A 57,671-nucleotide genomic window follows, 5' to 3' on the forward strand; every position below is an offset into this window, starting at 1 on the left:
TCGCCATCGTCGAAGAGGCTGAGCAAGCCGAGGAGGTGGAGAGCGGTACGGGCGGTGGCGCGGACACCGGTACGGACGGCAGCGGGGGCGACGGCTCCTGCGCCGCGACGTCCGGCCGGTTCGAGGAGGCCGCCGTATGACCGTGTCGCGGGCCCTTCGCCTGACCGTCGTCGGAGTGCGGACCCATGTCTCGTACATGAGCCGCTCACCGCTCGAAATCACCTTCGCCGTCCTCGTACCCCTGGTGTACGCGACCCTCGCCGTCTACCTCTTCCGTGCCGCCGACGACCCCGACATGCTGCTCACCGCAGCCGTCGGCGCGGGACTGATGGGCATCTGGTCCTCGGTGCTCTTCGGGTCGGGCGGAGCCGTGCAGAACCAGCGCTGGCTCGGCACCCTGGAGACGCTGGTCAGCTCGCCCACTCCGCTCTCCCTGGTCCTTCTGCCCATCACCCTGGCCACGGCCGTCATCGGTACGTACGCCATGGGCGCGACCGTGGTCTGGGGCGCCGTGCTCTTCGACGTGCCCCTCGACTTCGCGCACCCGCTGCTCTCTCTGGTGGCCGTACCGGTGTGCGTGCTGTCGCTCGGGATGATGGGGCTGCTGCTCGCCGCCACGTTCGTCCTGTTGCGCAACGCCAACGCACTCGCCAACCCGCTGGATGCGCCTGTGTGGCTGCTGTCCGGGCTGCTCGTGCCCGTCACCGTGTTCCCGGACTGGACGCGTCCGGTCTCCTGGGCGCTGCCGACCACTTGGGGTGCGCGGGCCGTGCACGCGGCGACATCGGGTGGTGCGGCCGTCGGTGAGGTACTGACCCCGATGGCCGTCGCCCTCGCCCTCGGCGCGGTCTACGCGCTGGCTGCGGTCCTCGTCCTGGGGCGGGTCGAACACCGTGCGCGGGCCGCTGCCACCCTCTCCCTCGCCTGAAGCCCAGGAGTTTCGACGCATGCTCTACCGGATTCCCCACCTCGCTCGACGCATCGTCCGCGCGCTGCGACTCGTCGTGATCGGTGGTGCCCTCTCGTACCGGGCACTGTTCAACTGGACGACGCCGTCCATGTTCATCGGCACGTTGCTGGTCGGCCCACTGCTGCAACTGCTGTTCTTCGTCTTCCTCGGGCGACAGCTGGGTGTCGCCGACGCCGACGACCACTTCTACCTGCTGGGCAACGCCGTTGTCGCCGCCTCCACGGCCTGCGTCTACGGCGGCACCATGGCCATCGCCAACGAGCGCCGCTACGGCACCCTCGGAGCGGTGTTGCTGAGCCCTCGGCACCGGGCTCCGCTCTGGTTCGGGCGCGCCCTGCCCTGTGTAGTGAACGGCTTCCTCATCAGCGTCTTCACGCTCACTGCCGCCTGCCTTCTGCTGGGACTGCGGGTTCCGGTTGGCTCGCTGCCCGGTCTCGGAGCGGTGCTCGTCGCCGCTGCGGCCGGCTGCTCCGCCTTCGGGCTCGCCCTGGGGGCGCTCGGCCTGCGTTTCCGCGATGTGTTCCTGCTGTCCAACGTGGCGAGTTCCGTACTCCTTCTGCTCACCGGGGCCAATGTGCCGCGCGAGACCCTCCCGGGATGGATGCGGGCCTTCGGGGACGTACTCCCGCTGACCCATGCCGCCGAGGCCGCCCGGCAGTTGTCCGCGGGCGGCGGGCTCGACCGGGGGCGGCTCGGTGCCGAGCTGGCGACGGGGCCGGGTATGCGGTGCTCGCCGTCGTCCTGCTGGCACTCTTCGAACGCGGCAGCAGACGACGCGCGACGCTCGACGTGATGTGAATCCGGCCATCACGCACGGCTGTCACGCACGGCCGTGACGCAGGGCTGTCGGGTGCGGCCGCGGCACCGGCCGTTGCCGCGGCGCGCCCTCGCTGACCACCGCCACGGGCCGCGGTGCTGGAGTTCACCCGGGGTTCGTGTCGACGATGCCCGTGCGTGGCAGCCTCCCCTGGCGAGGCGACTCGACGCGGGCACCGGCTCGGCGCCGGGCGCAGACAGAGAGGCGTACGGACATGGAGAGCGGACCTGCGATCTTCGCCGGGACGGCGTTTGCGCTGTTCGGGGCCGCGCTTCTGGTCTGGACGGGGGCGCGCGTCGTCCATCGCGCGCCGGTTGCGCACGGGGTGAGCCCCGTCGTCTCCACCGCACTCGCCACTTTGTTCGGCGTACTTTTCCTCGCCCTCGGCGTGTGGTGCTTCACTCACATCTGATCCATTCCCCTGCCCGGCGCCACCGGGTTCCCACTGCCTCCTCGACCGTGCGGCCACCGGGTCCGGACCCGCGAACACGCCCGGCGGCACCGCCTCTCTCCTCCGGTGATCACAGCGCGGCCACCGGGCCCCGAAACCCGCAGGCAGCGACCGTGCGCGCCGCGTAACGGGCACTCCGGGCGGCAGGAATGGCGGAAGTCGGGTTACCGTTCGAGTGGCCGTTGCGGGCTTTTGCCGTTTGACACGGGGGCGGGTTGTACCGTCACACTCCGCAGCGACAGCACCGTCGGCAGCGCCATCGCGCTGCCCGGATGCCCACTGAGTGTCGACCGGAGAGAAGAGCGAAGTTGTCCCCGACCAGCGAGACCGCACAGGGCGGCCGCCGACTCGTCATCGTCGAGTCGCCTGCCAAGGCGAAGACGATCAAGGGCTACCTCGGCCCCGGATACGTCGTCGAGGCGAGCGTCGGGCACATCCGTGACCTGCCGAACGGCGCCGCAGAGGTGCCGGACGAGTACACCGGCGAGGTCCGTCGGCTCGGCGTCGACGTCGAGCATGACTTCCAGCCCATCTACGTCGTCAACGCGGACAAGAAGGCGCAGGTCAGGAAGCTCAAGCAGCTGCTGGCCGAGTCCGACGAACTCTTCCTCGCGACCGATGAGGACCGCGAGGGCGAAGCCATCGCGTGGCACCTGCAGGAAGTGCTCAAGCCGAAGGTCCCGGTCCACCGGATGGTCTTCCACGAGATCACCAAGGACGCGATCCGGGAGGCGGTGGCCAACCCGCGCGAGCTCAATCAGCGCATGGTCGACGCCCAGGAGACCCGCCGTATCCTCGACCGTCTCTACGGCTACGAGGTCTCGCCGGTCCTGTGGAAGAAGGTCATGCCGCGGCTGTCGGCCGGCCGCGTCCAGTCCGTCGCCACCCGCCTCGTCGTCGAGCGGGAGCGCGAGCGCATCGCCTTCCGCTCCGCCGAGTACTGGGACCTGACCGGTACGTTCGCCACCGGCCGAACCGGTGACGCCTCCGACCCGTCGACGCTGACGGCCCGCCTGAGCGCGGTCGACGGCCGCCGGATCGCCCAGGGCCGCGACTTCGGTCCGGACGGGCAGCTGAAGTCCGGCTCCGGCCAGGTGCTGCACCTGGACGAGACGAACGCCCGGGCCCTGGCCGCCGCGCTCGCCGACTCCACGTTCGCCGTACGGTCCGTCGAGTCGAAGCCGTACCGCCGCTCCCCGTACGCCCCGTTCCGTACGACGACCCTCCAGCAGGAGGCGAGCCGCAAGCTGGGCTTCGGGGCCAAGGCCACCATGCAGGTCGCGCAGAAGCTGTACGAGAACGGCTTCATCACCTACATGCGTACCGACTCCACGACCCTCTCCGACACCGCGATTTCCGCGGCGAGGGCGCAGGTCACGCAGTTGTACGGCGCCGACTACCTGCCGGACAAGCCGCGCACGTACGCCGGGAAGGTCAAGAACGCGCAGGAGGCGCACGAGGCGATCCGCCCCTCCGGCGACCGCTTCCGCACGCCCGCCGAGACCGGCCTGACCGGCGACCAGTTCCGCCTCTACGAGCTGATCTGGAAGCGGACCGTCGCCTCCCAGATGAAGGACGCGGTCGGCAACTCCGTCACCGTGAAGATCGGTGGCCGGGCGAGCGACGGCCGGGACGCCGAGTTCTCCGCGTCCGGCAAGACGATCACCTTCCACGGCTTCATGAAGGCGTACGTCGAAGGCGCCGACGACCCGAACGCCGAGCTCGACGACCGTGAGCGGCGGCTGCCGCAGGTCGCCGAGGGCGACGCGCTGTCCGCCGAGGAGATCTCGGTCGACGGCCACGCCACCAAGCCGCCGGCCCGTTACACCGAGGCCTCGCTGGTCAAGGAGCTGGAAGAGCGCGAGATCGGCCGCCCGTCGACGTACGCCTCGATCATCGGCACCATCCTCGACCGCGGCTATGTCTTCAAGAAGGGCACGGCGCTCGTCCCGTCGTTCCTCTCCTTCGCCGTGGTCAACCTGCTGGAGAAGCACTTCGGCCGGCTCGTCGACTACGACTTCACCGCGCGGATGGAGGACGACCTCGACCGCATCGCGCGGGGCGAGGCCCAGTCCGTGCCGTGGCTGAGGCGCTTCTACTTCGGTAAGGGCGACGACGCGGTCAGCGGCGCGGCCTCCGCAGCGGGCAACGGCGACGGCGACCACCTCGGCGGCCTGAAGGAGCTCGTCACCGACCTCGGCGCGATCGACGCCCGGGAGATCTCCTCCTTCCCCGTCGGCAACGACATCACGCTCCGCGTCGGGCGGTACGGCCCGTACATCGAGCGCGGTGAGAAGGACGCCGAGGGCCACCAGCGCGCGGATGTGCCGGAGGAACTGGCACCCGACGAGCTGTCCGTCGAGTACGCGGAGGAGCTGCTGGCCAAGCCGAGCGGCGACTACGAGCTCGGCGCGGACCCGGTGACCGGGAACCAGATCATCGCGAAGGACGGCCGGTACGGTCCGTACGTCACCGAGGTGCTGCCCGAGGGCACGCCGAAGACCGGCAAGAACGCGGTGAAGCCGCGGACCGCGTCGCTCTTCAAGTCGATGTCGCTGGACACGGTGACGCTGGCCGACGCGCTCAGGCTGATGTCGCTGCCGCGGGTCGTCGGCGAGGACGCCGAAGGGGTCGAGATCACCGCACAGAACGGCCGCTACGGCCCGTACCTGAAGAAGGGCACAGACTCGCGTTCGCTCACCTCCGAGGACCAGCTCTTCGACATCACGCTCGAAGAGGCCCTCGCGATCTACGCCCAGCCGAAGCAGCGCGGACGGGCCGCCGCCAAGCCGCCGCTGAAGGAGTTGGGCACCGACCCGGTGAGCGGTGCTCCGGTCGTCGTCAAGGACGGGCGCTTCGGTGCGTACGTCACCGACGGCGAGACAAATGCGACGCTGCGCACCGACGACAGTGTCGAGGACATCACGCCGGAGCGCGGCTACGAGCTCCTCGCGGAGAAGCGCGCCAAGGGACCCGCCAAGAAGAAGACGGCGAAGAAGGCCCCGGCGAAGAAGACGGCCGCGAAGAAGACGACGGCCGCGAAGAAGACGACTTCGACGGCGGCCAAGAAGACCGCGGCGAAGAAGACGACGACCGCGAAGAAAGCGACGACGGCGAAGAAGGCCGTGGCCAGGAAGGCGACTGCGGCGTCCCCCGCCGAGGACTGATGACAGTCGGCTGACGGCCGAGCACGTGTGAGCGCCAGGGCCCGGCACCTCTCCAGGTGCCGGGCCCTGCGTTTTCGGTCCGTCCGGCGTCCGAGGAGCGGGGGCGGGGCCCCGGTTTCGGGAAGGGGTGAGTGGGCGAACAAGCCTGCCTCAGGCGCCCGAACCCCGCCCCACCCCGCGCCCGGCGCCCATATGTTCGGACGGGGCCACCGGTGACCGCGCCGCTCCGGATAGGCTGGGCGGATGACGCGAGCCGAGCAGCCAACGGTCGTGAGCCCCACCTCCGACACACTTGCCGCAGACTCACGCGAGCGCGCCGTACGAGCCCTGTTGCATGTTCCCCCGCTGAAGCGGTTGTGGAGCGCGCAGCTCGTCGGTGGAATCGGCGATGCACTCGCCCTTCTCGTGCTGGTGCTGCTGTCGCTGCAAGCGGCGGTCCTCGAGGGCTCATTCGGATCCGGATACCGCGGGGCGGCCTTTGCCGTCGCCGCTGTCTTCGGTGCCCGAATCCTTGCCACGCTCCTCTTCGGAGCCGTACTCCTGGGGCCGCTGACGACGCTCACCGCGCCCGGCGGACCGCTGGACCGGCGGTGGCTGATGATCGGAGCGGACGGGCTGCGGCTCGCACTGCTCGTCGTCGCACCGCTGTGGATCGACTGGATGCCCGACAAGGCGCTCATGATGATCCTCATCACCGTCTTCGTCACCGGCGTCGGCGAACGGCTGTGGACCATCGCCAAGGAGAGCGCCGCGCCCGCGCTGCTGCCCGCCCCGCCCGCGGAGGGCGCCGCGGTACGCCCGCTGCCGGACCACCTCGACGCCCTGCGCCGGCTCTCCCTGCGTACGGACTTCGCCGCCGTTCCCGCCGCGGCCGCCGTCCTGCTGATTGCCACGCTCATCGGCAATCTGCTGGGTTCGGGGCTGGAGTGGTTCTCCTTCCATCAGGCGGCCCTCGGCTCGTACGTCGCGGCCGGACTGTTCTCCGCCTCGATCTCCACCCTGTACTTCCTCGAACTGCCCGGTTCGCCGACGCCCCGCCCGCGCTCGCCCCTGGAGGGCCTGCGCCGGCCGTCCACGGCCGACGGCCCGGACAGGGGCCGTACCGGCGCCGTCCCGCTGATCGTCGGCGCCTGCGCCGCGGTCGCCGGAGCGGTCGCCGCCGCAGCCGCCGTCGCCGTACTGCACGCGGCCGACCTCGGTGGCGGCCCCGTCACCTTCGCCCTGCTGATCCTCGCTCTGACCGGCGCCACCGGGACCGGCATCCGGACCGCCGAGAAGGTGCTGCCCACCCTGTCGCGGCGCCGGCTGCTCGCCCTCGCCACCGCCGTCACCGGGGTCGCGCTCCTCGCGATGGGTCTGGTGCCGGACACGGCGACCGTGGTGTTCATCGCGGTCCTCGCCGGATACGCGGCGGGTGTCGCCGCGTACACCGGGCACACGCTCGTGGACCAGGAGACCGAGGAGGTCCGCCGGGCCAGGACCACCGAGCACCTCCAGGCCGTCGTCCGGGTCCTGATCGCGCTCGGCGCGGTCGGGGGCCCGCTGCTGGCCGCTGCCATCGGCACGCACCGACTGACCGCCGGTGACTTCGTCTTCGCGCACGGCGGCGCCGCCTTCGCCCTGATGCTCATCGGCGCCCTGCTGCTGCCGGTCGCCGCGATCGTCCTCGCCAGGACGGACGACCGGTCCGGGGTGCCGCTGCGCCGCGATCTGCGCGAGGCCCTGCGCGGCGGCGAACCGGCCGTGGCGCCCGCAGCGACGGGCTTCTTCCTGGTCCTGGAGGGCGGCGACGGGGCCGGCAAGTCCACCCAGGTCGAGGCGCTCGCCGAGTGGATCCGCGCCAAGGGCCACGAGGTCGTCGTCACCCGTGAGCCGGGGGCTACCCCGGTCGGCAAGCGGCTGCGTTCCATCCTGCTCGACGTGTCGTCGGCCGGTCTTTCGAACCGGGCCGAGGCCCTGCTGTACGCCGCCGACCGTGCCGAGCACGTCGACTCGCTGGTCCGTCCGGCGCTGGAGCGCGGCGCGATCGTCATCTCCGACCGTTACATCGACTCGTCCGTCGCCTACCAGGGCGCCGGCCGCGACCTGTCCCCGACCGAGATCGCCCGGATCTCGCGATGGGCGACGAGCGGCCTCGTACCGCATCTGACGGTGCTGCTCGACGTCGACCCGGAGACCGCGCGGGAACGGTTCACCGAGGCGCCCGACCGGCTGGAGTCCGAGCCGCCCGAGTTCCACGCCCGGGTACGGTCCGGCTTCCTGACCCTGGCCGCAGCCGACCCGACCCGCTATCTGGTGGTGGACGCAGGCCAGGAACCGGAATCGATCACCACCGTCGTACGCCACCGGCTCGACCAGCTCCTGCCGCTCTCCGAGGCCGAGATCAAGGCCCAGGCGGAGGCGCGCAAGGCGGCCGAGGACGAGGCCCGGCGCAAGGCCGAGGAAGTGGCCGCCCGCAAGGCGGAGGAGGAGCGACTGGAGCGCGAGCGCCAGGAACAGCTCGCCAAGCTCCGTGCCGAGGAGGAGGAGCGTCAGCGCCGCGAGCTGGAGGAGGCGCGGCAGCGCGAGGCCGAACGGCAGGCGGAGGAAGCCCGTCGGCAGGCCGAGGAGGCCCGCAGGATCGCCGAGGAGGAGCGGGTCAGGCGGGAGGCCGAGGAGCAGGCCCGCGAGGCCGAGCAGGCCCGGCTGCGCCGGCAGGCCGAGGAGGAGGCCAGGCTTCGCAAGGAGGCCGAGGCGCGGCGGCTGGAGAAGCAGCGCAAGGCCGAGGAGGCTCTGCTGCGGGCCGAGGCGGCCCGGCGGCAGGCGGAGGCCGAGGCGGCTTCGGCTGCTGCGGCGCAGGCTGCCCGAGCGGGTTCCGCGTCCGTCCCGGACAACGAGCTCACGGTGCCGACGCCGGTGGTCGGCCCGAACGAGGTGACCCAGGCGGTGCCGTCGCCGGTTGCCACACCGTCGCCCGAGGACGAGACGGCGATGCTCCCGAAGGTCTCCGACGCGACAGACCGTTCCGAGGGGTCGGAGCGGTCGGAGCGTCCTCCGGTACGGGACGCTGCGGGTGCCGCTGACGAGACGACGGTGCTTCCGCCGGTCCGGGACGTACGGGAGGCTCGTGACGAGCACCCGGCGGACCGGGTCCCGCGCGGCATCTTCCGTGACGAGCGCCCGGTCGGCGCCGCGGCGGAGAGGGAGAACGAGCGCACCCGGGAGCTGCCGCAGGTCAGCGATCCGCACGCCGCCGAGGAGCGGCGGCAGCGCGGTCGGCGTCCTCGTCCGGACTGGGCCGAGGAGACCCCGCTGGACGATCTGCCGACGCTGGCGGACGAGCTGCTCGGCGATCACGACAGTGACGACGAGGACCCCGGCACCTCCGGACGCGGTCGCCGCCCGCGCCGCTGAGCGGAGCCGTCTGACGGACCCCGGCCGGATCTCCGGCCGGGGGTCCGGATCCCGGCCGGCGGTCCCAGGACCGAGGACGGACCGGATCGCCGGGATTGTCAGACCCTTCCCCCACAATGGGAAGCCGGAGCCGTACACGACCACCGGAAGGGTGGTGACCATGTCCGTATGGGACGACCTGGTCGGCCAGGACCGAGTGCAGGAGCAGCTCGGGGCCGCCGCTCAGGACGCCGATGCGCTGGTCACCGCAGTCTCTGTGGGGGAGCGGGTGCCGCCGGGGTCGAGGATGACTCACGCCTGGCTGTTCACCGGACCGCCGGGCTCCGGGCGGTCCACCGCCGCCCGCGCCTTCGCCGCCGCCCTCCAGTGCACCAGCCCGGACCGCGCCCTGGGCGGCGCACCGGGGTGCGGCTTCTGCGACGGCTGTCACACGAGCCTCGTCGGTACGCATGCCGACGTCGATGTGGTTCGGACGGACCTGCTCTCCATCGGTGTGAAGGAGACCCGCGAACTGGTCCGCCGCGCCCAGCTCTCCCCGGCCGTGGGCCGCTGGCAGGTGATCATCCTGGAGGACGCCGACCGGCTCACGGAGGGCGCGGGGAATGTGCTGCTGAAGGCGGTCGAGGAGCCCGCGCCGCGCACGGTGTGGCTGCTCTGCGCCCCCTCCCTCGAAGATGTGCTGCCCACCATCCGGTCCCGCTGCCGTCATCTCACGCTGCGCACCCCGTCGGTCGATGCCGTCGCCGATGTGCTGATCCGGCGCGACGGCATCGATCCGGAGCGGGCCGCGTCCGCCGCGCGCGCCACGCAGGGGCACATCGGCCGGGCCCGCCGCCTCGCCACCGACGAGAAGGCCCGTGCGCGCCGCGCGGCCGTGCTCAAGCTTCCGCTCAGGGTCGAGGACATCGGCGGCTGTCTGAAGGCGGCCCAGGAGCTGATCGACACCGCTGCCGACGATGCGAGGCAGGTCTCCGAAGAGGTCGACGTCAAGGAGACGGAGGACATGAAGGCCGCGCTCGGCGCGGCCGCCGGAGGCCGGATGCCGCGCGGCACGGCGGGGGTGATGAAGGATCTGGAGGACAAGCAGAAGCGCCGCAAGACCCGCACCCAGCGCGACAGCCTGGATCTGGCGCTCACCGATCTGACCGGCTTCTACCGCGACGTACTGGCACTCCAGCTGGGTTCGCAGATCGCGCTCTCCAATGTCGATGTGTGGGACGCACTCGACCGGATCGCGCGGTCCTCCACACCCGAGCGCACCCTGCGCCGGATAGAGGCAGTGATTGCCTGCCGCCGGGCGCTGGACCGCAATGTGGCGCCGCTGCTCGCGGTGGAGGCGATGACGATGGCACTACGCGCAGGCTGACACGGACTTCCGACACGAAGCTCCGGCGCGGATCGCTGATTCATCCGATTGGGTAACGAATCGGACGAGTCGTCGCATGGCGACTACGCTCCGGGGATGGACACCAGGCGCCTGCTCCGTACCTTCGGCACCCTGCTCGGCAGTGCCGGCCTACTCATCTCCGGCTGCAGCAGCGGCAGTTCGACGACGAGTGCGTCGAGTCCCGCGCCTGCCGCGCCCACGGAGCTTCTGCCGTACTACACACAGCATCTGACCTGGCGGGACTGCGGCGTCTCCGGATTCCAGTGCGCCACCATGAAGGCGCCGCTCGACTACGCGAAGCCGGGTGCCGGAGACATCAAGCTGGCCGTTTCCCGCAAGAAGGCCACCGGCCCGGGCAAGCGGATCGGCTCCCTCCTGGTGAACCCGGGAGGCCCCGGCGGCTCGGCCATCGGCTACCTCCAGAGCTACGCGGCCGCGGGCTACCCCGCACCGGTCCGTGCCCGCTACGACATGGTCGCCGTCGACCCGCGCGGCGTCGCCCGCAGTGAACCCGTTGAATGTCTCACCGGACCGCAGATGGACGCGTACACCCAGGTCGATCAGACCCCCGACGACGCCGCAGAGGTCACGCAGCTGAGCGACTCCTTCGAGAAGTTCGCGGACGGTTGCGAGCAGCGCTCCGGCAAGATCCTCCCGCACGTGTCCACCGTCGAGGCGGCCCGCGACATGGACATCCTGCGGTCCCTGCTCGGTGACGAGAGGCTGACGTACGTCGGGGCGTCGTACGGCACCTTCCTGGGTGCGACGTACGCCGAGCTCTTCCCTGCCCGGACCGGCCGCCTCGTCCTCGACGGTGCGATGGACCCGTCGCTCTCGTCGATCGAGATGAACCGCGACCAGACCGCGGGCTTCGAGACCGCATTCCAGTCCTTCGCCGCTGACTGCGTGAAGAAGTCGGACTGCCCGCTCGGCACCACCTCCACCGCCGATGCCGCCACCCAGCTCAAGCGGCTCTTCGCCGACCTCGACGCCAAGCCCATCCCCACCGGCGAGGCCCGCAAGCTCGGCGAGTCCCTCGCCACCATGGGCGTCGTCGCCGCCATGTACGACGAATCGACCTGGCCCCAGCTGCGTGAAGCCATCGCGGGCGCCCAGGCGGGCGACGGCTCCGGCCTGCTCGCCCTCGCCGACAGCTACTACGAGCGTCAGCCGAACGGCACGTATGCGAACCTGATGGCCGCCAACGCAGCCGTGAACTGCCTCGACTCGCCCCCGGCCTTCACCGGCCCGAGCGCCGTCATGCAGGCCCTCCCCAGCTTCGAGAAGGCGTCCCCGGTCTTCGGCAAGCCTCTCGCCTGGGCCTCCATGAACTGCGCCGACTGGCCCGTCGGCGCCACCGGCACCCCGCACCGCATCAAGGCGAAGGGCGCTTCCCCGATCGTCGTGGTCGGCACCACCCGCGACCCGGCCACCCCGTACAAGTGGGCCCAGTCCCTGGCCGGCCAGCTCTCCTCCGGAAGGCTCCTCACCTACGAGGGTGATGGCCACACGGCGTACGGCCGCGGCAGCGACTGCATCGACACGGCGATCAACACATACCTCCTGAACGGCACCCCGCCCGCTGCCGACAAGAGGTGCTCCTGACTCCCCGATCCGCCGAACCTCCCCCCTGACCAGCGGATACGGCTCCGGGGGAGGGCGGTACGGAGCACTCTCCGAAACTGTGTAGACTTGGCGACGCCGCTGATCGCACCATGGTGCGACGGGGCGTGCCGCCTTAGCTCAGTTGGCCAGAGCAACGCACTCGTAATGCGTAGGTCTCGGGTTCGAATCCCGAAGGCGGCTCTGTAGAAGCCTCAGGACTCACTCGCCGTGACCTGGGGCTTTTGCTTTTGTCGGGCGCGGGCTTGACGTCGGGCGCGGGCCGCGCGGCGGTCGGTGGTCCCAATCCTGCACCGCGGTCTCGGTCATATCGAAGTCCTTGGCGATCTGACCGACCGATCGGTCTCCACGTCGACACAGCTCAACTATCTCGGCCTTGAACTCCGGCGTGAACGAACAGCGAGGGCGAGGCTTCTTCTTCCCCCATCCTCTCCATGACGGACATCCTCGCCGGGGGCGAGTCCCTGATCTCGAATGTCCGGCAAAGCGGATCAAGCCCAGTTCAGATACCCCGTGCGACGGTCGAGCCGAGCGACTGTCCCGCCGTCTGGCTTTCCATGGGAGTCCTGACCGACATGCGCGGCGTCATCAACAGCAGAAGCACCATGGCAGCCGCGAAACCGGTTCCTGCGAAGTACGCATACCGAAGGCCCGTGGCAACGCGTTCCTCGCAGACGGCCGCGCAGTCCGTGGCTACCGCGATGCCCAGGGCACCGCGCCAGTCCACCGGGCCACTCGTGCCGCTCCGGACGTCCTCCACGGGGAAGCGGCGGACCAGCAGCCATATCGCGGCCAGGCCGAGGGGGAGGTTGAGCAAGAAGATCCCCCGCCAGTGGCCGTACTGGGCGAGCGCACCGCCCACGGCCGAACCCGCCAGGGCCGCGACGCTCCAGACCGAGGCCAGCGCCGCCTGAATGCGGCCGCGCTCGTGCGGCTGGTACAGATCGCCCGCGACCGTCTGCACGGTCACCTGGATCGCGCCGGCTCCCAGGCCCTGAACAGAGCGGAAGGCGACGAGGCTCGGCATGCTCCAGCCGGCCGCGCACAACGCGGAACCCGACAGGAACAGGAGGGTTCCGCCGATGAGTACGGGCCGCCGTCCGTGGGTGTCGGCCAGCCTCCCCTACAGGGGCCCGGAAACGGTCGCGGCGAGGACGTACGCGGTGAGGAGCCAGCTGAAGGCCGATCCATCGCCCAGGTCGGCCACGATCTGCGGGCCGGCCGTGGCCGTTACCGCGCTGTCCATGGCGGCGAGGAACATCACCGACAACAACGCTGCCAGGGGTCCTCGCCGACCGACAGGAGTCCTGGTCACCCGGCCAACTCGACGAAGCGCTCCGCGGAACCGACCCCGCCGGCGTTCGCGGCGATGAGCTCGTAGAACGTGCCGAACAGGTGGTGGCTCAGCCGCTGGTCCTCGAAGAAGGAGATTCGGTCGGCGACCTGCGTGGGAGCGGCCTCACCGCTCGCCAGGCCCACCATCGCGCGCAAGACGTCCTGCGGGGTCACAGAGCTTCCCGCGTGGGCGTTGTGAAACACCTCCTCGACGTAGGGTTCGTCGGCCACGACCGGGTTCCGGCGCCGTTGCACCCGGATCCGGTAGTCCTCGCCGACGACGTCGTTCTTGAAGACGCCTATGTGCTGGATGCTGCCCTGATTGATGTCCAACGTGAACTGGGACATCCTGCCCTTTTCCCGGAACGGCTGCCGGTTGGTGCGGTCGAACTCTTGGAGACTGACGGAGCGATGGGAGTAGGTGTTCGAGTGGCAGGTGTATGTCACGAGTCCGGCCTTCTGGCCGTCCTGCCCCAGGAGTTCGACGTGGAAGACGAAGTCGGATTCGGCTGCCAGTACCTCCGGCGGCAGTTCGGGGATCCGCACCCCTCCGCGGCCGTCGACCAGCTCGGCGAGCGCGGTGGCCTGACGGGTGCGCAGGAACTCGCCGACTCTGCGCACGTACGGGTTGGTCACCCGTAGAGCGGTCTCCTCTCCCGGAGCCAACTCCAGGTACCAGGCCAGCAGATCGATGCGGTGGTAGCTGGAGAAGGAGAGAGCTCCGACACCGCTGGTGTACCCGTGCGCGTCGCCGAACAGGTACTCCTCGGGATGCCGGAAGAGCCCTCCGTTCTTGATCAGTTACATGGAGGTGATGCCCTGCCCGTGCACGCGCTGAATCTCGGAGATGTCGGAGGCGATCGACCGGTAGACGTCGTTGGCGCCGTCGGCGCAGCGGCATGGCAAGGTGGCACGGCCCCGCGGCGCGGGCCCGGGTGAGCGCGCGGTCGAGTTCCGCGTAGCCGCCGATGATGCGTTCGGCAGCCGCCGGCTCGTATGCGGCGCCCTCAGCGACCAGCAGGGGCTTGTCTCACAGCACGCTGATGCCCCGGGAGACCGCCCAGAGGATGTAGTCGCGGTGGTGGACGGGGTTGCAGGCAATGATCGCCAGGGAGAATCGATGAGTGGAGTGGGCACGGTCCAGCACGGCTTCCAGTTCCGTACGGCTGAGTCCGTCGGGGTTGAGCCACTTCGGTGAGTCCCTCCACAGCAGTTCGCGCAGCGGTGCCATGTCCTCGCCCTGGGCGCGCTTCTCCGGATTCCGCGGGTCGCAGATGACAGCGGTGCGGACCGGCCATCCGGACTGCCGCATTTCGAGCAGCGCAGGGGCGTGGTTCTCCCTGCCGGCCCAGTGCCCCGAGCCGCCGACCAACAAAACCGTAGTGGTGCGAGCCATGTTGTAATATCCCCCTCAGAATTCCTCGTCTTGCGTGTCAAAAGTCTGCAAAGCCAACGGTGCGACTCCTCTTTCCTCTCGTTCTGCCGAGGCCGGTGAGGGGGCGGCCGAAGACCGCACGGTCCCGCGTCGAATTCAGCTCATGATCAACACCGGAACATCAGGCCAGGAAGGCAGGACGCGCGCCTGCGCTGCCGTGAGGGGTAATGTCGTCATTGAGGACGGCACGGCGCAGCTCGGCAGCTACCTCGCCCTCTTGGTCCGGGTCGACCGGGAGCAGCTGGTTTGGAATCGGATGACCGTCACAGCGACTAGGTATCGTTGTGTCTTCTGCCGGGCAAGGATGGATGGAATGACGGAATCTTTGGCGCTTGAGGTGCCCGCACGGGCCTCGCTCGCCGGTCTGGGGCTGGGCAAACGAACCGAAGCGGTGTATCGGGCGATGATTCGGGGCCCCCGGTGGAGTATCGACGCATTGGTCGAGGAGACCGGGCTGAGCAAGTCCGCCGTTCAGGCGGGGCTCGACGAGCTGGCGTCCTTCTCGCTGATCAGGCCCTCCGGGGAGGAGCCGGGTGCCATCGTCGTGGTGAAGCCGAGCGTGGCGCTCGCGGAGCTGATATCTGCTCGGCAAAGGGAAATATTTGGACGCCAGCAGAAACTCGCCGAATGCCGCGTGGCGATGTCCGACATCATCGCGGAGTTCGAACAGGAACGCAGCGGATCCGGCGAGGGCGGCAGCATCGAATACCTGCGAGGTATGGATTCCGTACGTGTGTACCTGGAAGAGATATCGAAGCAAATTGAGACGGAAGTGCTCGCTCTCATTCCGAAAGCCTCCCTCACCGCGGAGAGTATGGCCGCGAGCCAAGCACTCGACGCGAGGATAGTCGAGCGCGGGGTGAGCATCCGCACGATTTATCTGGACAGCGTCCGCAACCACACCGCCACTCGTCGTTACGCGGCCTGGCTGAACGAATGCGGTGGAGAAGTGCGCACGCATCCTGTGCTGCCGATGCGTATCATCCTCGTGGACCGCAAAATTGCCGTTCTTCCGATAGATCCGGAGGACTCGGCCAAAGGCGCACTCGTCCTGCGCGAACGGAGTGCCGTCGCCGCCCTGTTGGCGCTCTTCACGCAGATCTGGGAAGCCGCCCGTCCGCTCGGCACCGCCGAGCTTCCGGACGATCATGGGCTCGTTCCGCAGGAGCGTGAGCTGCTGCGTCTTCTCGCTCAAGGCATGACCGACGAGGCCGCCAGCAAGCAGTTGGCCCTCTCCGTCCGCAGCGTCCGTCGATTGATGTCGGACATCATGGACCGGCTCAACGCCCGCAGCCGGTTCGAAGCCGGCCTCCGGGCCGCCGAGCGCGGTTGGCTCTGAAGGCGTCGCCTCCCTTCGTGTTGTCACCCCACGCTCCGCCGCAACAAGACTGAAGCCCTTGCGCGGGCCAACGAGAGGGCCCTGCCCAGCTCGTCCGTCCACTGTCCGGCGGCGCTCGACCGGGCTCCCCGGCCCGCCGGGATCCCCCCGATCGCGGCTGCGGCATCCCAGAGAACCTCCCGGGCATCCACGCCCTGCGCGCGCAGCCGGTGGCCGACCGCGCAGACCAGCAGTGCTCGGCCCTCGTGCGGAGTGCACAGGACGACGAGGCCCATGCCGGAGGAGAGGTGCCCCGCTACAGCCGAGGCCAGTTGTCGCAGCTTGCGTCCGGTCGTGTTGTCGACCCGGGTCGCTACCAGCAACCCCCCTGGAACGACGTGGGCCCTCTCGGCCAGGGCGCGGGAGGCCGAGACCAACTCGGCCCTGAGTAGTCGCTCCACTTCGGCCTGGGCCTCGGCCAGCAGTGCCAGCCGGGTGCGCAGCACGGTCGGCGCGTCCTCGGGTTGCGTCCCCAGCAGGACCGCCAGTTCGCGCAGCAGGCGGCCTTCGTGGCACGTACGACGTGCCGTGGGCGGGCTTGCGTCCGGTGCACGAAGGGATGGCCGGATGGATACCCGATGGGTGGGGACGACGGCGTGGATCTGGGGGGACTCCCGAACGATGTCGGCGGTCATGCGGGTCATCTCCGGGAAGGAGAACGGTGTCGGAGGTGGGATGCGGAGGTCAGCCACGGACAGCCTCCTGGTGACCGTCCGCCGGGTCCGGGGTGGCTTCCTCGCCTGCTGTGACGGCGGAGGCCGCCGATGCTGCGCGTACGAGAAGGCCCGTGGTGGCCAGGAGAACCAGCGCCGCCACCGCGCAGAGCACGGACAGACCGGTGACGAGGAAGGTTCCCGCGCCGCCGGACACCAGGGCGCCTGCCGCCAGCGGTCCGGTCACGAAGCCCGCCGAGGTGGCCGTGCCATAGGCGGCGTTGAAGCGCCCGCGCAGTGCGGGTGTGGCCAGAGAATTCACCAGGGAGGGCATTCCCGAGGCGTACAGCGTCTCGGCACAGGCGAAGAGCGCCATGCCGCCGACGAGCACCGCCAGTTGGAAGTCCGCGTCCGAGGCCGTCGCGGCGAGCACGAGGAGCCAGCTCGCCGACCAGGCGGCGGCAGCCAGAGCGACGGTCCGGGTGTGCTTCCACCGCTTGATCAGTTCGTGCAGGACCAGTTGGGAGCAGATGACCGCGCCGGTATTCACGGCGAACAGCACGGCGATCCCGGATGTCCCCACATCGGTGCTCGTCAGTAGGAAGGCCGGGAAGCCCGCCTCCAGCTGTCCGTACGAGGAGAAGTACAGCGCCAGTCCGAGGCCGAGGACCAGGAGGAACGGGCCGCTGGTGAAGACCTGGAGGTAGGTGTGCGACCGGACGGAGTCCTGCCGTGCGTCGGCCTCGGTCGGCGTGTCGGTCCCGAGGCTGCGCAGGGCGAACACGGCCAGGGCGATCCCGAGGTAGCTGAGGGCGTTGGCGCCGTACAGCAGTCGGAACGACATCGGGTGCGCAACGCTCGCGAACGCACCGCCGAGGAGTCCGCCGACGCCCAGTGCGGCGTTCGTCAGGGTGAAGCTGGAGCCGAAGACCACCGGGTGGGACGCAGCGGGCACCGATGTGGCAAGCAGGGTGTTCCAGACCGAAGAACTGCCCAGGCCGAGGCCCCAGATCACGGCGGACAACAGGAAGTGCCAGGTTTCGCCGGCCAGGGCGTATCCGGTCACGCCCACCGCGCTGAGCACCATGTGCGCCGCCGCCGTACGGCGGGCGCCGATGCGGTCGGCGAGGCGCCCGGCGTTGAGGCCACCGATGATGGCGGCGATCGCCGTCAGCGACACGGCGTGCATGGCCGTGTCGAGACCGAGGTCGTTGACCTGGTGGACGTAGACGGCGAGGAACGGCAGAACCAGGCCCGAGCCGATGTTGTTGAGGGCGCCGAGCAGCAGCAGGGTCCGGGCGGTGCGGGGCAGTGTGCGCAGGTCCTTCAGCAGGGACACGGCTCCTCCTTCTCCGTCGGGTCGGTACTCGCGGGCGTGTTCCGGCCGTTCATGACGTCCCGAACAGGTAGGGCAGGACGTTGCCGGCCAGCAGGGCGTGCCGATCGGTGCCGCTGAGTTCGAGCGAACCGAGTATTCGGCGCAGGGCCGGGACGGTGTCCGCGCCGAGGACGCGCCCGTCGTCCCGGTGCTGGAGGTGCCAAGGGGAGTCAAGGGAGACCATCAGCCTCGTCCCGCATGCGGTGATGAGTCGGGCGAGCCGGGCGTCGGAGTCGAGGGGACCGGGGTCTCCGACGGTCCCCTCGCACACCGCCTCCCACGGCCCGAGGTCGGTGTACACCCCGGGGGTGTTCAGGATCCGGGGCAGTGCGGGGTTGTTGAAGCCGAGGTGGGCCACGCTGATCCGGGCACCCGCCGCGACCGCGGCGGGGATCGCGTCCGCGGAGATCTCGGCGAGGTCGCCGAGTTGGCCCTCGGGGGAGCAGTGCATCACGGTCGGCACGCCCAAGTCCGCGGCGAGATCGAGATAACCGCGCTCCACGTAGGCGGAGACGGGTCTTTCGGTCGCCGGTGGGTGCCACTTGAGGGCGAACACCTCTTCGAGGCGATCGGCGTAGTCGGATGCGAAGTCCGTCGCGTCGCGGAAGGGATCGGCCATCAGGGCGGGCATGGGCAGTCCGGCCGAGGGCGGATTGTCGTCACGGAACCGTGCGCAGGCGTCGAGCAGTTCCCGGTTGCGGTCGCGGATGATCCGGCCGCACGTCGACGGGTCGACCGGGGTGCCCTCGGGCTTGAACCGGCGGTAGTAGGGCATCGGGAGGACCAACGCGCCCACGGCGCCGGGCGGTTCTGGAAGAAGCCCCCTGCCGAGCACACCGAGCAGCGCCATCAGATCGGGCACGGACTGGCGGTAGGTGTGCTGGGCGTCGTCGCGGTGGTAGACGAGTTCGACGCCGGTGTGCTCGTGCGCGCTGATCAGCGCGGGACGGACGGCCAAGTACGCGTGGGTCGTCTCGCGCAGCGAGCGGTGCGGTGCGGACGTCCTGGTGACGGTGATCTCGTCGGTGGACCGGGGCATCTCTCTTCTCCTGCGGGGCTACGGGACGACCGTGCGCTGGGTCGGAACGGCGGAGCCGCTCAGCGGCCCTCCGGTCACGGATCCAGGAGTCCGGATCCGTGACGGAGGGCCGCTGAGCGGGCCGTGCGGGTCACGGCGTGACGGTGACACCGTTCAGGCGCGGCGCGAGCTGGAGCTCGCGGATGTCCTTCTGGTTCAGCACCCACATCAGCCAACGCTCGATGCCCAGGCCGAACCCCGAGGTGTGCTGCGGGTACGCGTCCTTCATGCGTACGTACCAGCCGTAGTCCTCCTCGGGGACCTCGTGGTGGGCCAGGGCCTTGCGCGCCTGCTCGCCGTCGACGTGGCGCTCGCCGCAGCCGACGGTTTCGCCGATGCCGAAGAGCAGGTCGCCGTTGAGGGCCGTGCGCCCCTCCTCATCGCCGTACGCCTGGTAGAAGGGCACCGACAAGTGGTCGTAGTGAGTGACCCAGAGGATCGGGCTCACCTCGTCCATCAGCCGGCGCTCGCCGTGCCGGGTGAGGGTGCGCCAGCCGTCCTGGTGCTCGACCGCGTTCGGGTCATCGCCCAGGTGGGCGACGGCCTCGTCGAAGGTCATGCGGGGGAAGGACTCCAGCCCGGCCATGCGCTCCAGGTGCTCGGTGGTGCCCGCGATGGCCCGCACGTCGTCGGCATGGCGGTCCAGGACCGCCTGTGCCAGTCGGCGCATGTACGCGTTGACGGCGTCGATGCACGCGTCGAGACCGCCCGGAAGTTCGGCCTCGCTGTGGAAGAACTGGTTGAGGTGCGTCTCGTCGCAGTTCTCGCCGCGGAAGCTCGGCATCAGGTACCAGCTGCCCTGAGGGCTGAGCCGGCAGCCGTACTCCAGCATGAACTGCATCGAGTCGGCGAGGAACGTACGCTGGCCGAACAGATCGATCTCGACCGGGAGCGAGTCGCTTCCCAGGCCCATCGGGCTGGAGATGCTGTTCGTGGTGATCGGCAGGTGGACGGACTTGACACCCCGCTCTCTCCAGAAGACGGCTGTCTCGAGGGTCACGAGGTCCTGCAGGTCCACCAGCGTGCGGTACAGCGGCTGGTCGATGATCTCCAGGAAGCGGTCCGCGGAGGGTCGCCATCCACCGTGCGTGTACGTGGGCGTGGCCAAGGTGATTCTCCCTAGGTATGAATGGTGGAAGGTGCGAGGTGCACATAGGGGTTGCGAGGGCAAAAAAGGGCCCGTCCGGGCTGGCTCGCCCTGGGCGCGCGGTCCCGTCCGGGGCGCGACTGGATCAAATTCCCATGGGAAATGGAGAGTTGCTCTCCATGCAGGGCGGCCGAACGGCCGGGATCAGACGGTAGACGTCCAGTGCCGAGGGTCGGGCCGGTCCCCGTACTGGATGGCAGCCAGCTCATCGCGGAGCCGGGTGGTCAGACCGCCCGGACGGCCGTCGCTTATGACGTGCCGACCGTCCGCAGTGGTCACGCTGCCGATGGGCACCACGGAGGCCGCGGTGCCGCAGGCGAAGGCCTCTTCGAAACGGCCATCGCCCGTGGTCAACTCGGCGATGTCGATGGGTCGTTGCTCGGTCCGCACGCCCAGGTCGGCGGCGATCTCGATGAGGGCGTCCCGGGTGTTGCCCGCCAGGATGGTTCCCGACAGGGGCGGGGTCACCAGGAGCGGCGCACCCGACGGCTCGCGGGTGACGCCGAAGAAGTTCATGGCGCCGAGTTCCTCCACGAAGCGGTGTTCCCGGGCATCGAGCCACAAGACCTCGTGACAACCCTGCTCAAGGGCAAGGGATTTGGTGGCCAGGCTGGCGGCATAGTTGCCCGCGCACTTGGCTGCCCCCGTGCCCCCGGGGGCCGCGCGGATCCGGTCGGTCGGGCACCAGACGTCGATGGCCTCGAAGCCGTCCGCGAAGAAGTGGTCGACCGGTGAGGCGATCACGGCGAACAGATACTCCCGTGCCGGTCGTACGCCCAGGCTCGGTTCCACCGCGATCATGAAGGGCCTGAGGTAGAGGCTCTGCCCGGGGCCCCTCGGGACTTCGGAGGCATCGGCGCGCACCAGCCGCGCACACGCGTCGACGAACGTCTCGACGGGCAGAGCAGGCATGGCGAGGCGCTCGGCACTGAGGTTGAAGCGCACGGCGTTGGCGAGCGGCCGGAACAGCGCGAGCGAACCGTCCGCGTGGGGGAATGCCTTCAACCCCTCGAAGATCGCCTGTCCGTAGTGCAGGGCCATGGCCGCGGGGGACAGTTCCAGCGCCCGATGCGGGACCACTTCGAGCGCCGACCAGCCGTCATCGGCGGTCCACCGCGACAGCACCATGCTGGCGGTGAAGCGGGCCCCGAAACCCAGTTTGGCGGGCGCCTCGGAAGGGTTGACGACCGTACTCACGAAGCCGGCGCCGTCGCGTAGGCGGGAAGCAGCGCAGCCTCCAGCTCGGCGGCCCGCTCCCGGAACTGCTGCTCGCTGTCGGCGCTGATGACCAGCATCAGGCACCACACCGACGGGTGCAGTTCCTCGATCTCGAAGCCCACCGCACGGGACCGGATGATGTCCAGAACGTAGGGGAAGGCCGCGATCTGCTCGTCGGTGGGCTCCTGGGTGATGACGCCGGCGGCGGCGGGGGCCAGGTTGATCCAGCCGACGTACGGATACGCGGGAGCGCGCAGCTCCAGCGGCTCCCGGTCCGTCTTCACGACGGCATCGATCCACAGTTCGCGCAGGTCCGCGCCGTAGGGTTTGAAGCTCTCGGGGATGGCGCCACCGGCGAACCGGGTAGCCATCTCGGAGAACCACAGTCTGCCGTCGGCTCGCCGGAAGATCTCCAGGTGGGTGATGTCGTCCGTGATCTCGAAGGCAGCGTTGATGCGAGCGTGCAGTTCCTCGACCTCGGCGTAGAGCTCGGGCTCGCGGTCGCGGGGCAGGAGGATCGATCCGTTGTCCCGGCCCGGCGTCGTCACCAGCATGCGCGGTCGCAGGTAGCGGCTGACACCCAGGACCTGCGCGGTGCCGTTCTCCCAGACGGCGTCGACGTGGTACTCGTCGCCGTCGATCGGCTCCTCGGCGATCAGGAACCGCGTGAGGCCGGTCTCCTCGGTGCCGCTTCCGGCGGCGCGCAGTACGGCGGTGAGTTCCTCGGAGCTGTTCACCGCGGAGGTGGCCACCGAGCCCAGGCCGGCCGCGGGCTTGACGATGACGGGGAAGCCGAGCCGCTCCTCGACGCGACGTACGGAACCCTCGACGTCGGTGGTGGAGAGGGACTCATGGCGGGCACAGGCGATCCCAGCGCGTGTGGCACGTTCCTTCATGGCCCGCTTGTCGCGCATGAGCACAGACTTCTCGATCGAGGGCTGGCCGAGACCGAGCAGGCTGGCCATGTAGCCGGCGCTGAACTGGCTGAACTCCGACAGGCTGAGGACCCGGTCGATCTTCACCCCGGTGGAGCGGAGTTCGACGGCGAGCTGTGCGACCTCGTCGAGTGCGTCGTAGCTGCGGATCACGTAGTGGCGGTCCACCCGGGCGAGCAGCCCGGGGTCGATCGACCGGTGGGTCGCCTCCCACGCGTCGAAGACCAGCGTCACGCGGGCTCCACGGTCCAGCAGCGCCTCCAGGCTGACCCCGTTCCACGAGTACACCAAGAGATTTGTTTCGCTCATACCCCGCTGTCCTGCCTTTCCAGCCTTCTCGGCTCGTTACCTGTAATCGTTCACCCTCGCGCTGCGAATTCGCGGCGCGGGAAGGAGTCAGTCCCAGTTGAGGCTCAACGAGGAAATGTCGTCCGACGCCACACTCAGAGTGTCCACTTCATGAGCATTTGCGGCCGCGACACCCAGGGCCAGAACGGCAGCGATTACCGAAAGGGCAGAAGCGGTACGCATCACGAATTTCATTGTGGATCTCCCTGGGTGGTTCTTCATTCAATGTTGAGAGGGGAGTAGGTTCGCGGATTCCTCCCTCGCCGGAAAGTTACGTACGGATTGCCGAGGCAACAAGGGCGCTGGCTGGCAGGTTGCTGTCTGGCATGCTCCGGCCCGGTGGCCAGTCACGACGCACAAGGGATGTGACCTGGCTCACCAGCATTAGATGTTGTCAATGTGACGTGTGGATATCTAAGGTCATGGTCGATTTCCGCATAGGTCGGCTTCGCGAGGAACCGCGTCTTAACGGGCCCTTCGGATCGCGAGTTCGGACGGTCGCCGAACCGTCGCCCCTCCCGAGAATCACAGTCCCCACGTCCTGCGAAAAGCCATCCGACGGTTTCGCGGAAATGACGGGATAGCGGGACAACGGGATACAAGGTTCCGTCGAGCCGAACGGGTTCGTGCCGCCGACTCGTGCGTGAGGGGCCGCCCTCGCACCGGTGTCGTATTGATGAGGAGCCACATGTCTTTCTGGAGCACCATCTGCTGGAGAAGGTCCAGGCCCGAGGGAAGGTCCCGCTCATGAAATCCGCCGAACCGCGGAGATCCCCGCTGCCACTTCCGGTTCTGCCGCCCGCCCTTGCATCCGGTGACGTGGTCGCCGTCGTCTCCCCCGCCTCGGATGCGGCCGGTCGCTTCCCCCAGCGCCTGGAGCGCGGGCTGCAGGCGCTGAGGGGCGTCGGCCTGCGCCCCCGGCTTGCCAAAAACGCCCTCGTGACCGGCCGGTGGACTGCGGGAACGGTCGGCGAGCGGATCGCGGACCTGCACGAGGCGTTCGAGGACGACGAGGTCCGTGCGGTGATGTGCGCCATCGGCGGCAGCCTCAGCGCGCAACTGCTCCCGGAACTCGACTACGGGCTCATCGCCGCGCACCCCAAGGTCTTCGTCGGCTACTCGGACATGACCTCGCTCCACACGGCGATCCGCGCCGAAACCGGTCTGGTCACCTTCTACGGGCCCTCGGTCATGGCGGAGTGGGCCGAATACCCGTCCCCCCTGCGGGAGACGGCGGAACACTTCCTGAGGGTGACCGGTGCCCCCCAGCCGGCCGGGCCGGTGCCGAGGCCGGAGCGGATCGTCAGGGAGGGTGCGGACTGGAGCGCCCCCGGAAGAGTCCGGCGCGCCGATCCCGTACCGCCGACCGAGGTCCTGCGCCCCGGACGGGTCGTGGGAACCCTTACCGGTGGCTGCCTGCCGGTCCTGCGGCGCCTGGTCGGCACGCCGTGGCAACCCGATTTCACGGACTGCATCGTCCTGTTGGAGACACCGCAGCTGCCCTACTCCATGGTGAACGCCGCCGAGGATCTCCTGTCGATGAACCTCGCCGGAATGTTCGACGGGGCGCTCGGGATCGTGTTCGGCTGGCCCTTCCACGAGGACCAGATCGAGGAGCTGGGTCGTGCGATCGATGAGACGCTGCACGGGCACGACTTCCCCGTCGTCATCGGATTCCCCTGCGGACACACCAGCCCCATGGTGACCTTGGCTCTGGGTGTGCGGGCCGTGCTGGACGGCGGAAGCCTTTCCCTCGACGCCGCGGCGGTCACGCCCCGACCCTCGGGCGGTGCCGGATGGTGACGCGTCCGCCGCACGCGGAGACAGCTCGTGCTCCGCGCCCGGACGCGGCTGAACCGGGAACGAAGCCGCAGGGGCCGATCATCCCGCAGGCCGCGGAAGGCCTCTCGGCGATCGAGGCGGTCCCCAATGCCGCCATCACAGTGCTGGAAGCGTTCCGCCGCGCGTGCCTGGTAGCCGGCTATGCGGAGCAGCACCGGCGGCCGGTGGTGTCCCGCCACGATCCGTCTGTGCGCTACACCAACTCCACGATCAGCGTGCTGAAACCGCTGCTCTCCGGCGATGTGCACGAGCGTGCCTTCCTGGTTCAGCCCGCCCTGCGTCTGCGCAACCTCGACCATGTCCGGCGGACCGGCGAGATGTCCCCCTTCGGCTGCTCCTTTATGTCCTTCGGCGCGCTCGGACCCTCTGGGGACGCACTGCGGCTCACCGCGTTCGCCCGGGACCTACTGGTCGACAGGCTCGGCTTCGCTGCACACGACGTACAGCTGCGCGTCCTGGCCGACGACCGGGACCTGCTGGAGTGCGGCATCGAGGCCGGCCTTGCCGTTGCCAGCACCGTGCGTTCCCCCGAAGAGTTCCGGCACGTCTTCGGCATGCCGGGCGTCACCGGTCGCAACGCCAATATCGCCCTGCGCGGTGCGCGAGGGTGGACTGACGTCGCCAACGTCATCGTGATCGAGGAAGCCGGTCGTCCCATTGGCGTGGAACTGGCCTTTGGGGTGAACATGGTCCTCGTGCAGGCCATGAGCCTGGCCCACCCCGTTCTGGCCGGCCCGGCCACGGCAGCCGTGCTGCACGGCGTGACCGATCTGATAGCCCTGGACGCGTTGTCCTCGGCGACGGTGCTCGCCATGGAAGGCGTGCGCCCGGTCGCCCGGGGACGCGGTCAGAACTACCGGTCCCTGCTGAGACTGCTCGGCGAGCGGACCGCCGGCCCGGCCCAGGTGTGGAAGCCGGCAGCACTGGCGGTCGCGGCTGCCGAGGAGCGACTGCGGCGGCACGCCAGTCCGCCGGCCGACGACGTCGACGAACTGCCCTCGGAGCAGGCCGCGCACATGCTGACGGCAGATTGGGAACGGGTCTGCTGAGGGCCGGCTTCCGGTCGTCCGGGACCGGTGCCAGGGCAAAGAACAGCACCTCAGAGGCGCTTGGGCGTGTGACATCATGAGCACCCCTTTGGGCCTCGGACCAGGCGGCGGCGCCCGGACAGCGCCCGCCCACGAAACCACCTTGCCGAACCAACTCGGGAAACAGGCGATTCGATCACCATGAAGAACGGCCAGACGGCGCTGACCATGCAGGACGCCATACTCACCCTGCAGAAGTACTGGAGCGACAACGGGTGCATGATCACGCAGCCGTTGAACACGGAGGTGGGAGCCGGAACGGCCAACCCGTCCACGGCTCTTCGGGTGATCGGCCCCGAGCCCTGGAGCGTCGCCTACGTGGAGCCGAGCGTGCGGCCGGACGACTCGCGCTACGGCGAGAATCCGAACCGGCTCCAGACCCACACGCAGTTCCAGGTGATCCTCAAGCCCGACCCGGGCAATCCTCAGGAACTGTACCTGGGCAGTCTCCAGGCGCTCGGCGTCGACCTGGGCGCGCACGACGTGCGGTTTGTGGAGGACAACTGGGCCTCCCCCGCGCTCGGCGCCTGGGGGCTGGGCTGGGAGGTCTGGCTGGACGGCATGGAGATCACCCAGTTCACCTACTTCCAGCAAGTCGGCGGGGTCACCCTGTCCCCGGTGTCGGTGGAGATCACCTACGGCCTCGAGCGCATCCTGATGAACCTTCAGGGCGTGTCCCACTTCAAGGACATCGCCTACGCGCCGGGCATCACCTATGGCGAGGTGTTCGGCCAGAACGAGTACGAAATGAGCCGCCACTACCTCGACGACGCCGACGTCGACACCAACCAGCGGCTCTTCGAGGCGTACGCGTCCGAGGCCCGGCGCATGCTCGACCTGGAGCTGCCCATTCCGGCTTACACGTACGTGCTCAAGTGCAGCCACACCTTCAACGTGCTCGACGCGCGCGGCGCGCTGAGCACCACTGAGCGAGCCAAGGCGTTCTCCCTGATGCGCGGCCTCACGCACGAGTCGGCCAAGCTGTGGGCGCAGCGCCGCGCCGTCCTGGAGTACCCGCTCGGAGTGGCGGCCGCGCCGGCCGCGGCCGTGCGGGCCGCGCTGCCCACGGTGTCCGGCACCGAGACGCTGCTGTTCGAGATCGGCATGGAGGAACTGCCGTACGCCGATGTCCGCGCCACCACCGACGCGGTGCGTGAGGCGGTCACGACCAAGCTGGCCGCCACCCGGCTGGGGCACGGCCCGATCACCGCGATGGCCACACCGCGCCGCATCGTGATCACGGTCGACCGCGTGGAGCCGTGCGAGCCGGACACCGGCAAGACCGTGCGCGGCCCCAAGGCCGCCGCCGCCTATAAGGACGGCGCCCCCACTCCCGCCCTGCTGGGCTTCGCCCGCAGCCAAGGCGTCGACCCGGCGGACCTGCGGATCCTCGACGTCGGCGGTGTCGACTACGTCGCGCTCACCCGCGAAGAGCCGGGCCGCTCGGCGGTCGAGGTGCTCAGCGAACTGCTGGCCGGGGTCGTGTCCGGGTTGCGCTCCAGCCGCAACATGCGGTGGAACGACCCGACCCTGTCGTTCTCCCGCCCCGTCCGCTGGCTGCTCGCCCTGCTCGGCAGCACCCCCCTGCCGGTCGCCGTCTCCGCGCTCGCCTCGGGCGACACCACCCGGGTCCACCGCACGGCCGCCGACCCGGTCGTCCAGGTGGCGTCGGCCGAAGGCTACGCCCACTTCCTCAAGATGCACGGCATCCTGCTGGACCGGGAGGTCCGGCGCGATGTGGTGGTGCGCGGAGCCCACGAGTCGGCGGCCGAGGTCGGCGGATCCGTCGATGTGGCCGGTGAGGCCGGACTGATCGACGAGATCACTGACATCGTGGAGTACCCGCACCCGGTCCGAGGGTCCTTCGACGAGAGCTACCTCGACCTGCCCGCGAGCGTCCTGACCACCGTGATGCGCAAGCACCAGCGCTATCTGCCGGTGCTGGACAGCAGCGGGCGCCTCATGCCGTACTTCATCACGTTCGCCAACGGCACGTGCGACGACGACGTGGTGCGGTCGGGCAACGAGGCGGTGCTGCGGGCCCGTTACGAGGACGCCGCATTCTTCTGGCGCGCCGATCTGAAGGTGTCCCCCCAGGAGTTCCGCCGCCGGCTGGACAAACTGACCTTCGAGGACCGGCTCGGCACGGTCGCCGACCGCGCCGGCCGCATCGGCGCCCTCGCCCTCGGCCTGGCCGGACGCGCGGGGCTCACGGAGGACGCGGTCGCCACGGTGCGCCGCGCCGGTGAGCTGGCGAAGTTCGACCTCGCGTCGCAGATGGTGGTCGAGTTCTCCGGCCTGGCCGGGGTGATGGCCGAGGAGTACGCACGCCACGCCGGCGAGTCCGCGGAGGTCGCGCGAGCCCTGGCCGAGATGGAGCTGCCACGCTCCGCCGGCGGCGCCCTGCCCACCAGCGACGCGGGCGCTGTGCTGTCGCTCGCCGACCGGTTCGACCTGGTGACGGGCATGTTCGTGATCGGCGCCGCGCCGACCGGAAGCTCCGACCCGTACGGTGTGCGCAGGGCAGCCATCGGTCTCCTCAACGTCCTGCGGAGCGTGCCCGCGCTGGCCGGCGTCCGCGTGAACGAGGGGCTGCGTGCGGCGGCCGAACACTATGCCGCGCAGGGCGTCGAGGTGCCCGCCGAACGGCTCACGGAGGCCGCCGAACTGATCACCCGTCGCTACGAGCAGCAGCTCACGGACGCGGGACACGAGCACAGCCTCGTCCAGGCCGTCCTGGTGTGGGCGGATCGCCCCGCCCACGGCGACCGCACCCTGGCCACGCTGGAGCGCTATTTCGGCACCGAGGCGTTCGACGGGCTCACCGCCGCGCTGCAGCGGGTGGTGCGCATTCTCCCCGGGGACGCTCCGGAAGGCGGTGTCGACGCGGCGGACCGATCCCTGCTGACCGCCCCCGCCGAGCTGCGCCTCGCCGAGAGCGCCGAGGCCGTCCGCCAGTCCCTGCACGGCCGCGAGGACGACCTTGCCGCGCTGATCGAGGTCTCCGCCCCGCTGGTCGTCGCGATCAACGCCTTCTTCGACGAGGTCTTGGTGATGGACACCGACCCCGCGGTCCGTGCAGCCCGGCTGGCCCTGCTGGACGACGTGGCGCGACTGGCACGCACGACACTGGACTGGAGGGCGCTGTAACCGCGGCTCGACAGTCCTGAACGTTCGCCGCGCGCCCCGCCCCCGGGCCTGTCCCGACGCTGTTGGTCAATTCGGGGCCGAGCGTGACGTCGGTGCCCAAGACCTGGTTGTGGTCTTGGGCACCGACGTTGTCGTTTGGGGAGGGTGTCGATGTCGATGCCGCCGAGTGGGCTGGATGGGATTCCGGCGGAGACGGTGCGAGTGGCGCGGGCGGCCTCCCGAAGGGAAGCCTGGGGATCCGGATCCGGGACGAGCTGGGGGTCTTCTTCAGCGACGAGGAGTTCGCGGACCTGTTCCCGTCGAGGGGAAAGCCTGCCTGGTCACCGGGCTGCTTATCGCTGGTGCTGGTGTTGCAGTTCGGGGAAGGCCTCACTGACCGGCAGGCCACAGAGGCGGTGCGGGCCCGCACCGACTTCACGTACGCCCTCGGGCTGGAACTGGGCGATCCCGGGTTCGACTTCTCGGTGCTTTCGGAGTTCCGGGACCGTCTGACCGAAGGGGACGCAGGACAACGGGTGCTGGACCGAATCCTGGCCGCCGCCCGGGACAGGGGACTGCTCGCCGGCGGCGGGAAAGCCCGGACCGACTCCACACATGTGCTGTCCTCGGCGCGGGAGCTGTGCTGGCTGGAGATGATCGCCGAGAGGCTGCGTGCGGGTCCGGGAGGTCGCCCTCACTGTCGGGGAACGTGACGGGCGTGCCCCTCGCCCCGGGCACGTGCAGGTTGCATTTCGGCGGTGTACGGCAGCTCGGCGACCCGGCGCCTCGTGCGCTACGGGGGACTTCTTGCGGGCCCTCGGCATGCGTAGGTCTCGGCTTCGAATCCCGAAGGGCTCAGAGAAACCCCAGGACTCACTCGCCGCGACCTGGGGTTTTTCCTTTTTCTGGGCCCGACGTCGACGTCCGGCTCGCTTGTGGCCGCCGCAAAGGGGACAACAGCGACTGATTCTTACCCGCTATTTGTCCGTTCTTCTCTTGACTACGGACAAATAAGGAGGAAGCTAGCTAATACACCAGGCAACCGGTGAGAGCCGCACCGCCGATGAAGACGTTCATCGACCCGAGTGACACCCACCTCGGCCACTGGCTAGGCTCCCGGTAGAGCTACGTATCGGCGTCGGAGTCGTCAGCGACGACTGACGCTTGCGCACCGATATGGGGCACCGGGGGCCACCGTTTGTTGGTCCGGATCCCTGGCAGCCCCCAGAACTCGAGTAACCCCAGAACCCACTCGCCGTGATCTGGGGCTTTTTCATGCCCGGGGTCGGCCGCCGGGATCGCGATGATCTCCGCGCCGACGGCGGGGCCCGGTTCGTGCGTCGAGGGGCTCACCCGGCCAGTTCGCTGATCAGGTGCGCGGCTTCGTCGATGAGGGCCACTTCGTCCGGGCTCAGGTTCGAGTCCGTCGCACGGCGCCGCTTGGCCTGGGCGAGGTGGGGAGCGGGGACACCTCCCTGGTCGGCGAGGTGCGGAAGCAGGGCCCCGAGCAGAGAGCGGGCGCCCGCTGCCGACGGCGATGCGGGGTCCACCGCCACCTGAGCCAGGATGAGCGACGACATGGCCCGGTCCAGGGCCGGCGGGCCTTCCGCGGTGGTCCGCCAGTCGATCACCACCGGGCCGTCGGGCGTCAGCATCACATTGTCCGGGTGCAGGTCGAGGTGGAGGATCCGGTCCTCCGGGTCCTGGGAGACCCTGGCCGGGATCGTGTGCAGGTCGGTGAGGAGGCCGGCGATCATGGCGCCGGCCTCGTTCTCGGCGAGCTCACCGGAGAGCAGCGACTCCAGCATCGTCGGGCCGGTCAGACGTTGCAGTACCAGGTCGGAGGGGGTGGCGGTGGCCGGGCTCGGGCCGAGGCGGGGGACGGGGTAGCCGCACGCCGAGAGGTAGGACATGACGGCGAGTTCCGGTGCGGCATCGCTGCTGTCGCGGTACCGGCGCAGGACCCAGGCCTCGTCGATCGCGTACACGTCGGCAGATCGTCCCGTACCCAGCAGTTGGCCTATTCGCATGAGGGGAACCTACTGGTGCGGTCCTCGGCCGGGGAGATCTCCCACGCATATCGGAGGGGCCCATGACGCGAAGCGAGGAGCGGCCGGGATCTCCTGAAGGTGTCGTGCGAGTGGCTGCGGTGTCGGCAATTCCCCCTGGCCGTCGCGACCGCCGGCGCGCTTGTGCTTGCCGGGCTGACCTCCGGCATCACGTCCGCCGACCTCGCCGTCCCGCGTCCTCCATGGCCCGGGGCCGGGATGAAAGCGTTCCCGGTCCGGGCTTTTCCGCGGAGTAGCCTGGGAATGTCGAGAACGATCCGTACGCCGGTTCGTCGGTCTGCGTCGTTCCCGGCGCTTCTTGTTTCTTTCGGCCTGCGCGTTCGAAGGGGGCCGTCTCTTATGGACACCTTGATCATGGCGGCGGTCGTCGTGGTGATGATCGCGCTGACCGTGTTCTTGATTCATCTGCTCAATCGTCGGCACCGGCATCAGCATCTGCGAGCGGTGCACTACGACCACGGTCTGGCCGGGTTCGGCGGGTTCGGGGGGCCGGGCGCAGGTACCGGGCGTGTCGTTCCGCCGGTGGAGACAGTGCAGCCCACGCAATCCTTGCGGAAGGGAGAGCCCCGGGCTGCCGATCGGCCCAGTGAATCCGGTTCCGGTTCCGGGGAGTGACCTCTCCTGATCGGCCCTACTTGGCGTCGGAGTAGCGCTCCACGACCGCCGTCGTGAAAGGGAAACGCACCGGTGTCTCGCCGAAGGCGGTCCGCCCGGCCCGTTCCCCGGCCGCCCGGATCGCCTCCACCACCGCGTCCGCCTCTTCCTGGGGGCAGTGCACCATCACCTCGTCGTGCTGGAAGAAGACCAGCTCGGCCCGGAGACCGGCGGCCGTCAGGGACTGGCGCAGCGCGGCCAGGAACAGCAGTGCCCAGTCCGCCGCACTGCCCTGCACCACGAAGTTACGGGTGAAGCGGCCCCGCGCGCGGGCGTTCGACGAGGCGTAGCCCGGGGTGAAGTCGCCGTCGCCGGACGACTGCTCGTCGCTCTCCTGCGGGATACCCGCCTCGTCGTCGTCCCCGCTTCCGGCGGCCGGCGGGCTGGTTCTGCCCAGCCACGTCCGTACGAGACGCCCCTCCTCGCCCTCCTTCGCCGCGTCGTCGACATACGCCACGGCCAGCGGGAACCGGCGCCGCAGCGCCGCCAGATTCTTCAGGCCGTCGCCCGACGTCTGGCCGTAGATCGCACCGAGCAGCGCGAGCTTGGCATGGTCGCGGTCGCCGTGGAACGCGCGGTCCGACAGTGCCGTGTAGAGGTCGCCGTCGTGGCCCGCCACCTCCATCAGGCCGTGGTCGCGGGAGATCGCGGCCAGGACCCTCGGCTCCATCTGATCGGCGTCCGCGACGACCAGCCGCCAGCCGTCGTCGGCGACGACCGCCTGCCGGATCACCTTGGGGATCTGCAGCGCCCCGCCGCCGTTGGTCGTCCAGCGGCCGCTGACCGTGCCGCCCGGCTGGTACTCGGGGCGGAACCGGCCGTCCCGCACCCAGTCCTGGAGCCAGCTCCAGCCGTGCGCCGTCCAGATCCGGTACAGCTTCTTGTACTGGATCAGTGGCTCCACCGCCGGATGGTCCAGCCCCTCCAGCTCCCAGCGGCGCGTCGACTTCACCTTGATGCCGGCCTGCGCGAACGCCTTCACCACGTCGGCGGGGAGGTCCGGGCGGACACGGCGGCCGAACGCCGCCGACACCTCGTCGGCCAGCTCGGCCAGTCTGCGGGGTTCGCCGCCGCCGGCGTAACGGTCGCCCAGCAGGTCGTGCAGCACTTCCCGGTGCACGTCGGCCCGCCAGGGCAGGCCGGCCTGGTTCATCTCCGCGGCGACCAGCATGCCGGCCGACTCGGCGGCCGTCAGCAGGCGCATCCTGCTGGGGTGCGCGGTGACGTCATGGCGGCGCAGCTGTTCCGCGTAGACCTGGAGGAGCGCCTCGAACGGGATGTCCGTGCCGGACGGCGGCTCGAAAAGGGAGGACTGCGAGCCGGGTTCGGCGGATCGGGACGGGGGATCCGGAGGCACGGGGGCGTTACGGAGGCGGGCATGGGCGGCCGCGGCGGAGCGCGGCTCGCCCAGCCGGCCCTCGTGTGCGAGGAGGAGTGACTCGGCGACCTCGATGTCGTAGCAGCGGCTGACCCGTACGCCCGCTGCGAGCAGGCGTGGGTAGATCTCGGCGGTCGACCGCCACACCCAGCGGGTGACGTCCGGGCGGGAGCGGACGGCCTCCACCAGGTCGGGCTCGGTGTGGAACGGGGCCGCGGGCAGGCCCGTGGGGGCCAGCGGGGCGAGGTGGGCTCCGCCGGCCTCTGTGGCGGTCAGAGCCCAGCGCTCGGTCATGCGTTTGAGTTTGGCAGGTGGGACTGACAGTGGGGGTGGGGCCGTGCGGGGCGGCTGCGCGGTCCCACCCCGCCCCTTCCCGAAATCCGGGGGATCTGCCCCCACCCGCCCCCAGTCCTCAACCGCCTGACGGGCTGAGGGGGTGGGGAGCGGCGATTCACCCGTGTCGAACGGCCTTCGGCGCCATGGCCGCCGCCACCGCGACCACTGCACACGCCCCGGCCGCACCCCCCACCACCGGCCACTGGACCGCCACCGTGACCGGCGCGGACAGCGTGGCCAGCGCGGCGCCGAGTCCGGCCAGATTCACCGCGGTCACGGCCATGCCGAGCACCGCGCCGAGTCCCACGGCGAACAGCGTCTCCCCGGCGACGACCCCGAGCACCTGCGGCCGGGTGGCCCCGGCCAGTCGCAGTGCGTTCAGCTCCGCGGACCGCACGGACCCGGCCATCAGCAGGGTGTTGGCGAGCGCGAGCGCCGTGTACACGAGTGCGATGCCCAGCACCACGATCAGGCCGAGCCGCGTCTGCGGGCTCGTGCGCGGATGGGTCGCGGCCAGCCACTGATCCGTCGACCGCACCGTCCCCCCGGTGCCGTGCAGGACGGCCGTGACCGCCGCCCTGTCCGCGCCGGGGGCGAGGCGTACGTCGATCCGGTCCACCGGAGCCTTCGGCGCGTTCGCCGCCGTGACGTACACCCCGTTGTTCCCCGTCCCGATGGCCAGTACCGCCGCGATCCGCAGTGACACCGGCCGCCCGTCGCCGAGCCACACCCGTACCGTCGCGCCGACGGTGCGCTGCTCCCACTCCTCGTTCACGACGATCGAGCGGTCGTCGAGATCGCGCAGGTCGCCCGCCACCACCGGCAGCCGCTCGACGGCCGCCAGAGTCCTCGCGTCGTCGACCGCCCGCGCCTGCGATCTGATGACGGCGGTGCCCTCCTCCCGTACGAAGACCGCGGTCGACGCCGAAGCGGACAGCGTCGCTCCGGGAACCGGCCGCGCCTTCAAGTCCTCCAAGCCCTTCAGGTGCTCGCCCGTCACGACCAGATCGGCCCGGGTGTGTTCGCGCGCCTCGGCAGCCTTCGCCTGCGACACCGTCGTCGCGGAGCCCAGCACCGAACCGGCCAGCGCCACCGTGATCAGTACAGGAGCGGCCACCGCGGCGGTGCGGCGCAGGGACGCTGCCGTATTCGCCCGTACGAGCATCCCTGTTGCCCCGGGAAGACGGAGCAGCCGGGTCAACGGGCGTACGAGCAGCGGCGCGAGCAGGGCCGCGGCCGTGATCAGCACCATCGGCTGGGTGGTGTACGTCTTCCGTTTCAGCAGCCCGGACGCGTCCGTGACCAGCGATTTCGTCATCAGGAACGCGGCGCCGGCGAGCAGCGCGAAACCCAGCAACCGGCGTACGGGCGGCAGGACGCCCGTATCGACGTCGGCCTCGCGCAACGCCTCGGCCGGGCCGGTCCTGCCCGCTCGTCGCGACGCCGCCCATACGCCCGCCAGCGCCACGGCCGGGCCCGTCCAGAAGGCCACGTGCAGCGGCCAGGCCACGGGGCGGATGGTGAACCAGGAGGGTGCCGCCTCGCCGTCGACCAGCAGTTGCGCGAGATGCGGTGCGCCCCAGTGGCCCAGCGCGCACCCGGCCGCCGAGGCGAGCGTGCCGACCACGGCCGCCTCCGTCAGCAGCAGCCGCCGCAGCTGGCCGGGGGTGGCGCCCGCCGTGCGCAGCAGGCCGAACTCGCGGCGCCGCAGTGCCACCGCGAACGCGAACGTCGATGCGACGACGAAGACCGAGACGAATGCGGTGATGCCGCCCGCCGTGCCGAGCAGGGCGTTCACGGTCAGCAGCGCCTCGGCGTCCCGCTCCGTCGCCGGGTCGGCGCGGCGGCGGTCGTCGCCGGTGAGGACCTGGGCGCGGTCGCCGACGACGCGGCGTACCTCGGAGACGGGGGCGTCCACGCCGACGGCGTCCGGGCCGCCGCTGCCGGCTGCCTGCCCGGCCAGGGTGACCGGACCGAGCGCCCGAAGGTCGCCCAGGAGTTCGTTGTCCACAGGCTGTGGATAATCCAGTCGCCGCGTGACCTGCGCGGTGGACGCTCCGCGTCGCACCGGCACGGTCAGCGTGTCGGTGCCCATCACCACCACCCGGGAAGCGGCGAACCGTTGGGGCTGACGGTCGGGGGCGTCGAACGTCGAGGCCAGTCCCAGCCCCATCGTCGCGATCAGCCCGACGCCGAGCGCGAGGGCGACGAACGTGCCGATGAGGGCGGTCCAGCGGGTCCGCAGCGCGGCCAGGGCGACGGTCAGCACGACGCCGCCTCCGTGTGAGCGGGAAGGACGGGGGTCGTCCGGCCGGAGATCTTCTGCCGGGTGTCTGTTCGTCCTGCCGCCGTCCAGGCCGCGATGCGTTCCGCGGTGAGGCCGGTCAGGTCGTCCGCCACCTGCCCGTCGACCAGGAAGACCACCCGGTCCGCATACGCCGCCGCCACTGGATCGTGCGTGACCATCACGATCGTCTGCCCCTCCCGGTCCACGAGTTCGCGCAGCATCACCAGCACTTGCCGGCTCGTCCCGGTGTCCAGCGCGCCGGTGGGTTCGTCGCCGAAGAGCACCGCGGGCCGGGTGATCAGCGCCCGCGCCAGCGCCACCCGTTGCTGCTGGCCGCCGGAGAGTTCGGTGGGCCGGTGGTCCGCCCGGTCGGCGAGCCCGACCCGGGCGAGCGAGGCGCGTACGTCGGTACGGGACGGGCGGCGGCCGGCCAGTCGCAGCGGCAGCGCGACGTTCTGGGCGGCCGTCAGCGAGGGGACCAGGTTGAACGACTGGAAGACGAAGCCGATCCGGTCCCGGCGCAGCAGGGTCAGCCGGCGCTCACTCAGCCCGGTCAGCTCCGTACCGCCCACCTCGACGGTGCCGGATGTCGGCCGGTCGAGTCCGGCCGCGCAGTGCAGGAGCGTCGATTTGCCGGAGCCGGACGGTCCCATGACGGCGGTGAACGTGCCGGGGCGGACGGCGAGGTCGATGCCGCGAAGGGCGTCGACGTCTCCGTGGGCGCGTCGTACGGAGCGGAGCCGCACGGCGTCGGCGGCATCGGTGGGGTCGGTCGCGGGGGCGGAAGTCATGGTTTCGATCGAACCGTGGCAGGGCCCGCCTGACACGACCACCAGAACCCGTCTCCGGGGTAGGGCCAGGCATACCCCGGAGCCCGGCCCTGCCTACCCTGACCTCATGGAACCGGTGATCGACCAGGCATTCGCGGCAGCCCTCTACTCGGACGGCGACGCCGGTCTCGACACCGGCGCCTCCCTTCTCGCCGCCGATCCGACGGCGGATGCGGAACTGTTCCGGCGCGGCGAGGAGTTCGTCCGGCGCGCCTGGGAGCGAGGCTGGCAGCCCGCCGACGTCGTGCGGATCGTCCGTCGCGAACTCGACGAGACGCGGGCCGGCCTCGCCGCCGACCTGATCATCACGGAGACCGGACGGTACGAGCAGCTGCCGTCCCGCTGGCGGTCCCAGCTCGCCGAGCTTCCCGCGCCGCCGCCCCGGAACCGGCCCGACCGGTTCTCGTACGCCTCCGCCCTGCTCGGTCTCTACCGGCTGCTGCTCCGGCTCCCCGCGATCGAACCGGTCGGCCCGCCGCCCGGCGCCCCCGGCCACCGGCTCCGTCTGCCGCCCGCCCACGACGAACCCCGCATGCTGACCCGGATCCGCGCCCTGCTCGCGAAGGCGGAGGCGACCGGTTTCCCGGAGGAGGCGGAGGCCCTGACCACCAAGGCGCAGGAGCTGATGGCCCGGCACTCCATCGACGAGGCCCTTCTTGCCGCGCGTACGCACAGCAAGGAGGCGCCGGGCGCCTGCCGGATCGGGGTCGATGCCCCGTACGAGACGGCGAAAGCGATCCTGCTCGACGCCGTCGCCTCGGCCAACCGCTGCCGCGCGGTGTGGAACAGCGACCTCGGCTTCTCGACGGTCGTCGGCTTCGAACCGGATCTGGAGGCCGTGGAGCTGCTCCACACCTCCCTGCTGGTCCAGGGCACGGCGGCGATGGCGAAGGCCGAGGCGGGACAGCGGGCTGGCGGACGCAAGCGGACCAAGACGTTCCGTCAGTCCTTCCTGATGGCGTACGTCCAGCGGCTGGGCGCTCGTCTCGCGGCCGACACCGCCCGGGTGACCGCGGCCTCGGTCTCGGCGGAGGGGGCTGCCGCCGGCGATCTGCTCCCGGTTCTTGCGGCGCGGGACGTGGCGGTCACGGACGCCGCGGACCGGATGTTCCCGGAGACGACGAGCACCCGGGTGCGCGGAGTGTCGGACGGCGAGGGCTGGGCGCACGGTACGGCCGCCGCCGACCGGGCCCGGATGGGTGAGCGGAGGCAGGGCATCGACGGTTCCCGGTAGGGGTGGGCGCGAACCCTCGCAGCCGGGCGGCACGTCCGTGAGCAGGGCACGGTGCACCTGCCCCCGAGGTGGCGTCCGGAGAGCCCATATGACCGAAAAGTTCCGATGATGGGCATTCCGGTTAGGCTCAGGGCATGAGCTGGCTCCGGGCGCTGAAGGAGACCGCCCGCTCGGGGCTGAAGATCGAGCGGCGGCGCCTCGAACCGCTCATCGCGATCCGCGGTGCGGCCGGACTCGCCCTGGTGATCGGGGTCGGACTCGCCTTCTTCGGGCCGGTGGTCGCCGCCAGCTCCGCGTTCGGCGCGTTCCAGGCGGCCATCGCCACGTTCCAGCGCAGCTGGCGCCCCAGGCCGGTCCTCGCCCTGGTCTCCGGCGCGAGTCTCGCCGTATCGACGTTCCTCGGTTATCTCACCGGTTCCCACGTCCTGCTGTTCATGGCCCTGCTCGTGCTCTGGACGTTCGTGGCCGGGCTGGCCTGGGCGGCGGGGCCGACGGCCGGCATCATCGCGTCGTCCAACGTCGCGATCATGCTGGTCACGATCACCCTCCCCACCTCCGTCGCCGAGGCTGCCCTGCACGGCACGGTGATCGCGTTCGGCGGCGTGGTCCAGGCGACGCTGATCGTCCTCTTTCCGGTACGCAGATGGGGCGCGCAGCGCGACGCCCTCGCCGACGCGCTGGCGGCCGAGGCCGACTACGCCCGCAGACTGCGCCACGACCCGGTGGCCGAATTCGACCCGGTCCCGCTGATGACGGCCCGCAGTGCCGCCGCCGTCACCCCGCGCCAGGCCCGCCGCCGCCCGGCCGAACTGCGCGGCTCCCGCGGCGTGGCCGAACGGATCAGGCCGGTGCTCGCCTCACTCGCCGATCCGGGGACGGGCGTCCCGGACGAAGGTCCGGAACGGGACCGGGTCCGCGAACTCCTGGCCGCCGCCGGATCCGTACTGGACGCGGCGGCCTGTGCGATCCGTCACGGCGACCCGGTGCGGCTCGCCGCCCCCGCCGTCGCGACCCTGAAGACCCCTGACACGAGGGAGCTTCTCGGCGGCCCGGCCCGCCGGGCCGCCGACCGTCTCGGCGTGCTGCTCGCCGATGTCATCGAGACGGCCGAGGGTGAGGGCACGAAGGAGGAGCGGGCCGAGGCCACCGAAACCGCCGACGCGATCGCCCCGCACCGCCGCCGCCCCACCCTGCTGCGGCTGGTCCCCGTCGTCCTGAGGTCGATGCGTGCCGAGATGCGCCCCGGTTCGCCGATCCTCCGGCACGCCGTCCGGGTCGCCGTCGTCGTCGCCGTCGGCTATCTCCTCGGCGCCGCGCTGCCGTTCGGGCACGGCTACTGGGCGCCGATGGCCGCCGTCATGGTGATGCGGCCCGAGTTCTCCCAGACGTACGCACGTTCCGTGGCCCGGTTCGGCGGCACCGTCGTCGGGGTCTTCCTCGCCACCGTCATCGTCCAGGCCGCCCATCCCGGCGTGGGTCTCGCCGCCGTCCTCGCCGTCGTCTGCGCCCTGCTGATGTACCTGCTGATGCGCACCGGCTACGCGGTCGCCCAGGCCTGCATCTCCGCGTACGTCGTCTTCCTGCTCGGCATGGCCGGCGAGGACTGGTCGCAGACCGTACTCGAACGCGTCGTCCTCACCCTCGTCGGCGGGCTGCTCGCGATGGTCTCGTACGCCGTCTACCCGGCCTGGGAGACCCCACGGCTCCGCAACCGGCTGGGTGACTGGCTGGCCTCCGGCGGGCGGTACGCCGCCTCCGTCGTCGACCAGTACGCCGACCCGGCGGAACGGGGCCGCGACGACGTCCGGGCCGCACTCCTCGCCACCCGCGAGGCCCGCATCGCCTGGCAGGAAGCGGTCGCGACCGCCCAGCACGAACCGGTGCGCAACCGCGGTCTGTCCCGCGTCGCCGCCGACGACACCCAGCACGCGCTCGCCCAGTTCAGCCGCGCGGCCATGCTGATGGAGGCTCACCTGCCGGAGGGCGGTGCCACCCCCGTACCCGCTGCCGCACACTTCGCCGACGCGCTGCGCGGTACCACCGAGAAGGGCGCGCAGGACGTGCGGGAGCGTCGCGTACCGCGCTGGGACACGGTCCGTGAGGCGCTCGCGCAGTGGGACGAGGAGGACCGCCTGCACGGACAGGCGGCCGATCCGGTCGTGCGGAACGGGGTCGATCTGCTGCTGGAAACCCTGGAGGAGTTCTCCCGGGGCCTGGACGACTCCACGGCCGGCTCGGCCGGAGCCCGCAGTGCCGGACGGAACTGAACGACGGACCGTCCGGCACTGCCCCGTACACAGTCCTGTTTCAGGGGCTCGGCCCTGTCCCGGTGACGGGCACTCAGGGGGTGGGCAGGCCCGGCAGCCCCGTCGGCAGCGCACCCGGATCGGTCTTGGCCAGGGTGTCCTTGCCGCCGGCGTCCCACGACACGGTGATCGTCTTGCCGTTGTTGGACTCGATCGATCCCATGGTGCGGTCGGTGTTGCCGTCGGTGCACTTCAGCTCCAGCATCACCTTGCCCATGTCCTTCACCTCGCCCGAGCAGACATGGGCGTCGGCGACGAGCGCCGCCTTCCCGGATGCGACGGACAGGGCGACGGCCTTGCCGTCGGTCAGCCCGGCCCAGGTGCCCTCCAGCGCCGAGGCGTCGGCGGCGGAACCGCTGTCGCCGCTGTCCCCGGAATCGCTGCCGCCACCGGTCGCCGACGCCTGCCCGCCGGTGGCGTCCTTGCCCGAATCGCTCTTCCCGCTGTCGCTGCCGCAACCGGTCAGAGTGACTGCGGCGACCAGACCCGCGGCGAGGACGGCGCCGGTGCGTACGAGATTCTGCACGTGAAATTCCCCCTTGTTGACGAAAGACCGCGCAAAACTACCAGGGGGCATGGAGCGGATCACGGGTCGGCCCATGGGACGACTTCCGGGCAACTCCGCGGAGCGGGAGCCAAATAGACGGTCCGTTCGTCCATCTCCTGTGAGGGCGGGAAGAGGGGAAGGCAAAGCTGTAATCAAAGGAACACCCCGCGTGCACGTGCATCTGCTCATGCATAGGCATATGAACACAGCTATGATCCGAGACAGTTGACACTTGCACCTTGCAACTCGGGGAGCGTCCTGTGCACCACGTGTACAACGGCATGGCGGCCACAGAGCTTCGCGGAGTCGTCTGGCAGAAGAGCAGACACAGCAACTCCCAAGGATCTTGCGTGGAGTTCGCAAAACTGCCCGACGGGGATGTGGCGATGCGGAATTCACGCCATCCCGACGGGCCCGCCCTGGTCTATACGCCGGCCGAGATAGAGGCGTTGCTGCTCGGCGTGAAGGACGGGGAGTTCGACCACTTGATAGCGGAAAACTGACCGTCGCGGCCGCGCGCACGAGCCTGCGCCCCGCGCACGAGCCTGGGGCTCGTTTGCGTCACGCGTCGCCGGACAGCCTGAACAGCGCCCAGACCACCTTGCCGCGCGGCACCGGCGCGCCCGCCGACGGGTTCTCCGCGCCCGGCACGGGGGACGGATGCCAGCCCCAGCTGTCGCTGAACGACTCCACCAGGAACAGTCCCCGGCCCGACTCCGCGGAGTCCGCGGCCTCGGCGGCGACAGGGCTCTCCTGGCTGGGGTCGCGCACCGCGCACACCAGTCGCGAGGTCCAGCGCATCAGGTGCAGCCGTACGGGAGGCTCCTGGGGGTCTCTCGGGGCGTCCGCCGGCAGTGCGTGCCGCAGGGCGTTGGTGACGAGTTCGGAGACGACGAGCGCGACATCGTCGAAGCGGTCGCTCAGCCCCCACCGGTTCAGCGTCGCCCTGGTGAACTGCCTGGCCCCGCCCACGGCTTCGTACCGGGCCGGAAGGGTGCAGGTGGCTGATCCGGAGACGGCTGAGGGATCGATGGGGGGAAGCCCCTGCCGTAACGGCTCGAGCATCGTCGATCCATTCGTCCCCATGCGAGGCACTCCCGGGATTCGCGGCTGTAGCAGTACTGCGGTGGTACAGCGGCACAACACGAACGAGCACGCAGGTGCGCGGGGTCCATGGTTCCGAATGCGCTGGGCAGATGCAAGGGCAGATGCACGTGCACGCGCCGGACCTGTCCGATCCCGTGCCGGTTCTTGCTCATTTCTTCCTGCGGGAAGTTTCATGGCTTTCTGGAAGTCTTCTCATTTCCGTAATCGAATGAGTACGGGCTGAAGCGTTTTGATGGCAGAATCCGGCTCTTGGGGTTCAGGGGGAGCCCCGATGCCCAGGAAGCGATGGGGAGGGTTGGACCAGTGGCGGCAGGCGAGTCGAGTGGATCTGTGGTGCGGCGCATCCTGCTGGGCTCACAGCTCAGGCGGCTGCGCGACTCGCGCGGCATCACCCGCGAGGCAGCCGGCTACTCCATCCGGGCTTCCGAATCGAAGATCAGCCGCATGGAGTTGGGACGGGTGAGCTTCAAGGCCAGGGACGTCGAGGACCTGCTCACGCTCTACGGCGTCACGGACGAGGCGGAGCGCGACTCCCTGCTCGGCCTGGCCCGCGAGGCCAATGTGGCGGGGTGGTGGCACAGTTACGGAGATGTGCTGCCCGGCTGGTTCCAGACCTACATCGGTCTGGAGGGAGCGGCCTCGCTCATCCGGATCTACGAAGTCCAGTTCGTTAACGGTCTGTTGCAGACCGAGGCCTACGCCCATGCCGTCGTCTCCCGCGGCATGCGCGGCGCCCCCGCCGCCGAGATCGACCGTCGGGTCGCGCTCCGGCTGGAGCGGCAGAAGGCCCTCGTCTCCGAACGGGCGCCGCGCTTCCATGCGGTGCTGGACGAGGCCGCGCTGCGCCGCCCGTACGGCGAACGTGAAGTGATGCGGGCGCAATTGCGGCATCTGATTGAAATGTCGGAGCAGCCGAACATCACGCTTCAGGTGATGCCCTTCAGTTTTGGCGGGCATGCGGGCGAGAGCGGTTCCTTTACGATGCTGAGTTTTCCGGAATCCGATCTGTCGGACATTGTCTATTTGGAGCAGCTGACAAGTGCGCTCTATCTGGACAAGCGTGAGGAAGTCGCGCAGTACGAAAAGGCCATGGCACGGCTCCATCAGGACAGCCCTGGGCCCGAAGAGAGCCGTGATCTGCTCCGCGGCCTGCTCCAACTGACCTGAGACATCAGTACGATGACGCCTCAACAGGAGTCTGCACCTGCAGTAAGGGATCGCATGTCCTTCTTCAATGAGCTGGCCAACCAGTACATCGACGGTGAGTGGCGGACCGGTACCGGCTCCTGGGACATCATCGATTTCAATCCGTACAACGGCGAAAAGCTCGCCGCGATCACCGTCGCCACCGCACAGGAGGTCGACGAGGCCTATCGCGCCGCCGAGCGCGCCCAGCGGATCTGGGCCGACACCAATCCGTACGAACGCCGCCTCGTCCTCGAACGCGCCCTGCGCATCACCGATGAACTCACCGAGGACATCATCGGCGCGATCATCGACGAACTGGGCGGCACCCGGCTCAAGGCGGAGTACGAGATCCGCTGCGCCAAGGACTTCCTGCGCGAGGCGATCCAGCAGGCGCTGCGCCCCGAGGGCCGGATCCTGCCGTCCCCGGTGGACGGCAAGGAGAACCGCGTCTACCGGCTGCCCGTCGGTGTCATAGGCGTGATAAGCCCCTTCAACTTCCCCTTCCTGGTGACGATGAAGTCGGTCGCCCCGGCTCTGGCGCTCGGCAACGCGGTCGTCATCAAGCCCAACCAGAACGCCCCCGTGGTCGGCGGCGGACTGATCGCCAAGATCTTCGAGGAGGCCGGGCTGCCCGCCGGACTGCTCAACGTCCTGGTCACCGACATCGCCGAGATCGGCGACGCGCTCATAGCGCACCCCGTGCCCAAGGTGATCTCCTTCGCCGGCTCGGACCGGGTCGGCCGCCATGTCGGCGCGACCGCCGGCGGGCTCTTCAAGCGGGCCGTCCTCGAACTCAGCGGCAACAGCGCCCTGGTGGTGCTGGACGACGCAGACATCGACTACGCGGTCGACGCGGCGGTCTTCAGCCGCTTCGTCTACCAGGGGCAGGTCTGCATGGCCGCCAACCGCATCCTGGTGGACCGCTCCGTCGCGCCGGAGTTCACCGAGAAGTTCATCGCCAAGGTGGCCGCGCTCAGGACCGGCGACCCGCGGGATCCGGCCACCCAGATCGGCCCCGTCATCAACACCTTCCAGGCCGACGCGCTGACCGCCCTGGTCGACCAGGCGATCGCGGAAGGCGCCACGGCGCTCGTGCGGGGCCGTACCCACGGCAATCTCGTCGAGCCGACCGTCCTCGCCGGGTTGCCGGACGACTCCCCGCTGCTGGCCCAGGAGATCTTCGGCCCGGTGGCACTGTTGATGACGTTCGACGGCGAGGAGGACGCCGTGCGGATCGCCAACGACTCCCCGTACGGGCTGAGCGGCGCCGTGCACACGGCCGACGCGGAACGCGGGGTGCGGTTCGCGAAGCGCATCGTCACCGGGATGTTCCACGTGAACGACTCCACCATCCAGGACGACCCGCTGGTGGCCTTCGGCGGCGAGAAGTTCTCCGGATCCGGGCGGTTGAACGGCGATGCCACCCTGGAGGCGTTCACCACCCAGAAGTGGATCTCGATCCAGCACGGGCGGACCGAATTCTCGCTCTGATGCCTGCCTGTTGAGGACGGAAGCTGTCCGCAAGGGTCCGTAGCTTGGTCGCTGTCAGGAAGACACCGGGCGCAAGCCCGAACGGTTCCGAAGGGCGGACATCATGGTCACTCACGTTCCCGCAGAGGCCCACGGCGACGAGCGCGGCGCGCTCCTCTCCTTCGTCGAGGCGCAGCGCGGCGCGATCCGGCGCTCGCTGATCGGGCTGACCGAGGAGCAGGCGGCGAGCCGGCCCAGCGCCAGCGAACTCTCCCTCTCCGGGCTGCTCAAGCATGTCGCCGAGACCGAGTTGAACTGGTTGCGTCTCGCGCAGCAGCGCCCCAATGAGAAGGCCCGCACCGAGGAGACGTGGGCGGACAGCTTCCGGCTGGTCGGGGACGAGACCGTCCCGCAGATGCTGGAGTTCTGGGCGAAGGTCGCGGCGGAGACCGAGGAGTTCATCCACTCGGTGGAGAGCATGGACGACACGTTCCCGCTGCCCGAGGCGCCCTGGTTCCCGGAGGACGAGAAGTGCTCGATGCGCTGGCTGCTGGTCCATCTCGTCGAGGAGATCGCCCGGCACGCCGGGCATGCCGACATCATCCGGGAGTCCCTGGACGGCCGTGCCGCGTTCGAGCTGATCGCGCAGGAGGCGGGCTACCCTAGTCAAAGTTGAATAGGAAGGGTGAGTCGATGTCCGCGATCCGGCTGCTGGTCCTCGGTGCCGTGCGGCAGCACGGCCGGGCGCACGGCTATCAGGTCCGCAACGACCTGGAGTACTGGGGCGCCCACGAGTGGTCCAACGCCAAGCCGGGCTCGATCTACCACGCCCTGAAGCAGATGGCGAAGCAAGGGCTGCTGGTCGCCCATGAGACCGCTCCGAGCACCGCGGGCGGCCCGCCCCGCACCGAGTACGAGATCACCGAGCGGGGCACCGAGGAGTACCTCGCGCTGCTGCGCGCGGCGCTGACCGCGTACGACCAGAAGATGGACGTGCTGTCGGCGGGCATCGGCTTCATCGTCGACCTGGAGCGGTCCGAGGCGGTCGCGCTGCTGCGGGAGCGGGTGGCCGGGCTGGCGGCCTGGCGGGCCTCGGTCACCGAGTACTACACGCCGGAGGACGGGCCCGAGTCGCTGGGTCACATCGGCGAGATCATGAACATGTGGGTCCACTCGGCGGACGCCGGGGCCGAGTGGACGCGGGAGCTGATCACGCGGATCGAGGGCGGCGCGTACACCTTCGCGGGGGAGGGTGATCCGTTCGTCGGCGTACTCGCCGAGGGCGAGGAGAACCCTTACGGCCGGTAGCCCGCCGGCGTGCCCCGTCAGTGGTGGAAGGCCGTCGCGACCTCTCGGTCATGACTCAACGGGTGCCGCTGGCTGCGCAGTTCGGGCAGCAGCAGGCGGAGGTCCTCCAGGAGCAGTTCCGCGAGGTCCGAGGAGAAACCGTTGCGGCACACCACCCGGAGCACCGACAGATCCTGCCGGTTGGCGGGGAAGGTGTACGCGGGCACCAGCCAGCCGTGCTCGCGCAGCCGCCGCGACACGTCGAAGACGTCGTACGCCTGCACTTCGGGGGCGGTCGTCAGGGCGAAGACAGGCAACTCCTCACCCCTGGTGAGGAGGTGGAAGTCGCCCAGCTTCTCGATCTGAGCGGCGAGCCCGCTCGCCACATCGCGGGAGGCCTGCTGAACGGCGCGGTAGCCGTCCCGGCCCAGCCGCAGGAAGCAGTAGTACTGCGCCACCACCTGCGCACCGGGCCGGGAGAAGTTCAGCGCGAAGGTCGGCATGTCGCCGCCCAGGTAGTTGACCCGGAAGACGAGCTCCTCGGGGAGATCCGCGGGCGAGCGCCACAGCACCCAGCCGACGCCTGGGTAGACCAACCCGTACTTGTGCCCGGAGGTGTTGATGGACGACACCCGGGGAAGCCGGAAGTCCCACACCAGGTCCTCGTCCAGGAACGGCGCCACCATCGCACCGGACGCGCCGTCGACATGGACGGGGATGTCGAGGCCGGTGCGTTCCTGCAGGGCGTCCAGGGCCGCGCAGAGGTCGGCGATGGGTTCGTACGAACCGTCGAAGGTGGAGCCCAGGATCCCGACCACGCCGATGGTGTTCTCGTCGCAGAGTTCGGCGGCGGCCTGCGGGTCGAGATGGAAACGGCCGCCCTCCATCGGGACCTGCCGGGCCTCGACCTCCCAGAAATTGCAGAACTTGTCCCAGCAGACCTGCACATTGATGCCCATCACCAGATTGGGCTTGGCGCTCGCCGGGTAGCGGTCGGCGTTCCTGGCCGCCCAGCGGCGTTTGAGCGCCAGGCCGGCGAGCATGCAGGCCTCGCTGGAGCCGGTGGTCGAACAGCCCACCGTCGTCGAGGGGTCGGGCGCGTTCCACAGGTCGGCGAGCATCGCCACACAGCGGCGTTCCAGCTCGGCGGTGCGCGGGTACTCGTCCTTGTCGATCATGTTCTTGTCCCGGCACTCGCCCATCAGCACCCCGGCCTCGGGCTCCATCCAGGTGGTGACGAAAGTGGCGAGATTGAGCCGGGAGTTTCCGTCGAGCATCAGCTCGTCATGGACCAGGCCGTACGCGGTCGAGGGCGGCAGCGGTCCGTCGGGGAGCCGGTGCCGCGGCGGCGCGGACGTCATCCCGACCGTCGGATCCGCCTCCCCGAAGAACGGGTTGAAGGCACGCCTGCGCCGCTCTTTGGACGGTTCCTTCTCGTGGTTCGAACCCTTGTGGAGAGGCATCGGCGGACAGTCCTTCTCAGCTCGTGGCGGTGATGACGGTGGCGGTGGCCTGCTCGGTTCAGCTCCCGGCCGCGAGGCCGGACTTGATGGCGCGGGTGAACTTCACGACCCGCTCGGCCTGCACCCGGGCCGCGGTCAGGGTCTGCTCACCGACCGGGATGTCACCCTGCCCGGCGACGTGCGAGGTGCCGTACGGATTGCCGTCGACGAACTTCGTCGGGTCCGTGTAACCGGGGGCGACGAGGATGCCGCCGAAGTGATGGATCGAGTTGTAGAGCGCCAACAGCGTGGACTCCTGACCGCCGTGCGCGGTGCTGGTGGAGGTGAAGCCGCTGTAGACCTTGTCCGCGAGCTGACCCGCCTGCCAGAGGGCGCCCAGCCGGTCCAGGAACTCCTTGAGCTGGGCGGCGACATTGCCGAACCGGGTCGGCGACCCGAAGATCACGGCATCCGCCCAGATCACGTCGTCCTTCGAGGCCTCGGCGATGCCGGCGGTCGCCTTCGCGTTGGCGGCCCAGGCCGGGTTGGAGTCGATGGCCGCCTGCGGCGCGAGCTCAACCGTCTTGCGCAGCCGTACCTCCGCGCCGGCCTTCTCGGCGCTCTCCGCAATGGTCTTGGCGATGGTCGCGACGGTGCCGGTGGCGGAGTAGTAGATGACGGCGACGTGGACAGGCAGGGGCATACGGGAACCTCCGACGGGCAGATCGGGACGTGGCCATACGAATGTGACGATACGGACAACTGTCGCGACCGGCGCGTCGGACAGGCGCGGTGCGGGTCCGGTTCACCTCAGTGGTGTGCCGTCCTCGTGGAGCTGCATCTGGGGCCGCCCGGTCACCAGCAGCCAGCCCGGCAGTGAGGCGATGCACAGCAGCGGCAGTACGGCCGGGTCGCTGACCAGCACCGCCGCCGTGAACAGGCTCAACCAGCCCTGCCGGGTGACGGCCAGCAGAACCCCCAGCACCGCACAGGCCACCGCGAGCGCCGGCGGCACCGCGTCGACCGTGGCATGGGCGCACAACCCGAGCGCGACGCCGATGAACACCGCAGGGAAGATCCGGCCGCCCCGGAAGCCGCAGGTCGCGGCGGTCACCAGCGCGGCCGTCTTCACCACCGCCATGGCGGCGAACTGGCCGGCCGACCAGCCGTTCGGATCGGCGCTGAGCTCCTTCACCTCGTCCAGTCCCTTGAAGAGCGTGAGATGCCCGCCGAGCGCGCCGAGCAGGCCGAGCACCAGACCGCCGCAGGTCAGCATCAGGACCGGATGGCGCAGTGTGTGAAAGGCGCGGTGCACGTACGGGAACGCGTACACCGTCGCCAGTCCGAGCAGTGCCGCCGCCGACGTGATCACGACCGAGGCGAGCAGATCGTCCCAGTTCGGGCCGGGGTACGGCGGCAGCGACAGGTCGAAGCTGGGGTGGGCCAGCAGCGTCATCGTGAGCGCCCCTGCAGCGCCCGCCGCGAGCGGGCCGAAGAGACGGTCCCAGAGCGCGCCCGGCTCGCCGCCGCCGGCCGCGAGCGACTCGGAGAGGATCAGGGCCGCGGCGACCGGGGTGCCGAAGAGCGCGCCGATGGTGCCGGCCGAGGCGAGCGCGATCCACAGGGCGGCCGGGGTCCGCGGGGCGGCCCGGCGGCCCAGCCAGAAGGCGAGCGCGATATTGGCGGCGGTGATCGGGTTCTCGGGCCCCAGGCTGACCCCGCCGGCCAGCGCCAGGACCGTCACGACCAGCAGCCCGGGGATGACGTCCGGCGGCAGGGGCGGATCGACCAGCCCGGTGGTGGCCGGGTCGGGTCCCGCGTGACCGTGCACCGTGCGGATGACCAGGCCGATCGCGAGGCCGGTGGCAGTGAGCATCACGATCATCCACAGCGAGGAGTACCCGCCGATGGAGAGCGCCTCGGGAAGCGTCTCCCAGAGCACGTTCCGGAGCTGCTCCGCGAGGAGACTGATGCCGAGCAGGACGAGTGCCGATGCCACACCCACGACCAGGGCGGGCACGATGAGAAGCAGCAGCCGACGTGCGGAGGCGGACTCGGCGAGCGCGGGGGAGTCGGAGACCATCGGCTCACCCTAGCGACGCAAAAGCCGCATAATTCGCCGATCGGATCCAAGCGTGAGGGCAATTCGGGCTTGCACCTCACGTCACGTCAGGGCTCAGGCTCGGACGCGTACCGACGTACAGAGCGAAGAGAAGAAGGGGCGGGGAACCGTGGATCACTCCGTGGGGCGGGTCGCCGGTTTCGCCGGAGTCACGGTGCGCACACTGCACCACTACGACGGCATCGGACTGCTCTCGCCCAGCGGGCGCAGCCACGCGGGCCACCGGCGCTACGACGACGGCGACCTCGACCGGCTGCAGCAGATCCTGTTCTACCGGGAGCTCGGCTTTCCGCTCGAAGAGATCGCGGTGCTGCTCGACGACCCGGACGCGGATCCGCAGGACCATCTGCGCCGCCAGCACGCTTTGCTGTCCGGCCGGATCGCCGAGCTCCAGAAGATGGCCGACGCCGTCGAAACAGCCATGGAGGCACGGAAGATGGGCATCAATCTCACGCCCGAGGAGAAGTTCGAGGTCTTCGGGGCCAAGGACCCGGAGGAGCACGCGGAGGAGGCCGAGCGCCGCTGGGGCGGAACGGCCACGTACGCGGAGTCGCAGCGCCGGGTGGCCCGCTACACCAAGGACGACTGGAAGCGGATGCAGGTCGAGGTCGCCGCATGGGGCGAGGCGTACAGCGCCGTGATGGAGGCGGGCGAGCCGGCCGGCTCGGAGGCCGCGACGGAGCTGGCCGAGGCGCACCGGCTCCACATCTCCACATGGTTCTACGAATGCACCTACGAGATCCACCGCGGGCTCGGCGAGATGTACGTGTGCGACCCGCAGTTCCGCGCGTACTACGAATCGATCCGGCCCGGTCTGGCCGAGCACCTCCGGGACGCGATCGACGCCAACGCGGAGCGCCGGGCGTAACTCCCTGTACGGGGGCCGAAGGCGCCTCGGCCCCCGTCAGGCGGTCAGGTCTTGCTGATCACTGCCGCCGTGCCGTACGCACAGACCTCCGTGCCCACATCTGCCGCCTCCGTCACATCGAAGCGCATCATCAGCACCGCATTGGCGCCGCGGGCCATGGCCTGCTCGACGAGCCGCTCCATGGCCTGGTTGCGGGTGGCGACGAGGGTCTTGGTCAGCCCCTTCAGCTCGCCGCCGATCATCGACTTCAGCCCGGCGCCGATCTGGCTGCCGAGGTGACGCGAGCGCACCGTCAGGCCGAACACCTCACCGATCACCTGGGTCACCTGGTAGCCGGGGACGTCATTGGTGGTGACGACCAGAACCTCGGACCGCGCGGTCTGACCGCCGCCGTAATCTTCAATGCCCATCGTGTGGCACCTCCTGGGGACAGCTTTGTCCCGGTTCACCCCCTGTGCATCCTCGCGGCATCCTCGCGTGGGCCACTGGAACCCGGAGGCGTCTTGTGGCGTTGATAGCTTTGGGCGGCCACGCAGCCACCATCGACCGATCCTGGAGCCCGGACCCTTGAATACGCTTGCGCTCGGACCGAGCTGGCTGGACCCGGACCATCTCATCGGGCAGTTCGGCCTGCTCGGTGTGTTGGTCATCGTCTTCGCCGAGTCCGGGCTGCTGATCGGTTTCTTCCTGCCCGGTGACTCCCTGCTGTTCACCACGGGCCTTCTGGTGACGACGGACAAGCTGCACACCCCGCTGTGGCTGGTCTGCGTCCTGGTGGCGCTGGCGGCGATCATCGGCGACCAGGTGGGCTATCTCTTCGGCCGCAAGGTCGGCCCGTCGCTCTTCAAGCGGCCGGACTCCCGCCTCTTCAAGCAGGAGAACGTCGAGAAGGCCCACGAATTCTTCGAGAAGTACGGTCCGAAGTCGCTGATCCTGGCCCGCTTCGTGCCCGTCGTGCGTACGTTCACGCCGATCATCGCCGGTGTGAGCCGGATGAACTACCGCTCGTTCATCACGTTCAACATCATCGGCGGCGTGCTCTGGGGCGTCGGCGTCACACTGCTCGGTGCCGGGCTCGGCCAGATCGAGTTCGTCCGCAAGAACATCGAGGCGATGCTCGTCCTGATCGTGCTGATCTCGGTGGTGCCGATCGCGATCGAGTTCCTGCGCGCCCGCAGCAAGGCGAAGAAGGAAGCGGCCGCCCAGAGCGAGGGCCGGGACCCGATCGCCGGAGGCGGCAGCCCGGCTCCGGGCCAGCGCGGCCGCCACGCCAAGCGCTGACCCGACTCCGTACCGGCAGAGGGCGTCAGAAGCCGCGCGTCCGCTTGGCCGCGCGGCGGTTCGCCCCGCCGACCGCTCCCGGCACCCGCATGAACAGCCGGGAGATCTCGCTCCCCAGGTTCACCCCGATCGCGATGGCCAGCGCCGTCGCCACCGCGGTCGACAGCGAGGCGAGCCCCCGGTCCAGCTCGTTCTGCGCGACACCCAGCAGACCGAAGTACGTGGCCGAACCAGGCAGCAGCGGACCGATCGCCGCCGTGATGAACGGCAACGACGAGGTGTACCGGTACCGCGAGAACAGCTGCCCGAAGAGTCCCACCAGACCCGCCGCCACCGCCGTCGCCGCCACCGGCGAGATACCGGCGGTCCGGGCCATCGCCCCGTAGATCACCCAGGCCACACCGCCGTTGAGGGTCACCGCGAGCACCGTGGACCGTTCCTGCTGGAGCAGGATCGCGAAGGCGAAACAGAGCGCCATCGACGCCAGGATCTGCACCACCGGCCGGTCGTGGGCCACGAACCGCTCCTCCGGATTGAGCTGGGCGCCCAGCTGCACCCCCAGATACAGGACCAGCAGCACACCGGTGACGATGGCGATGAAGAAGTACATGACTTCGAGGAGCCGGGCCGCCGCGGTGATGTAGTAGCCGGTCAGACCGTCCTGGACGCCCGCCACCAGAGCCCGCCCGGGCAGCAGGGCGAACAGCCCACCGGTGATGACGGCGGACGGCCGGATGCCCGTCGAGTGGGTCAGGGTCAGTGCGACCCCTATCGCGGCCGGAGGCATCGCCGCCACCACGAACTGGTAGAACTCCGGCATCCCGCGCCCCGCGAAGAGCCAGGCGAGCCGGTCGCCGAGCATCGCGCCGGCCGCCGCCACCACGAAGACCAGCGCGTTGCCGCCGACCAGCACCGACGCCGCACCGGCCAGCCCGCCGCCGGCCAGCGTCAGCACCCAGCCGGGGTACGGATGCCGGTTGCGCCGGATCTCGGCGAGCCGCCGGTACGCCTCCTCCAGGGAGACCTCGACATCCTCGGTGGTGATGTCGTCGACGAGCCGGAAGACGGCCGCCAGCCGGGTGTAGTCGGTGCCGCGGCGGCGTACGGTGCGGCTCGCCGTCACCGGATCGTCGACCAGCGACGGCTGGTGCGAGATCGACAGCAGGGTGAAGGTGACCGTCGGCTCGCAGCGGTCGAGACCGTAACTGCGGGTCACCGCGAACATCGCGGCCTCGACGTCCTCCGCGCCCTCGCCGCCCGCGAGCAGCAACTCCCCGATACGCAAGGTCAGGTCGAGCACGCGCGGCACCGCGGGACCCGCTTCGTCAGGCTTCTGCACCGGCTCGGGCGCCGGCCGCTCGGCGACGGGCATCCGCAGCATCGTGCGCATCCGGTCCTGCCAGGGGGCCTCCTTGGTCAGCTGGACCATCGGAATGCCGTGCGCCGGGGTGAAAGCGGGCGGCGACTGCCTGGCGCCGTGGGTGCGCGGCGGGGCGAACGCGGAACCGATCGTGTCCGAGCCGCTGCCCGAACCCGATCCGGAGCCGGAAGCGGAACCTGTGACAGGTGGCTCGGGCGTCAGACCGGCCGGAATGGCGAACTCCGAGGTGGGATGGTCGTCCTCCGACGGAGTCGCGGACTTCCCCACCCCCTCCGGCGGGACGAAGGCGCTGCGCGCCTCGTCGGACTGGGGCTTCTGGTCCTCAGGACCGCCCTGTTCCGCCACCACTCGACCTCGCTCCTTCTTGGCTGCGCGTCTTCGGTTGCGCTTGTGCCCAGTATGGGCACGGACATGGGTGCACACGCGAAACGGGCGGCACACCGGTGAAAGGTGTGCCGCCCGTTCCTTGCACGGAACTGCAAACGGACCTTGCGCTGGACCGTACGGACCGCATACGGAATCGGCGTCGAGCCTGTCCGACGGCTGCGGGGACCGCAGGCGTCAGTGCGCGCCGCCCTGCGCCTCAAGGCGCTTGTAGGAGGCCTCGATCTCGGCCTCCGCCTCGGCGCGGCCGACCCAGTCGGCGCCCTCGACGGACTTGCCGGGCTCCAGGTCCTTGTAGACCTCGAAGAAGTGCTGGATCTCCAGGCGGTCGAACTCCGACACGTGGTGGATGTCGCGCAGGTGCTCCACCCGGGGGTCGGAGGCCGGGACGCACAGCAGCTTGTCGTCGCCGCCGGCCTCGTCCGTCATGCGGAACATGCCGATGGCGCGGCACTTGATGAGGCAGCCGGGGAAGGTCGGCTCGTCCAGGATGACCAGCGCGTCCAGCGGGTCGCCGTCCTCGCCGAGGGTGTTCTCGACGAAGCCGTAGTCGGCCGGGTAGCTGGTCGAGGTGAAGAGTCGACGGTCCAGGCGGATCCGACCGGTCTCGTGGTCCACCTCGTACTTGTTCCGCGAACCCTTCGGGATCTCGATGGTGACGTCGAACTCCACGGGTGGCTCCTCCATGATCAACACATACGACTGGTGATTAAGTGTCCCCCACGGAGATGTGTGCTCGCGAAAGGGGCTGGTCAACGGTGGCCGAGCCGGTGAAAAGACCGTCGATCAATCCGTTGAAAGCGTTCCGCGGGCCGACCGGAGCGGCCCGCCTGAACAAGTTGCACGGACTGAGCAACTGGCAGTTCACGGCAGGCTCCGCCGTCCTCGGCCTGGCGCTCGCAGCCGGCGCCGTCCTCGCCGCCGGTCCCTGGGACTCGGGTCAGCGTAAGGCCGAGCAGGAGTGGGCGGCCGCCAGGAGCCGTACAGGTGGTGCACATCACGAGGCCGCCGCACCGTCAGGACCGGCCCCGGCCCCCAGTGCCCCGGCGGTCCTCGCGGGTCTGAGCACCGGGGTCAACAAGTCGGCCCCGGATGCCCCGGACACCCCGGACGGAGCAACGGCCGACCTCCGGGACACCCTCACCCCGTTGCTGAACGCCTCCGCGCTCGGCACGGTCCGTACCGCCGTCGTCATCGACACCGCCACCGGCAGGCGGCTGTACGGGAAGGGCGCCGACACCGCCATGACGCCCGCCTCCACCATCAAGATCGCCACCAGCGTCGCCGCGCTCTCCGCCCTCGGCCCCGGACACCGCATCGCCACGACGGTCCAGGCGTCCCCGGACTCCCGCAGCCTCACCCTCGTCGGCGGTGGCGACCCCACGCTCGACAAGGCGGCGCTGCGCGAGCTGGCCGCGGACACCGTGCACGCGCTGCGCGACCGCGGCATCGACACCGTCCGGCTCGCGTACGACACGTCCCGGTACTCAGGACCCGCACTGCACCCGATCGGTCCCAACGAGAACATCGCCCCGGTCAGCGCCCTGATGGTGGACGAAGGGCGGCTCGACGGTACGGACCGCGGACCCGCCCCGCGCAGTGGCGACCCGGCCGGTGACGCCGCCCGCGCCTTCGCCGGACTGCTGAACGACGCGGGCATCGACACCGGGTCGGGCCCGGTGTCCGGCCGCCCGGCCGCCAAGTCGCGGCCCGTCGCCAAGCACCTCTCCGACCCGCTGTCCGCCCTTGTCGAACGAGCCCTGACCAACAGCGACAACGACATCGCCGAGGCGCTGGCCCGGCAGACCGCCCTGGCCACGGGCAAACCCGCCGACTTCGACGGCGGCCGACGGGCCGTCACCGCGCAGCTGAAGAAGCTGCATCTGCCGCTGGACGGCGCAACGTTCGCCGACGGCAGCGGACTGAACCGGCAGGACAAGGTCACCGCCGGGCTGCTGGCCGGGCTGCTGGCCCGCGCCGCCGACCCGGACCATCCCGAACTGCGCCCCGTCCTCACCGGCCTCCCGGTGGCCGGCTTCAGCGGCACCCTCAGCAAGCGGTACACCGAGACATCGCGCGGCACCGGCCTGATCCGCGCCAAGACCGGGACTCTCACCGGAGTGAACACCCTCGCGGGGACCGTCGTCGACGGGCAGGGGCGACTGCTCGCCTTCGCCTTCATGGCATCCGGTACGACCTCGCCGTCCGAGGCCCAGTCCTCGCTCGACGCCCTTGCCGCGAGCCTCGCCGCCCGCACCCGATGAGCCGGTCAAGAGCTCACCGCGGAGCGACCCGAGCACGTACGGTTGACGCATGACGAGCATCGGTGGTGCCGAGATGGTCGACTGGAATCTGGCGGTTGCGACCGCGACCCGGCTTGTACGGCCGGGCCCCGACATCAGCCGCGAGGAGGCCCGCGAAGTCGTCGCGGAGCTCCGCCGGCATGCCAAGTCCGCGGAGGAGCACGTCCGCTCCTTCACGCGGATGATCCCCGAGGGGACCGAACCGGAGGACACCCCGGTCCTGGTCGTCGACCGGGCCGGCTGGATCAGGGCGAACGTCGCGGGCTTCCGCGAACTGCTCCGCCCCCTCCTGGAGAAGATGCAGGACCGGCGCGGCAACAGCCCCGGCGGCGCCGTACTCGGCGCGGTCGGCGGCAAGGTCACCGGTGTCGAACTGGGCATGCTGCTGTCGTTCCTGGCCTCCCGGGTGCTCGGCCAGTACGAGACGTTCGCCCCGGCCGGCCGCGACCTCCCGGCCTCGGCCAACGGGGGCGGCAGGCTGCTGCTCGTCGCCCCGAACATCGTCCACGTCGAGCGTGAACTGGAGGTCGACCCGCACGACTTCCGGCTCTGGGTCGCACTCCACGAGGAGACCCACCGCACCCAGTTCACCGGTGTGCCGTGGCTCCGCGACCACCTGCAGGGTGAGATCCAGTCATTCCTCGACGAGACCGACGTCGACCCGATGACCGTGCTGGAACGGCTCCGCGAGGCCGCCCAGTCGCTCGCCGGCGGCCGGCCCGAGGGCGAGGAGGGCGAGGACCGCAGCCTCGTCGAGATCGTCCAGACCCCTGCCCAGCGTGAGATCCTCGGCCGGCTCACCGCCGTGATGTCCCTGCTCGAAGGGCACGCCGACTATGTGATGGACGGCGTCGGCCCCGAGGTCGTGTCCTCCGTCGGTGAGATCCGGGAGAAGTTCCAGCAGCGCCGGGCACGCGGCGCCTCGCGGCTCGACCAGGCGCTGCGCAAGCTCCTCGGCCTCGACGCCAAACTGCGCCAGTACCGGGACGGCGAACGGTTCGTACGCGCCGTGGTCGACGAGGTCGGGATGGACGGCTTCAACCGGGTCTGGACGTCCCCGAACACCCTCCCCACCAAGGCCGAGATCGCCGCCCCGGCCGACTGGATCGCGAGGGTGCACCGTAAGGCAGAGTCGTGATCATGAGGCGGCCGACGGGGGAAGACGACAGAAGTACGCGCCGGTAATCACCCATCCGAGGGACCGTAGGGGCATGGAAAGGCGTGCAATGCTCGATGGACGGCCCGGCTCTGTCACCATCGACGCACTCTGAGTGACGGCACTCGTTCGTGCCGACGCTTCGAAGCACCCCCAAAACTTCACGAAGGGCACCGGACATGGGTCCCCATCCTGCGGTCGCGGCGATACGCCTGGCGGTCCGCCGCGTACTCCACGACGTACTCAACGAATTCGCCGAACGCACCGATCACAACGAGAACACCGCACACATCCCACAGGGCGAACGCGCCTCGCGCCCCGAGTTCGCCGAAGCCGGCACGGGCAGGTGCGGCGCCGCACTTCCCGACCGTCCCGCGCTCCCCGAACGGCCCGACACCCCGCTGGTGCTGGTCGCCTGTTCCGGCGGCGCCGACTCCATGGCGCTCGCCTCCGCCCTCGCCTTCGAGGCCCGCAAGCTGGCCGTCCGGGCCGGCGGCATCACCGTCGACCACAACCTCCAGGACGGGTCCGACGTCCGCGCCGCCGAGGTCGTCGCCCGGCTCAGGGACATGCACCTCGACCCGGTCGAGGCCGTCGCCGTGCACGTCGGCAGCGAGGGCGGCCCCGAGGCAGCCGCCCGTGACGCCCGCTACGCCGCCCTGGACGCGGCGGCCGAGCGGCACGGCGCCGCCGCCGTGCTGCTCGGCCACACCCGCGACGACCAGGCGGAGACGGTCCTGCTCGGCCTCGCCCGCGGCTCCGGTATCCGCTCGCTCTCCGGCATGGCCGCCGCATCCGGTCCGGCCGGCCGCTACAGGCGCCCCTTCCTCCAGCTCGACCGGCAGACCGCCCGCAAGGCCTGCCTCGTCCAGTCCCTGCCCGTCTGGGACGACCCGCACAACATCGACCCCGCCTACACCCGCTCCCGGCTGCGTCACGAGGGCCTGCCCGCCCTGGAGAAGGCCCTCGGCAAAGGCGTCGTCGGGGCCCTGGCCCGTACCGCGCAGCTCTCCCGCGACGACGCCGACGCCCTGGACACCTGGGCGGCCGAGGCCGACTCCGCCGTACGCGACGACGCCGGGCAGCTGGAGTGCGCCAAGCTGTACGCGCTGCCGCCCGCCGTCCGCCGCCGGGTACTGCGCCGTGCGGCCGTGGAAGCGGGTGCTCCGGCCGGTTCGCTGTTCGCCCGGCACATCGAAGAAGTCGACCGGCTGATCACCGGCTGGCGCGGCCAGCAGGCCATCAACCTCCCCGGCCGAGTCGAAGCCC

At 70.1% G+C, this 57,671-nt stretch carries 49 protein-coding genes, 1 tRNA gene and 1 pseudogene (2 of these 51 cut by a window edge); 27 read left to right on the plus strand and 24 right to left on the minus strand.

The annotated features are described in order from the left end of the window. From OHA03_RS15630 to OHA03_RS15670, 9 genes are all read left to right on the plus strand, one after another. A protein-coding gene (locus OHA03_RS15630) for an ABC transporter ATP-binding protein (protein ID WP_267004457.1) crosses the window boundary here: on the plus strand, positions 1 to 140 show its 3' end. 946 nt of this gene lie to the left of the window's left edge; 140 of the gene's 1,086 nt are visible here — the last part of the coding sequence; the start codon falls outside the window, past its left edge; the stop codon is at positions 138 to 140. Beyond that, positions 137 to 928, plus strand: coding sequence for an ABC transporter permease (locus OHA03_RS15635; protein ID WP_267004458.1), 792 nt, complete (start codon positions 137 to 139; stop codon positions 926 to 928). Before OHA03_RS15630 ends, OHA03_RS15635 begins: the two co-directional genes overlap by 4 nt. 19 nt (positions 929 to 947) lie before the next feature. Further along, a complete protein-coding gene (locus tag OHA03_RS15640) occupies positions 948 to 1,763 on the plus strand; it encodes an ABC transporter permease (protein WP_267004459.1) in 816 nt (271 codons plus the stop codon). Positions 1,764 to 2,001: 238 nt separating this feature from the next. Further along, positions 2,002 to 2,199, plus strand: coding sequence for a hypothetical protein (locus OHA03_RS15645; RefSeq protein WP_267004460.1), 198 nt, complete (start codon positions 2,002 to 2,004; stop codon positions 2,197 to 2,199). A gap of 347 nt (positions 2,200 to 2,546) precedes the next feature. After that, entirely contained in the window at positions 2,547 to 5,405 is a 2,859-nt protein-coding gene (gene topA, locus OHA03_RS15650; protein WP_267004461.1) for a type I DNA topoisomerase, read from the plus strand. A gap of 243 nt (positions 5,406 to 5,648) precedes the next feature. Next, the gene (gene tmk, locus OHA03_RS15655; protein ID WP_267004462.1) at positions 5,649 to 8,798 is read left to right on the plus strand and encodes a dTMP kinase; all 3,150 of its coding nucleotides are present in this window, start codon (positions 5,649 to 5,651) and stop codon (positions 8,796 to 8,798) included. Positions 8,799 to 8,958: 160 nt separating this feature from the next. Beyond that, complete coding sequence (locus OHA03_RS15660; protein WP_267004463.1) at positions 8,959 to 10,164, plus strand: DNA polymerase III subunit delta'; 1,206 nt, start codon at positions 8,959 to 8,961, stop codon at positions 10,162 to 10,164. A gap of 96 nt (positions 10,165 to 10,260) precedes the next feature. After that, on the plus strand, positions 10,261 to 11,790 hold the full coding sequence (locus OHA03_RS15665) for an alpha/beta hydrolase (RefSeq protein ID WP_267004464.1): 1,530 nt from the start codon (positions 10,261 to 10,263) through the stop codon (positions 11,788 to 11,790). Between the two features lie 127 nt (positions 11,791 to 11,917). Continuing rightward, positions 11,918 to 11,991: transfer RNA gene (locus tag OHA03_RS15670), tRNA-Thr, on the plus strand. Between the two features lie 18 nt (positions 11,992 to 12,009). On the opposite strand, the gene OHA03_RS48005 is transcribed toward OHA03_RS15670, so the two are convergent. From OHA03_RS48005 to OHA03_RS15690, 5 genes are all read right to left on the minus strand, one after another. Further along, entirely contained in the window at positions 12,010 to 12,303 is a 294-nt protein-coding gene (locus OHA03_RS48005; RefSeq protein WP_354006154.1) for a transposase, read from the minus strand. Positions 12,304 to 12,310: 7 nt separating this feature from the next. Then, positions 12,311 to 12,925 carry an MFS transporter gene (locus tag OHA03_RS15675; RefSeq protein ID WP_267008060.1) on the minus strand — a complete coding sequence of 205 codons (615 nt, stop codon included), beginning with the start codon at positions 12,923 to 12,925 and terminating at the stop codon, positions 12,311 to 12,313. Between the two features lie 6 nt (positions 12,926 to 12,931). Then, positions 12,932 to 13,081, minus strand: a complete 150-nt coding sequence (locus OHA03_RS15680) for a hypothetical protein (RefSeq protein ID WP_267004465.1) — start codon at positions 13,079 to 13,081, stop codon at positions 12,932 to 12,934. 38 nt (positions 13,082 to 13,119) lie between these two features. Then, positions 13,120 to 13,779, minus strand: coding sequence for a hypothetical protein (locus OHA03_RS15685; RefSeq protein WP_267004466.1), 660 nt, complete (start codon positions 13,777 to 13,779; stop codon positions 13,120 to 13,122). 394 nt (positions 13,780 to 14,173) lie between these two features. Continuing rightward, a complete protein-coding gene (locus OHA03_RS15690; RefSeq protein ID WP_267004467.1) occupies positions 14,174 to 14,539 on the minus strand; it encodes a hypothetical protein in 366 nt (121 codons plus the stop codon). 142 nt (positions 14,540 to 14,681) lie between these two features. On the opposite strand from OHA03_RS15690, the gene OHA03_RS15695 reads away from it, so the two are divergent. Continuing rightward, positions 14,682 to 15,917 carry a LuxR C-terminal-related transcriptional regulator gene (locus OHA03_RS15695; protein ID WP_267004468.1) on the plus strand — a complete coding sequence of 412 codons (1,236 nt, stop codon included), beginning with the start codon at positions 14,682 to 14,684 and terminating at the stop codon, positions 15,915 to 15,917. A 23-nt stretch (positions 15,918 to 15,940) separates the two neighbouring features. On the opposite strand, the gene OHA03_RS15700 is transcribed toward OHA03_RS15695, so the two are convergent. The 7 genes from OHA03_RS15700 to OHA03_RS15730 all read right to left on the minus strand — a co-directional run bounded on the left by OHA03_RS15700 (position 15,941) and on the right by OHA03_RS15730 (position 22,908). Then, complete coding sequence (locus OHA03_RS15700; RefSeq protein WP_267004469.1) at positions 15,941 to 16,648, minus strand: hypothetical protein; 708 nt, start codon at positions 16,646 to 16,648, stop codon at positions 15,941 to 15,943. Next, a complete protein-coding gene (locus OHA03_RS15705) occupies positions 16,641 to 17,948 on the minus strand; it encodes an MFS transporter (protein ID WP_267004470.1) in 1,308 nt (435 codons plus the stop codon). The genes OHA03_RS15700 and OHA03_RS15705 overlap by 8 nt, the downstream gene beginning before the upstream one ends. Before the next feature lie 49 nt (positions 17,949 to 17,997). Beyond that, a complete protein-coding gene (locus OHA03_RS15710; RefSeq protein WP_267004471.1) occupies positions 17,998 to 19,026 on the minus strand; it encodes a hypothetical protein in 1,029 nt (342 codons plus the stop codon). Positions 19,027 to 19,156: 130 nt separating this feature from the next. After that, positions 19,157 to 20,173, minus strand: a complete 1,017-nt coding sequence (locus tag OHA03_RS15715) for an amino acid--tRNA ligase-related protein (protein ID WP_267004472.1) — start codon at positions 20,171 to 20,173, stop codon at positions 19,157 to 19,159. Positions 20,174 to 20,356: 183 nt separating this feature from the next. After that, on the minus strand, positions 20,357 to 21,409 hold the full coding sequence (locus OHA03_RS15720; RefSeq protein ID WP_267004473.1) for a branched-chain amino acid aminotransferase: 1,053 nt from the start codon (positions 21,407 to 21,409) through the stop codon (positions 20,357 to 20,359). Then, the gene (locus OHA03_RS15725; protein ID WP_267004474.1) at positions 21,406 to 22,674 is read right to left on the minus strand and encodes an acetyl-CoA carboxylase biotin carboxylase subunit family protein; all 1,269 of its coding nucleotides are present in this window, start codon (positions 22,672 to 22,674) and stop codon (positions 21,406 to 21,408) included. The genes OHA03_RS15720 and OHA03_RS15725 overlap by 4 nt, the downstream gene beginning before the upstream one ends. An 87-nt stretch (positions 22,675 to 22,761) precedes the next feature. Then, the gene (locus OHA03_RS15730; protein ID WP_267004475.1) at positions 22,762 to 22,908 is read right to left on the minus strand and encodes a hypothetical protein; all 147 of its coding nucleotides are present in this window, start codon (positions 22,906 to 22,908) and stop codon (positions 22,762 to 22,764) included. A 552-nt stretch (positions 22,909 to 23,460) separates the two neighbouring features. Here OHA03_RS15730 and OHA03_RS15735 point away from each other — a divergent pair. From OHA03_RS15735 to OHA03_RS15750, 4 genes and pseudogenes are all read left to right on the plus strand, one after another. Beyond that, entirely contained in the window at positions 23,461 to 24,516 is a 1,056-nt protein-coding gene (locus OHA03_RS15735; RefSeq protein WP_267004476.1) for an LD-carboxypeptidase, read from the plus strand. Further along, positions 24,510 to 25,604, plus strand: a complete 1,095-nt coding sequence (locus tag OHA03_RS15740) for a hypothetical protein (RefSeq protein WP_267004477.1) — start codon at positions 24,510 to 24,512, stop codon at positions 25,602 to 25,604. Before OHA03_RS15735 ends, OHA03_RS15740 begins: the two co-directional genes overlap by 7 nt. A gap of 180 nt (positions 25,605 to 25,784) precedes the next feature. Beyond that, positions 25,785 to 28,793, plus strand: a complete 3,009-nt coding sequence (locus tag OHA03_RS15745; RefSeq protein WP_267004478.1) for a glycine--tRNA ligase — start codon at positions 25,785 to 25,787, stop codon at positions 28,791 to 28,793. 150 nt (positions 28,794 to 28,943) lie between these two features. Next, positions 28,944 to 29,446 (plus strand): annotated as a pseudogene (locus OHA03_RS15750) (transposase); the annotation flags it as partial. Positions 29,447 to 30,121: 675 nt separating this feature from the next. Here OHA03_RS15750 and OHA03_RS15755 read toward each other — a convergent pair. Further along, on the minus strand, positions 30,122 to 30,802 hold the full coding sequence (locus OHA03_RS15755; protein WP_267004479.1) for a phosphotransferase: 681 nt from the start codon (positions 30,800 to 30,802) through the stop codon (positions 30,122 to 30,124). A 393-nt stretch (positions 30,803 to 31,195) separates the two neighbouring features. Here OHA03_RS15755 and OHA03_RS15760 point away from each other — a divergent pair, with 393 nt between their 5' ends. Continuing rightward, a complete protein-coding gene (locus OHA03_RS15760; protein ID WP_267004480.1) occupies positions 31,196 to 31,456 on the plus strand; it encodes a hypothetical protein in 261 nt (86 codons plus the stop codon). A 16-nt stretch (positions 31,457 to 31,472) separates the two neighbouring features. Here OHA03_RS15760 and OHA03_RS15765 read toward each other — a convergent pair whose 3' ends face one another. The 3 genes from OHA03_RS15765 to OHA03_RS15775 all read right to left on the minus strand — a co-directional run bounded on the left by OHA03_RS15765 (position 31,473) and on the right by OHA03_RS15775 (position 36,287). Next, on the minus strand, positions 31,473 to 33,167 hold the full coding sequence (locus OHA03_RS15765; protein ID WP_267004481.1) for a bifunctional 3'-5' exonuclease/DNA polymerase: 1,695 nt from the start codon (positions 33,165 to 33,167) through the stop codon (positions 31,473 to 31,475). A gap of 157 nt (positions 33,168 to 33,324) precedes the next feature. After that, a complete protein-coding gene (locus OHA03_RS15770; protein WP_267004482.1) occupies positions 33,325 to 35,478 on the minus strand; it encodes an FtsX-like permease family protein in 2,154 nt (717 codons plus the stop codon). After that, positions 35,472 to 36,287: an ABC transporter ATP-binding protein gene (locus OHA03_RS15775; RefSeq protein WP_267004483.1), complete on the minus strand. Its 816-nt coding sequence runs from the start codon at positions 36,285 to 36,287 to the stop codon at positions 35,472 to 35,474. The genes OHA03_RS15770 and OHA03_RS15775 overlap by 7 nt, the downstream gene beginning before the upstream one ends. A 106-nt stretch (positions 36,288 to 36,393) precedes the next feature. Between OHA03_RS15775 and OHA03_RS15780 the strand changes: the two genes are divergently transcribed. Then, positions 36,394 to 37,560, plus strand: coding sequence for a DUF2786 domain-containing protein (locus tag OHA03_RS15780; protein ID WP_267004484.1), 1,167 nt, complete (start codon positions 36,394 to 36,396; stop codon positions 37,558 to 37,560). 134 nt (positions 37,561 to 37,694) lie between these two features. Continuing rightward, positions 37,695 to 39,827: an FUSC family protein gene (locus OHA03_RS15785; RefSeq protein ID WP_267004485.1), complete on the plus strand. Its 2,133-nt coding sequence runs from the start codon at positions 37,695 to 37,697 to the stop codon at positions 39,825 to 39,827. 73 nt (positions 39,828 to 39,900) lie between these two features. Here the strand turns inward: OHA03_RS15785 and OHA03_RS15790 are convergent, their stop codons facing one another. Further along, positions 39,901 to 40,392 (minus strand): hypothetical protein, encoded by a 492-nt coding sequence (locus tag OHA03_RS15790; protein WP_267004486.1) that lies wholly within the window; start codon positions 40,390 to 40,392, stop codon positions 39,901 to 39,903. A 281-nt stretch (positions 40,393 to 40,673) separates the two neighbouring features. On the opposite strand from OHA03_RS15790, the gene OHA03_RS15795 reads away from it, so the two are divergent. Continuing rightward, positions 40,674 to 40,916, plus strand: coding sequence for a DUF397 domain-containing protein (locus OHA03_RS15795; protein ID WP_030972273.1), 243 nt, complete (start codon positions 40,674 to 40,676; stop codon positions 40,914 to 40,916). Between the two features lie 58 nt (positions 40,917 to 40,974). On the opposite strand, the gene OHA03_RS15800 is transcribed toward OHA03_RS15795, so the two are convergent. Continuing rightward, a complete protein-coding gene (locus OHA03_RS15800; protein ID WP_267004487.1) occupies positions 40,975 to 41,478 on the minus strand; it encodes an ATP-binding protein in 504 nt (167 codons plus the stop codon). 327 nt (positions 41,479 to 41,805) lie between these two features. On the opposite strand from OHA03_RS15800, the gene OHA03_RS15805 reads away from it, so the two are divergent. The 4 genes from OHA03_RS15805 to OHA03_RS15820 all read left to right on the plus strand — a co-directional run bounded on the left by OHA03_RS15805 (position 41,806) and on the right by OHA03_RS15820 (position 45,486). Next, positions 41,806 to 42,687 (plus strand): helix-turn-helix transcriptional regulator, encoded by an 882-nt coding sequence (locus OHA03_RS15805; RefSeq protein ID WP_267008061.1) that lies wholly within the window; start codon positions 41,806 to 41,808, stop codon positions 42,685 to 42,687. A gap of 54 nt (positions 42,688 to 42,741) precedes the next feature. Beyond that, positions 42,742 to 44,199, plus strand: coding sequence for an aldehyde dehydrogenase family protein (locus OHA03_RS15810; RefSeq protein WP_267004488.1), 1,458 nt, complete (start codon positions 42,742 to 42,744; stop codon positions 44,197 to 44,199). Between the two features lie 103 nt (positions 44,200 to 44,302). Further along, complete coding sequence (locus OHA03_RS15815) at positions 44,303 to 44,854, plus strand: DinB family protein (protein ID WP_267004489.1); 552 nt, start codon at positions 44,303 to 44,305, stop codon at positions 44,852 to 44,854. Positions 44,855 to 44,871: 17 nt separating this feature from the next. Next, positions 44,872 to 45,486 (plus strand): PadR family transcriptional regulator, encoded by a 615-nt coding sequence (locus OHA03_RS15820; RefSeq protein ID WP_267004490.1) that lies wholly within the window; start codon positions 44,872 to 44,874, stop codon positions 45,484 to 45,486. Positions 45,487 to 45,503: 17 nt separating this feature from the next. On the opposite strand, the gene OHA03_RS15825 is transcribed toward OHA03_RS15820, so the two are convergent. The 3 genes from OHA03_RS15825 to OHA03_RS15835 form a co-directional block, all read right to left on the minus strand. Then, positions 45,504 to 46,928 carry a glutamate decarboxylase gene (locus OHA03_RS15825; protein ID WP_267004491.1) on the minus strand — a complete coding sequence of 475 codons (1,425 nt, stop codon included), beginning with the start codon at positions 46,926 to 46,928 and terminating at the stop codon, positions 45,504 to 45,506. A gap of 58 nt (positions 46,929 to 46,986) precedes the next feature. After that, on the minus strand, positions 46,987 to 47,610 hold the full coding sequence (gene wrbA, locus OHA03_RS15830; RefSeq protein ID WP_267004492.1) for an NAD(P)H:quinone oxidoreductase: 624 nt from the start codon (positions 47,608 to 47,610) through the stop codon (positions 46,987 to 46,989). Between the two features lie 102 nt (positions 47,611 to 47,712). Further along, the gene (locus tag OHA03_RS15835; RefSeq protein ID WP_267004493.1) at positions 47,713 to 48,990 is read right to left on the minus strand and encodes an ion channel protein; all 1,278 of its coding nucleotides are present in this window, start codon (positions 48,988 to 48,990) and stop codon (positions 47,713 to 47,715) included. Between the two features lie 148 nt (positions 48,991 to 49,138). On the opposite strand from OHA03_RS15835, the gene OHA03_RS15840 reads away from it, so the two are divergent. Further along, a complete protein-coding gene (locus tag OHA03_RS15840) occupies positions 49,139 to 49,897 on the plus strand; it encodes a MerR family transcriptional regulator (protein ID WP_267004494.1) in 759 nt (252 codons plus the stop codon). 44 nt (positions 49,898 to 49,941) lie between these two features. Here the strand turns inward: OHA03_RS15840 and OHA03_RS15845 are convergent, their stop codons facing one another. Next, complete coding sequence (locus OHA03_RS15845; RefSeq protein ID WP_267004495.1) at positions 49,942 to 50,307, minus strand: YbjQ family protein; 366 nt, start codon at positions 50,305 to 50,307, stop codon at positions 49,942 to 49,944. A gap of 157 nt (positions 50,308 to 50,464) precedes the next feature. On the opposite strand from OHA03_RS15845, the gene OHA03_RS15850 reads away from it, so the two are divergent. Next, complete coding sequence (locus tag OHA03_RS15850; RefSeq protein WP_267004496.1) at positions 50,465 to 51,178, plus strand: DedA family protein; 714 nt, start codon at positions 50,465 to 50,467, stop codon at positions 51,176 to 51,178. A 25-nt stretch (positions 51,179 to 51,203) separates the two neighbouring features. Here the strand turns inward: OHA03_RS15850 and OHA03_RS15855 are convergent, their stop codons facing one another. After that, positions 51,204 to 52,907 carry a threonine/serine exporter ThrE family protein gene (locus tag OHA03_RS15855; RefSeq protein WP_267004497.1) on the minus strand — a complete coding sequence of 568 codons (1,704 nt, stop codon included), beginning with the start codon at positions 52,905 to 52,907 and terminating at the stop codon, positions 51,204 to 51,206. A 213-nt stretch (positions 52,908 to 53,120) separates the two neighbouring features. After that, positions 53,121 to 53,615 (minus strand): inorganic diphosphatase, encoded by a 495-nt coding sequence (locus OHA03_RS15860; RefSeq protein ID WP_003968257.1) that lies wholly within the window; start codon positions 53,613 to 53,615, stop codon positions 53,121 to 53,123. 86 nt (positions 53,616 to 53,701) lie between these two features. On the opposite strand from OHA03_RS15860, the gene dacB reads away from it, so the two are divergent. From dacB to tilS, 3 genes are all read left to right on the plus strand, one after another. Further along, on the plus strand, positions 53,702 to 55,207 hold the full coding sequence (dacB, locus tag OHA03_RS15865) for a D-alanyl-D-alanine carboxypeptidase/D-alanyl-D-alanine-endopeptidase (protein WP_267004498.1): 1,506 nt from the start codon (positions 53,702 to 53,704) through the stop codon (positions 55,205 to 55,207). Positions 55,208 to 55,256: 49 nt separating this feature from the next. Next, a complete protein-coding gene (locus tag OHA03_RS15870; RefSeq protein WP_267004499.1) occupies positions 55,257 to 56,384 on the plus strand; it encodes a zinc-dependent metalloprotease in 1,128 nt (375 codons plus the stop codon). A 197-nt stretch (positions 56,385 to 56,581) separates the two neighbouring features. Further along, positions 56,582 to 57,671, plus strand: partial view of a tRNA lysidine(34) synthetase TilS gene (tilS, locus tag OHA03_RS15875; protein WP_267004500.1) — the 5' portion only. The gene runs 38 nt beyond the window's last position; only the first 1,090 of its 1,128 coding nucleotides appear in the window; it begins with the start codon at positions 56,582 to 56,584; its stop codon lies beyond the right edge, outside the window.

The sequence above is a fragment of the Streptomyces sp. NBC_00154 genome, from assembly GCF_026342835.1.
In the GTDB taxonomy this organism is placed as follows: Bacteria; Actinomycetota; Actinomycetes; order Streptomycetales; family Streptomycetaceae; genus Streptomyces.

What these genes read in the sequence shown, in the direction of transcription:
- OHA03_RS15635 (WP_267004458.1), top strand. Translation starts at nt 137, where the DNA reads ATGACCGTGTCGCGGGCCCTTCGCCTGACCGTCGTCGGAGTGCGGACC.
- OHA03_RS15640 (WP_267004459.1), top strand. Translation starts at nt 948, where the DNA reads ATGCTCTACCGGATTCCCCACCTCGCTCGACGCATCGTCCGCGCGCTG.
- OHA03_RS15645 (WP_267004460.1), top strand. Translation starts at nt 2,002, where the DNA reads ATGGAGAGCGGACCTGCGATCTTCGCCGGGACGGCGTTTGCGCTGTTC.
- tmk (WP_267004462.1), top strand. Translation starts at nt 5,649, where the DNA reads ATGACGCGAGCCGAGCAGCCAACGGTCGTGAGCCCCACCTCCGACACA.
- OHA03_RS15660 (WP_267004463.1), top strand. Translation starts at nt 8,959, where the DNA reads ATGTCCGTATGGGACGACCTGGTCGGCCAGGACCGAGTGCAGGAGCAG.
- OHA03_RS15665 (WP_267004464.1), top strand. Translation starts at nt 10,261, where the DNA reads ATGGACACCAGGCGCCTGCTCCGTACCTTCGGCACCCTGCTCGGCAGT.
- OHA03_RS15690 (WP_267004467.1), bottom strand. Translation starts at nt 14,539, where the DNA reads ATGGCTCGCACCACTACGGTTTTGTTGGTCGGCGGCTCGGGGCACTGG.
- OHA03_RS15695 (WP_267004468.1), top strand. Translation starts at nt 14,682, where the DNA reads ATGATCAACACCGGAACATCAGGCCAGGAAGGCAGGACGCGCGCCTGC.
- OHA03_RS15710 (WP_267004471.1), bottom strand. Translation starts at nt 19,026, where the DNA reads ATGCCCCGGTCCACCGACGAGATCACCGTCACCAGGACGTCCGCACCG.
- OHA03_RS15725 (WP_267004474.1), bottom strand. Translation starts at nt 22,674, where the DNA reads ATGAGCGAAACAAATCTCTTGGTGTACTCGTGGAACGGGGTCAGCCTG.
- OHA03_RS15730 (WP_267004475.1), bottom strand. Translation starts at nt 22,908, where the DNA reads ATGAAATTCGTGATGCGTACCGCTTCTGCCCTTTCGGTAATCGCTGCC.
- OHA03_RS15735 (WP_267004476.1), top strand. Translation starts at nt 23,461, where the DNA reads ATGAAATCCGCCGAACCGCGGAGATCCCCGCTGCCACTTCCGGTTCTG.
- OHA03_RS15740 (WP_267004477.1), top strand. Translation starts at nt 24,510, where the DNA reads ATGGTGACGCGTCCGCCGCACGCGGAGACAGCTCGTGCTCCGCGCCCG.
- OHA03_RS15745 (WP_267004478.1), top strand. Translation starts at nt 25,785, where the DNA reads ATGAAGAACGGCCAGACGGCGCTGACCATGCAGGACGCCATACTCACC.
- OHA03_RS15755 (WP_267004479.1), bottom strand. Translation starts at nt 30,802, where the DNA reads ATGCGAATAGGCCAACTGCTGGGTACGGGACGATCTGCCGACGTGTAC.
- OHA03_RS15760 (WP_267004480.1), top strand. Translation starts at nt 31,196, where the DNA reads ATGGCGGCGGTCGTCGTGGTGATGATCGCGCTGACCGTGTTCTTGATT.
- OHA03_RS15765 (WP_267004481.1), bottom strand. Translation starts at nt 33,167, where the DNA reads ATGACCGAGCGCTGGGCTCTGACCGCCACAGAGGCCGGCGGAGCCCAC.
- OHA03_RS15775 (WP_267004483.1), bottom strand. Translation starts at nt 36,287, where the DNA reads ATGACTTCCGCCCCCGCGACCGACCCCACCGATGCCGCCGACGCCGTG.
- OHA03_RS15780 (WP_267004484.1), top strand. Translation starts at nt 36,394, where the DNA reads ATGGAACCGGTGATCGACCAGGCATTCGCGGCAGCCCTCTACTCGGAC.
- OHA03_RS15785 (WP_267004485.1), top strand. Translation starts at nt 37,695, where the DNA reads ATGAGCTGGCTCCGGGCGCTGAAGGAGACCGCCCGCTCGGGGCTGAAG.
- OHA03_RS15800 (WP_267004487.1), bottom strand. Translation starts at nt 41,478, where the DNA reads ATGCTCGAGCCGTTACGGCAGGGGCTTCCCCCCATCGATCCCTCAGCC.
- OHA03_RS15805 (WP_267008061.1), top strand. Translation starts at nt 41,806, where the DNA reads ATGGGGAGGGTTGGACCAGTGGCGGCAGGCGAGTCGAGTGGATCTGTG.
- OHA03_RS15810 (WP_267004488.1), top strand. Translation starts at nt 42,742, where the DNA reads ATGTCCTTCTTCAATGAGCTGGCCAACCAGTACATCGACGGTGAGTGG.
- OHA03_RS15815 (WP_267004489.1), top strand. Translation starts at nt 44,303, where the DNA reads ATGGTCACTCACGTTCCCGCAGAGGCCCACGGCGACGAGCGCGGCGCG.
- OHA03_RS15820 (WP_267004490.1), top strand. Translation starts at nt 44,872, where the DNA reads ATGTCCGCGATCCGGCTGCTGGTCCTCGGTGCCGTGCGGCAGCACGGC.
- OHA03_RS15825 (WP_267004491.1), bottom strand. Translation starts at nt 46,928, where the DNA reads ATGCCTCTCCACAAGGGTTCGAACCACGAGAAGGAACCGTCCAAAGAG.
- wrbA (WP_267004492.1), bottom strand. Translation starts at nt 47,610, where the DNA reads ATGCCCCTGCCTGTCCACGTCGCCGTCATCTACTACTCCGCCACCGGC.
- OHA03_RS15835 (WP_267004493.1), bottom strand. Translation starts at nt 48,990, where the DNA reads ATGGTCTCCGACTCCCCCGCGCTCGCCGAGTCCGCCTCCGCACGTCGG.
- OHA03_RS15845 (WP_267004495.1), bottom strand. Translation starts at nt 50,307, where the DNA reads ATGGGCATTGAAGATTACGGCGGCGGTCAGACCGCGCGGTCCGAGGTT.
- OHA03_RS15870 (WP_267004499.1), top strand. Translation starts at nt 55,257, where the DNA reads ATGACGAGCATCGGTGGTGCCGAGATGGTCGACTGGAATCTGGCGGTT.